The organism is Pseudoxanthomonas sp. SGNA-20 (assembly GCF_003931635.1).
GTDB lineage: Bacteria > Pseudomonadota > Gammaproteobacteria > Xanthomonadales > Xanthomonadaceae > Pseudoxanthomonas.
Genome location: NZ_RRYK01000002.1, coordinates 113,136 through 170,349 on the forward strand (window position 1 = coordinate 113,136; position 57,214 = coordinate 170,349).

The following is a 57,214-nucleotide window of genomic DNA, read 5'->3' on the forward strand; positions in this document are numbered from 1 at the left end:
CTGCCCCGACGCCCGGCGCAGCGTCGTGCTGATGGAAGCCGGCGCCTTCCCCTCCGACCGCCACGCGGTGGAATCGCAGATCCGGCTGCACGGGCTGGACCCGGCGCAGTGCCTGGTCGAGGTCGAGGCCGACCAACCCGACGGCACGCTGTCGGACGAAGCCATCGCCCGGGCCATCGCCGCGCATGGCCCGCGCCTGGCCCTGGTGCTGTGGCCCGGCATCCAGTACCGCACCGGCCAGGCCTTCGACCTGGCGCGGATCGCGGCGCTGGCGCACGCCCAGGGCGCCCGGGCCGGCTTCGACCTCGCCCACGCCGTCGGCAACCTGCCGCTGGCGCTGCACGACGCCGGCGCCGACTTCGCGGTGTGGTGCCACTACAAGTACGTCAATGCCGGCCCCGGCGCGGTGGCTGGCTGCTTCGTCCACCAGCGCCACGGCAACGCCGGGCTGCCGCGCATGGCCGGCTGGTGGGGCCACGAGGCCTCCACCCGCTTCCGCATGGCGCCGGAGTTCGTGCCGGCCGCGGGCGCGGAGGGCTGGCAACTTTCCAACCCGCCGGTGCTGGCGATGGCGCCGCTGCGCGCCTCGCTGGAGCAGTTCGAGCGCGCCGGCGGCATGGCCGCGCTGCGCGCCAAGTCCGAGCGCCTCACCGGCCTGCTCGAGCGGCTGATCCACGAACGCCTGGCCGATACCCTGCAGGTGGTCACCCCCGCCGATCCGCAGCGCCGCGGCTGCCAGCTGTCGCTGCGCGTGGCCGGCGGCCGCGAGCGCGGCCGGGCATTGTTCGAGCACCTGCGCGAGCGCGGCTTCCTCGGCGACTGGCGCGAGCCGGACGTGATCCGCATCGCCCCGGTACCGCTGTACAACCGCTACGCCGAAGTGCTGGCGCTGGTCGAGGAAGTGGAACGCTGGCGTTCTGCCTGACCGCGCGGCCCCGCCCCCCCACCCCGCGCGCCGCGTCGGCGCCGCCCACGCCGCGCGCGGATGCACAGGAATCCCCCCGCTTGGACAGCAACGATCCCCGCTCCCTGACCCTGATCGGCGCCGGCCTGGCCGGCTGCCTGCTGGCGATCCTGCTCTCGCAGCGCGGCTGGAAGGTCACCATCTACGAGCGCCGCGGCGACCCGCGGATCAAGGGCTACGAATCCGGCCGCTCGATCAACCTGGCCCTGGCCGAGCGCGGCCGCCACGCCCTGCGCGTGGCCGGGGTCGAGGAAGCGGTGATGCGCCAGGCGGTGATGATGCGCGGGCGCATGGTGCACGCGCTGGACGGCAGCACCATGCTGCAGCGCTACGGCCGCGACGACTCGGAGGTGATCTGGTCGGTGCACCGCGCCGACCTCAACATGACCCTGCTGCAGGCGGCCGAGCGCGCCGGGGCCAGCATCCACTTCCACCGCCGCCTGCACACGGTGGATTTCGACGCCGGCTACGCGCGCCTGATCGACGACCGCGACGACCAGCCGCACGACATCCGCTTCCAGGTACTGATCGGTGCCGACGGCGCTGGCTCGGCGCTGCGCGCGGAGATGGTCCGCCGCGCCGGGATCGGCGAGCGCACCGAGTTCCTGGACCACTCCTACAAGGAGCTGACCATCCCGCCGGCGCCGGATGGCGGCTTCATGATCGAGCCGCACGCCCTGCACATCTGGCCGCGCGGCCGCTACATGTGCATCGCCCTGCCCAACGACGAGCGCACCTTCACCGTCACCCTGTTCCTGCCCAACCACGCCGCGCCCGGCAGCGGCGACCCGTGCTTCGCCAGCGTGCGCAGCGGCGCCGAGGTACGCGCCCTGTTCCAGCGCGACTTCCCCGATGCCCTGCCGCTGATCCCGGACCTGGAGCGCGACTGGGAGAACCACCCGCCGGGCCTGCTCGGCACCCTGTACCTGGACACCTGGCACATGGGCGGGCGCGCGGTGGTGCTGGGCGACGCCGCGCACGCCATGGTGCCGTTCCACGGCCAGGGCATGAATTGCGCGTTCGAGGACTGCGTGGCCCTGGCCGAGGCGATGGACCGGCACGCCACCCTGGAGGACGCGTTCGCCGCGTTCGAGGCCGAGCGCAAGCCCAACGCCGCGGCGATCCAGGCCATGGCCCTGGAGAACTACATCGAGATGCGCGACCGGGTGGACGACCCGGACTTCCTGCTGCAGCGCGAGCTGGAGCAGGCCCTGCAGGCGCGCCATCCCACCCGCTTCGTCCCGCACTACACCATGGTCACCTTCATGCGCGTCCCGTACGCGCTGGCGCACGCGCGCAGCCAGCTGCAGCGGCGCATCCTGGTGGAAGCCACCGCCGGGCGCAGCGACCTGTCCGGCATCGACTGGGACGCGCTGGCGCGGCGCATCCACGCCGAGCTGCCCGAGCTGGAAGGCGCGCGTTGAGCCGGCGCCGCACGCGCCGCGACGGCGTCGCGGGCTTGCGGCATGGCGCCGCGCCGCGTCCAATACCGGCACCATGACCGACAGCTTCCTGTTCTACGACCTGGAGACCTTCGGCGCCGACCCGCGCCGCAGCCGCATCGCCCAGTTCGCCGCCGTGCGCACCGACCGCGAGCTGCAGGTCGTGGAAGAGCCGATCAGCCTGTTCGTCAGGCCGGCCGACGACCTGCTGCCCTCGCCGACGGCCACCCTGATCACCGGCATCACCCCGCAACAGGCCGCGCGCGAAGGCATCAGCGAGGCCGAGGCGGCCGCGCGCATCGTCGAGGAGATGGCGCGCCCGGGCACCTGCACCCTGGGCTACAACTCGCTGCGCTTCGACGACGAGTTCGTGCGCCACACCCTGTTCCGCAACTTCTTCGACCCGTACGAGCGCGAGTGGCGCGGCGGCAATTCGCGCTGGGACCTGCTGGACGTGCTGCGCCTGGCCCACGCCCTGCGCCCGGACGGCATCGCCTGGCCGAAGCGCGAGGACGGCGCCACCTCGTTCCGGCTCGAACACCTGGCGGAGGCCAACGACGTGCGCGAGGGCGATGCCCACGAGGCGCTGTCGGACGTGTTCGCCACCATCGGCATGGCCCGGCTGCTGCGCCGCGCGCAGCCGCGCCTGTGGGACTACGCCCTGCGCCTGCGCGACAAGCGCCATGCCGCCAGCCTGCTGGATACCTTCGCCATGCAGCCGGTGCTGCACGTGTCCCAGCGCTACCCGGCCGCGCGCCTGTGCGCGGCGGTGGTGCTGCCGCTGGCCGTGCACCCGCACATCAACAACCGGGTGATCGTGTTCGACCTGGACGGCGACGTGGACGCGCTGCTGGAGCAAGGCCCGGAGGAGATCGCCGACCGCCTGTACACGCCGGTGGCCGACCTGCCGCCGGGCGTGGCGCGGGTGCCGCTGAAGGAAGTCCACCTTAACCGCTCGCCGATGCTGGTGCCGTGGGCGCACCTGCGCGCGCCGGACTTCCAGCGCCTGGGCATCGACCCGGACCAGGTATTGGCCCGCGCCGCGCGCCTGCGCGCGCACGGCCCGGAGCTAGCCGAGAAGGCCCGCCAGGTCTATGCCGGCACCCGCGAGGCCGGCCAGGAGGACGTGGACGGCTCGCTGTACTCGGGCTTCTGCGGCGACGGCGACCGCCGCCTGTGCACCCAGGTGCGCGCCACCGCCCCGGCCGAGCTGGGCCGCCGCGCCTTCGATTTCCGCGATCCGCGCCTGCCGGAGCTGCTGTTCCGCTACCGCGCCCGCAACTGGCCGGAAACCCTCGGCGCGGACGAGCGCAGCCGCTGGGACGATTACCGGCGCCTGCGCCTGCAGGCCGACAGCGGCCTGTCCGAGTACACCTTCGACACGTTCTACGCCGAGATCGCCACGCTGCGCGCGGCCCATGCCGGCGACGGCCAGCGCCTGGTGCTGCTGGACCAGCTGGAAGCCTGGGGCCGCGCACTGCAGGACGGATTATGAGCAGCTACTTCAGCGAGGCCAGCCTGCGCTTCCTGCGCGGCCTGGCGCGACACAACGAGAAAGCCTGGTTCCAGGCGCACCGCGCCGACTACGAGGAGCACGTGCGCCAGCCGTTCCTGCGCCTGGTCGCCGACCTGCAGCCGGCACTGGCCGCGATCAGCCCGCACTTCCGCGCCGACCCGCGCCCGGTGGGCGGCTCGCTGTTCCGCATCCACCGCGACGCGCGCTTTTCCAGCGACAAGTCGCCATACAAGACCTGGCAGGGCGCGCGCCTGTTCCACGAGCGCCGGCGCGAAGTGGCGGCGCCGTCGTTCTACATCCACCTGCAGCCCGGCGAGAGTTTCGTCGGCGCCGGCCTTTGGCACCCCGAGCCGGATACCCAGCGCAGGGTCCGCCAGTTCATCTTCGACAACCCCGGCGCCTGGCGCCGCGCCGCGCACGATCCTGCCTTCCGCCGCCGCTTCGACCTCGACCACTCGGAGATGCTGGTGCGCACGCCGCGCGGCTTCCCCGCGGAGTTCGAGTTCATCGACGACCTGCGCCACCGCAACTGGGTGTTGTGGCGCCCGCTGGAGGACGCCACCATGACCGGCCCGCGCCTGCGCGCGACCCTGGAGAAGGACCTGGCCGCGCTGGGTCCGTTCATGGACTACCTCTGCGCGGCGCTGGACCTGGAGTTCTGACGCATGCCCGCCTCCAGCCACCGCCGGCGTCGCCGGGCCCTGCTGCCGGCAATGGCCGTGGCCGCCCTGCTCCTGCTGGCGGCGTGGATCGCCGCCGGGCCCTGGCTGGCCGTGCGCGGCATCGCCGATGCGCTGGAACGGCGCGACACCGTCGCCCTCGCCCGCCACGTCGACTTCCCGCAACTGCAGGCCAACCTGCGCGCCCAGGTCCAGGACCGGCTGGCGCGCGCGGCTGGCGCCGGGCTGGCTTCGCATCCGCTGGGCGCGCTGGCCGTGGCCGCCGCCGGCAGCCTGGCTGGTGCAGGCATCGAGCTGGCCGCCACGCCCGAAGGCGTGGCCGCGCTGCTGCAGGGCCATGTGTTGTGGCAGCGGCTGGGCGGCCGCGACCGCGGTCCCGGCGAAGCCTGGTCGGTGGAGCCGGCGCGGCCGCTGCACGACGCACGCCTGCGCTACGAGTCACTTTCGCGGGCAACGGTCACCGTGCGCGACGCGCCTGGCACCACCAGCGTCTGGGAGCTGCAGCGCCAGGGCCTGCGCTGGCGCCTGGTGGACATCCGCCTGCCGGGGGATCCGGCCACGCCGCCGGACTGACGCGTCCCGCCCCTTCCGGTGCGGATCGGGCTCGCCGCCGCGGATCCGCGGGCCGGCTCGCGCGGACCCGCAAAAAGCGAACGCCCGGCACGGGGCCGGGCGTTCGCGGTTGCGGCTGCCGGATGGATCAGGCGGCCACGGTCTCGGCCGTCTTCCGGTACTCCTCGATCTGGTCGAAGTTCATGTAGCGGTAGATCTCGGCGCCCTTCTCGTTGATCACGCCGATGTCGGCCAGGTACTCCTCGCGGGTCGGGATGCGGCCCAGGCGCGAGCAGATCGCCGCCAGCTCCGCCGAGCCCAGGAACACGTTGGTGTTGCGGCCCAGGCGGTTGGGGAAGTTGCGGGTCGAGGTGGAGAACACCGTGGCGCCCTCGCGCACCTGCGCCTGGTTGCCCATGCACAGCGAGCAGCCCGGCATTTCCATGCGCGCGCCGGCCACGCCGAAGGTGCCGTAGTGGCCTTCCTTGGTCAGCTCGGAGGCGTCCATCTTGGTCGGCGGCGCGACCCACAGGCGGGTCGGGATGTCGCGCTTGCCTTCCAGCAGCTTGGCCGCGGCGCGGAAGTGGCCGATGTTGGTCATGCACGAGCCGATGAACACCTCGTCGATCTTGGTGCCGGCGACCTCGGACAGGGTCTTCACGTCGTCCGGGTCGTTCGGGCAGGCCACGATCGGCTCGACGATCTCGTTGAGGTCGATCTCGATCACCGCCGCGTACTCGGCGTCGGCATCCGGCTCCAGCAGCTGCGGGTTGGCCAGCCACTCCTCCATCTTGCGGATGCGGCGGGCCAGGGTGCGGGCGTCCTGGTAGCCCTCGGCGATCATGTTCTTCAGCAGCACGATGTTGCTGTTGAGGTATTCGATGATCGGCTCCTTGTCCAGGCGCACGGTGCAGGCGGCGGCCGAGCGCTCGGCCGAGGCGTCGGACAGCTCGAACGCCTGCTCCACCTTCAGCTGCGGCAGGCCTTCGATCTCGAGGATGCGGCCGGAGAAGATGTTCTTCTTGCCGGCCTTGGCCACGGTCAGCAGGCCCTGCTTGATCGCGTACAGCGGGATGGCGTTGACCAGGTCACGCAGGGTGACGCCCGGTTGCATCTGGCCCTTGAAGCGGACCAGCACCGACTCCGGCATGTCCAGCGGCATCACGCCGGTGGCCGCGGCGAAGGCGACCAGGCCCGAACCGGCCGGGAACGAGATGCCCACCGGGAAGCGGGTGTGGGAGTCGCCGCCGGTGCCGACGGTGTCCGGCAGCAGCATGCGGTTGAGCCAGCTGTGGATCACGCCGTCGCCCGGGCGCAGGGACACGCCGCCGCGGGTGGAGATGAACTCCGGCAGGGTGTGGTGGGTCTTGACGTCCACCGGCTTCGGGTAGGCCGCGGTGTGGCAGAACGACTGCATCACCAGGTCGGCCGAGAAGCCCAGGCAGGCCAGGTCCTTCAGCTCGTCGCGGGTCATCGGGCCGGTGGTGTCCTGGGAGCCGACCGAGGTCATCTTCGGCTCGCAGTAGGTGCCCGGGCGCACGCCCTTGCCTTCCGGCAGGCCACAGGCGCGGCCGACCATCTTCTGCGCCAAGGTGTAGCCCTTGCCGCTGTCGGCCGGCTGCTGCGGCAGGCGGAACAGGGTCGACGGGGCCAGGCCCAGCGACTCGCGGGCCTTGGCGGTCAGGCCGCGGCCGATGATCAGCGGGATGCGGCCGCCGGCACGCACCTCGTCGAACAGCACCTCGCTCTTGACCTTGAACTCGGCGATCACCTCGCCGTTCTTCAGCGCCTTGCCCTCGTACGGGCGCAGCTCGACCACGTCGCCGTGGTCCATCTTCGACACGTCCAGCTCGATCGGCAGGGCGCCGGCGTCTTCCATGGTGTTGTAGAAGATCGGGGCGATCTTGCCGCCCAGGCACACGCCGCCGGCGCGCTTGTTCGGGATGTACGGGATGTCGTCGCCGGTCCACCACAGCACCGAGTTGGTGGCCGACTTGCGCGAGGAACCGGTGCCGACCACGTCGCCGACGTAGGCGACCAGGTGGCCCTTCTCCTTGAGCTTGAGGATCTCGCCGATCGGGCCGCGCTTGCCGTCCTCTTCCGGCTGGAACGGCGCGTCCGGACGCTTGTTCTTCAGCATCGCCAGGGCGTGCATCGGGATGTCCGGGCGGGTGGTGGCGTCCGGGGCCGGCGACAGGTCGTCGGTGTTGGTCTCGCCCGGCACCTTGAACACGGTGATGGTCAGGCTCTCCGGCACTTCCGGGCGGCTGGTGAACCACTCCGCGTCCGCCCAGCTCTGCAGCACGGCCTTGGCGTTGGCATTGCCGGCCTTGGCCTTCTCCTCCACGTCGTGGAACTGGTCGAACACCAGCAGGGTCTTCTTCAGGCCCTCGGCGGCAATGGTGCCGACGACGGTGTCGTCCAGCAGCTCGATCAGCGGCGAGACGTTGTAGCCGCCGAGCATGGTGCCCAGCAGCTCGGTGGCGCGCTCGCGCGAGATCAGCGGGTTCTTCTCGCTGCCGAAGGCCAGCGCCGCCAGGTAGGAGGCCTTGACCTTGGCCGCGTCGTCGACGCCGGCCGGCACGCGGTGGGTGAGCAGGTCGACCAGGAACTGCTCCTCGCCCGCCGGCGGGTTCTTCAGCAGCTCGATGACCTCGGCCGTCTGCTGCGCGCTCAGCGGCAGCGGCGGGATGCCGAGGGCGGCGCGCTCGGCGACGTGGTGGCGATAGGCTTCCAACATGGACAACTCCGGAGTGGTAACGGAAAGCGGTGGTGAATCAGGCCTGCGGCACGATCAGCCGCAGCCCCTTGAAGTAATCGCGGTAGAAGGCGTCGTTCCAGGTGACCAGGCCGTCGCACTGCAGCAGCGCGTGGGCGCCGACCAGGAAGGCGCCGATGCCGCGGTGGCGGCCGCCGCGCTGGCGGTGGCGACGGTGCATCTCGCCGGCGCGCAGCGCGGACTTGGCCTCCAGCGCGCTGAAGTGGATGCCCATCTCCTCCAGCGCCTCCTGGACCTCGGCGCCGCCCCGGAGGGCGGCGCACAGCTCGGCCAGGGTGGTGCCGCACACGACCACGCGGCCGCCCACCAGCGCCTGGCGCAGGCAGGCCTCGACCGCGTCGGCGCGGGGGCCGTCGCTGAGCAGCTCGGCCAGGACCGGGGAGTCGACGGCGATCATGCCCCGCCTTCGTCGCGCAGGCGCTCCACCGCCTCGGTGGACGATTCGAAGCCGTCCAGCGCGAACTTGCCGCGGGCGCGGGAAATGGCGTCATCCACGCTCTTGCGCAGGATGATGCGGCTGCCGTCCAGCTCCACCTTCAGCAGGGTGCCCTTGGTCAGCCCGAGGGCGTCCCGGACGGGCTTGGGTAGCGTGATCTGGCCGCGTTCGGCCACGGTCGCTTCCATGGGTGGAATCTCCGCCTGACGGTATGCGGACATGATACATACCATTTCATGCATACTCAATCCGTCGTACCGGCATTGTCCGACAATGGCCCCGCGAAGACAGTCCTGTCATGCCAGCCGGCCAATAATGACCGGCTGAAACCTTCAGCCGCCTCCCCCGGCGGCACCAGCCAGAGGAGCCCGCAATGCGCGATTCCTTCGCCACCCGCAGCCGCCTGGACGTAGGCGGCAAGTCGTACACCTATGCCAGCCTGCCCCGGCTGGGCGAGCGCTTCGACCTGGCCCGCCTGCCCTACTCGATGAAGATCCTGCTGGAGAACCTGCTCCGCCACGAGGACGGGGTGACGGTGCTGCCGGAGCACATCGAGGCCGTGGCGACCTGGGATCCCAAGGCCGAGCCGGACACCGAGATCGCGTTCATGCCCGCGCGCGTGGTCCTGCAGGACTTCACCGGCGTGCCCTGCGTGGTCGACCTGGCCGCGATGCGCGACGCGGTGGTCAGGCTCGGCGGCGACGCCAGCCAGATCAACCCGCTGATCCCGTCGGAGCTGGTGATCGACCACTCGATCCAGGTCGACGTGTTCGGCAAGCCCGACGCGCTGGACATCAACGGCCGCATCGAGTTCGAGCGCAACCGCGAGCGCTACGCCTTCCTGCGCTGGGGCCAGAAGGCGTTCAAGGGCTTCCGCGTGGTGCCGCCGAACACCGGCATCGTCCACCAGGTGAACCTGGAGAACCTGGCCCGGGTGGTGATGACCGGCGAGAAGGACGGCGAGGCCTGGGCCTATCCGGACACCGTGTTCGGCACCGACTCGCACACCACCATGATCAACGGCATCGGCGTGCTGGGCTGGGGCGTGGGCGGCATCGAGGCCGAGGCGGCCATGCTCGGCCAGCCCTCCTCGATGCTGATCCCGCAGGTGGTGGGCTTCAAGCTCACCGGCAGGCTGCCCGAAGGCTCCACCGCCACCGACCTGGTGCTGACCGTCACCCAGATGCTGCGCAAGCACGGGGTGGTGGGCAAGTTCGTCGAGTTCTTTGGCGATGGCCTGCAGCACCTGCCGCTGGCCGACCGCGCCACCATCGGCAACATGGCCCCGGAGTACGGCGCCACCTGCGGCATCTTCCCGATCGACGCCGAGTCGCTGACCTACCTGCGCCTGTCCGGTCGCAGCGAGGAGCAGATCGCGCTGGTGGAGGCCTACGCCAAGGCCCAGGGCCTGTGGCACACCCCGGACAGCCCGCACGCCAGCTACAGCTCGGTGCTGGAGCTGGACATGGGCGAGGTGCGCCCCTCGCTGGCCGGCCCCAAGCGCCCGCAGGACCGCGTCCTGCTCGGCGACATGAAGCAGAACTACCGCGAGAACGTGACCCTGCTGACTGCCAACCGCGACCGCCGCGCCCCGGAGGTGGCCGACTTCATCGCCGAGGGCGGCACCGCCGCGGTCGGCAACGAGGCATTGCACAAGGGCGTGGCCCACATCGAGATCGACGGCCAGCAGGTCAAGCTCAAGGACGGCGCGGTGGTGATCGCCGCGATCACCTCCTGCACCAACACCTCCAACCCGGCGGTGATGGTCGCCGCCGGCCTGCTGGCGCGCAATGCCGCCGCGCGCGGCCTCAATCGCCAGCCCTGGGTCAAGACCTCGCTGGGTCCGGGCTCGCGCGTGGTCACCGATTACCTGCAGAAGGCCGGCCTGCTGGAGGAACTGGAGAAGGTCGGCTTCTACATCGTCGGCTACGGCTGCACCACCTGCATCGGCAACTCCGGCCCGCTGCCGCCGGAAGTCAGCGCCGGCATCGCCGCCGGCGACCTGGTCGTCACCTCGGTGCTGTCGGGCAACCGCAACTTCGAGGGCCGCGTCCACCCCGAGGTCAAGATGAACTACCTGGCCAGTCCGCCGCTGGTGGTGGCCTACGCCCTGGCCGGCACCACCGACATCGACCTGACCTCCGAGCCGATCGGCACCGGCAGCGACGGCCAGCCGGTGTACCTGCGCGACATCTGGCCCAGCAGCAAGGAGATCGGCGACGTCATCGCCTCGACCATCGGCCCGGAGATGTTCAAGCAGAACTACGCCGACGTGTTCAAGGGCGACAACCGCTGGAACGCCATCGAATCGCCCGACGGCGAGCTGTACGCCTGGGACGAGTCCTCCACCTACATCAAGAACCCGCCGTACTTCGAGGGCATGACCATGGAGGTCGGCTCGATCGGCGACATCCACGGCGCGCGGGTGCTGGGCCTGTTCGGCGATTCGATCACCACCGACCACATCTCCCCGGCCGGCAACATCAAGAAGGACTCGCCGGCGGGCCGCTTCCTGCAGTCGCGCGGGGTGCAGCCGGCGGACTTCAACAGCTACGGCAGCCGCCGCGGCAACGACGACGTCATGGTCCGCGGCACCTTCGCCAACATCCGCATCAAGAACCTGTTCTTCGGCGGCGAGGAAGGCGGCAACACCCTCTACTTCGGCTCCAACCCGCCGGAGAAGATGTCGATCTACGACGCGGCCATGCGCTACAAGGCCGAGGGCACGCCGCTGCTGGTGATCGCCGGCAAGGAGTACGGCACCGGTTCCTCGCGCGACTGGGCGGCCAAGGGCACCAACCTGCTGGGGGTCAAGGCGGTGATCGCCGAGAGCTTCGAGCGCATCCACCGTTCGAACCTGGTGGGCATGGGCGTGCTGCCGCTGCAGTTCAAGGACGGCCAGAACGCGCAGTCGCTGGGCCTGGACGGCACCGAGGTGTTCGACGTCTCCGGCCTGCAGGATGGCGCCAGCAAGAGCGCGAAGGTCACCGCGCGCAAGGCCGACGGCCGCGTGGTGGAGTTCGAGGTCCACGTGCTGCTGCTGACCCCGAAGGAAGTGGAGTACTTCCGGCACGGCGGCCTGCTGCAGTACGTGCTGCGCCAGCTGGCCACCCGCAAGGCGGCCTGAGCCGCCGCCACGAAAAAGCCCCGCGCATGCGGGGCTTTTCCCTTCCCGGGCGGCCCGCGGGGCTCAGCGCCGCTCCCAGCGGGCGTAGTGCAGGCGCCAGTCGCCGCCCTCCTCGCGCCAGCCGGTGGTGACGTCCCAGCTGCCGCCGCGCTCGGGCAGCCAGCGTCCGCCGCTTCCGGTCGCCAGCGCGGAAAACCGTACGGTTGCGCTGCCCTGGCGCATCTCCACCTCGGCCGGCCCGAGCACCAGGCCGATACGCTGGTTGGCCAGGACCTGCGCGCGCACGGCCTGCTGCAGTGCATCACGATCGACCCCGTCATTGCCGACGAAGTCCGCGGCCACGTGCTCCATGAACCGCGCCGGGGCCCGTTCCTCGAGTGCCTGCTGCATCCGCACAAGCGTGTCCCGCAAGCGTTCTTCCGGTGGATCCCGGCTGCAGCCGGCGGCCGGAAACAGCAGCAGGAGCAGCGCCAGGGCCCGCCACGCGGGGCTTGCGGATCGATTGATAGGCACTATCTGCTTCGACTTTTCCATCCGTAACGGTATGCTCCGCAGCGGACGCCGGCATGACCCACGGCGTGGCAGAACTGATGCAGACGCAAGACTACTCCTCGGGAGGGAGCTCAATGAATCCGGATCGCCCCTGGCTGCAGAGCTATCCGCAAGGCGTGCCCGCTGAAATCGATCCGGACCAGTACCGGTCTGTAGCCGCGGTCTTCGACGCGACCGTCGCCCGCTACGCCGACCGCCCCGCCTACCGCAACTTCGGCAAGACCCTGACCTACGCCGAGGTCGACCGGCTGGCGACCCAGTTCGCGGCCTACCTGCTGGGCGAGCTGGGCCTGAAGAAGGGCGACCGCGTCGCCCTGATGATGCCCAACTGCCTGCAGTACCCGATCGCGACCTTCGGCATCCTGCGCGCCGGCCTGACCGTGGTGAACGTCAACCCGCTGTACACCGCGCGCGAGCTCAAGCACCAGCTGGTGGACGCCGGTGCCGCGGCGATCGTGGTGGTCGACAACTTCGGCCACACCGTGCAGGAAGTGCTGGCCGAGACCCCGCTGAAGCAGGTGATCACCACCGGCCTGGGCGACATGCTGGGCTTCCCCAAGGGCGCCATCGTCAACTTCGTGCTCAAGTACGTGAAGAAGATGGTGCCCGAGTACGACATCCCCGGCGCGGTGCGCTTCCGCGACGCGCTGGCCGCCGGCAAGCGCCACGCGCTGCCGCAGGTGGACATCAATCCGTCGGACATCGCCTTCCTGCAGTACACCGGCGGCACCACCGGCGTGGCCAAGGGCGCCATGCTCACCCACCGCAACCTGGTGGCGAACATGTGCCAGGCCTCGGCCTGGCTGCGGCCGAACGACCTGCGCCCCGGCGAGGAGGTGATCATCACCGCCCTGCCGCTGTACCACATCTTCGCGCTGACGGCGAACTGCCTGGTGTTCATGGAGCTCGGTGGCCTCAACCACCTGATCACCAACCCGCGCGACATGCCGAACTTCGTCAAGGAGCTGAAGACTTCCGGCTTCACCGCGATCACCGGCGTCAACACCCTGTTCAACGGCCTGCTCAACACGCCCGGCTTCGACGAGGTGGATTTCTCGAAGCTCAAGATCACCCTGGGCGGCGGCATGGCGGTGCAGCGCGCCGTGGCCGAGCGCTGGAAGAAGGTCACCGGCGTGACCCTGGTGGAGGCGTACGGCCTGACCGAGACCTCGCCGGCGGCCTGCATCAACCCGCTGGACCTGAAGGAGTTCAACGGCTCCATCGGCCTGCCCATCCCCTCGACCGACGTTTGCATCAAGGACGAGGACGGCAAGGAAGTGGCGCTGGGCGAGATCGGCGAGCTGTGCATCAAGGGCCCGCAGGTGATGAAGGGCTACTGGCAGCGCCCGGAGGAGACCGCCAAGGCCATCGACGCCGACGGCTGGCTGCGCACCGGTGACATGGCCCGGATCGACGAGAAGGGCTTCGTCTACATCGTCGACCGCAAGAAGGACATGATCCTGGTCTCCGGCTTCAACGTGTACCCGAACGAGATCGAGGACGTGGTCGCGGCCATGCCCGGCGTGCTCGAGGTGGCCGCCGTGGGCGTGCCGGACGAGCGTTCCGGCGAAGCGGTCAAGCTGTTCGTGGTCAAGAAGGACCCGGCGCTGACGGCCGAGGACATCAAGGCCTACTGCCGCCAGGCCCTGACCGGGTACAAGCAGCCGCGCCACATCGAGTTCCGCGACGAGCTGCCGAAGAGCAACGTCGGCAAGATCCTGCGCAAGGAACTGCGCGACCAGGCCCCGGCCGGCAAGCCGGAAGCCGCAGCCACGCACTGAGGCTGGCAAGCCCGGCGGGCCCCGCCCGTCCCGGACCGCACCAGGCGCGCCCCCGGGGGGCGCGCCTTTTCTTTTGCCCGGCCGCGGCCGCCGGGGCGGCGGTGCCGGTAGGATCGGCGCGTACGGGCGGCGTCGCCCGTCGTCCACCACCCCTACCCGGAGAACTGGCCATGACCACCATCGAGAAGCTGCGCGTCGCCGAATACCCCACCATTCGCGTCGAGGGCCCGGCGGACGGCAGTGCCCACTGGCTTTACATGCATGCCGACGCGCACACCGGCGTGCGTCCCTGCTGCCGCTTCGAGATGCTGGAGGACATGTGGCGCTACATGAGCGCCATGACCCTGCCGCCGGAGCAGCAGGTCCCGGGCCGCCTGCGCCATTTCGTGCTGGCCTCGGCCGCCTCCGCCTACAACCTCGGCGGCGACCTGGACCTGTTCATGCGCCTGATCCGCGCCGGCGACCGCGCGCAACTGCTGGCCTATGCCAAGCGCTGCGTGGAGGGCGTGCACCACGTGCACACCGGGTTCGGCGGCGACGTGCACACCGTGGCCCTGGTCCAGGGCGATGCCCTGGGCGGCGGCCTGGAGATGGCCCTGGCCTGCCACACCATCGTCGCCGAGGAAGGCGTGGGCATGGGCCTGCCCGAGGTGCTGTTCGGGCTGTTCCCGGGCATGGGCGCCTACTCCTTCCTGTGCAAGCGGGTCAGCCCGCGCCAGGCCGAGCGCATGATCCTCAGCGGCGAGGTCTACAGCAGCGAGGAGATGTACCGGCTGGGCGTGGTCGACGTGCTGGTGCCCAAGGGCGAAGGCGAGGCCGCGGTGCGCGACCTGATCCGCCAGCACCAGCGCGCGCCGCACGCGCACCTGGCGATGAACGCGGTGCGCGGCATCGGCCAGCCGGTCGGCTACGAGGAATTGCTGCGGATCACCGAGGTCTGGGTGGACACCGCGCTGCAGCTGGGCGACAAGTCGCTGCGGACCATGGAGCGGATCGTCCGCGCCCAGACCCGGCGGGCCGGCCTGGCCGGGGGCTGAGCCAGCCGGGTGGCGGCCGGCCCGGCAATGCCGGGCCACGCCAGCCGCCGCTGCCCTGCCCCTCAGCTGTCCCCGCGGTCGCGGGCGCCGCCATCGCGGGCCGCGACCCGGGCATCCAGCGCCTGCCGGCCCTGGGCCAGAGCCTCGACCAGTCGCGCCAGGTGCTCGCGCCATTCGTTGCGCATCTGCCATTCCGGCAGGCGCATCAACACCCCGCCCAGTTCCGCGACCCGCACCAGGCCCATGTTCGCGGCCACGCCCTTGATCGCGTGCGCGTGGTCGCGCAGCCGCGACCAGTCCGCGTCCTCGCCGGCCTGCTGCATCGAGGCCAGGCAGCCCTCGGCGTCGCTCAGGCAGTGGCGGATGAACTCCTGCTCGAAGGCCAGGCCCATGCCCATCGCCGCCAGTTCGTCCAGCACCGAGGGATCGAGCACGGCACCGGGGGCGCCGGCCGCCGCCGGCTGACGCTCCTCGCGCGCGCCGGTACCGCCCGCTCCGGCGCGGCGACCGCGCCGGAGCGCCACGTCTGCCAGCACGTCCAGCAGCCGCGCCGCGGCCACCGGCTTGGCCAGGAAGGCGTAGGCACCGGCTTTCTCGCAGCGCTGGATCGACTCGGGGGTGACGTCGGCGCTGAGCACCACCACCGGGGTCTGGGTGACCCCGCCGGCCTGCATCACCCGCAGCTGGCGCAGCAGGTCCAGGCCGCTGAGGCCGGGCATGTGCAGGTCGACGATGGCCACGTCGTAGTCGCGCTCGGCCATGGCCTCGAGCACTTCCTCGCCGCCGGCGACGCAGGTCACGCGGTGGCCGGCCTTCTGCAGCAGGCGCTGCAGCACCATGCGGTTGGCTTCGTAGTCGTCGGCCACCAGCACCTGCATGCTGCGCACCCGCGCGCGGTGGCGCAGGAACGGGTCGGCGAAGGCGATCACCTTGCCGTCGCCGGCAGCCACGTCCTGGCCGCCCTCCTCCAGCACCGCGGGGCGCAGCGGGGCGGCGGTGGCCGGCTGGAACGGCACCTCGAACCAGAAGCGGCTGCCGCGCGGCTCCAGGTTCTCGTAGCCGATCCTGCCCCCCATGGCCTCGACCAGGCCGCGGGCGATGGTCGTGCCCAGGCCGGTGCCGCCGTAGCGGCGCGCCAGGCTGGCGTCGGCCTGCTCGAAGGCCTCGAACACGCGGCCGCGCATGGATTCGGGGATGCCGATGCCGGTGTCGCTGACCACGAAGCGCAGGCGCACGCCGCCGCCCTCCTGCACCCCGGCCACGGTCACGTCCACCCGCACCCGCCCGGCATCGGTGAACTTGACCGCGTTGCCGACCAGGTTGAGCAGCACCTGGCGCAGGTGCACGGCGTCGCCGCGTACCTGCTGCGGCACCGCGTCGTCGACCACCACCAGGTACTCCAGCTGCTTCTGCCGCGCCTGCGGGCGCAGGATCAGGCCGACCGAATCCAGCGCCTCGCGCGGGGAGAAATTCTCCGGGTTGAGCTTGACCTTGCCCGCCTCGATCGCGGAGATGTCCAGCACGTCCTCCACCAGGCCCATCAGGCTGCGGGTGGAGGCCTGGATGGTGCGCACGCACTCGCGCTGCTCGCCGTCCAGCTGGGTGGTCGACAGCAGCTCGGTCATGCCCGCCAGCCCGTTGAGCGGGGTGCGGAACTCGTGGCTCATGTTGGCCAGGAACCGGCTCTTGGCCTCGCTGGCGCGCTGCGCCTCCTCGGTGGCGCGGGTCAGCTGGCGCAGCAGGCTGGACAGGTACATCGGCACGGCCACCAGGCCGGCCAGCAGGCCCAGGCCCAGCGCGCGCACCTGGTGCCAGAACTCGGTGAACCACAGCACCGAGCCGAAGCTGGCCACCGCCATGGCCACCGCCGCCAGCAGGTAGCGGTGGCCGTAGCGCAGGCCGTTGCCGACGGTCACCCACATCACCACGATGTAGACCCAGGCCAGCGGCTCGCCCATGCGGATCATGCCGGCGGCCATCAAGCCGTAGTCGGCGAGCATGCCCACCGCGCGGCGCAGGTCCGAGCGGCCGGGTCGCGCCAGCAGCGCGCCGAAGATCGCCAGGCTCAGGGCCAGGCCGCCAAGCACGATCGCCAGCACGTCGCGGTACTGCTCCGCATCCAGGCCGCTGCGCGAGGACGGCAGCAGCACGTAGCACAGGATCAGCAGGATCAGGGCGACGCGCACCAGGGCCTGGCCGTGCTCGCTGTCCGGGCGGCCCGACAGGCGCTGCCTGGTCCATTCCAGCGGGTTACGCACCGGAAACCTCCCCGAGCGGCCGCGCCGAGGCGGCGGAGTACTGCTCGCAGATGTCCAGCAGGCGCTCGCGCACGCGCAGCAGCGCGTCCACGCAGGCCGGGTCGAACAGGCGGCCGCGCTGGGCGTACAGGTAGGCCAGCGCGGCATCGATGCTCCAGGCCTCCTTGTACGGACGGCGCGAGATCAGCGCGTCGAACACGTCGGCCACCGCCACGATCCGCGCCTCCAGCGGGATCGCCTCGCCGGCCAGCCCGTCGGGGTAGCCGCTGCCGTCCCAGCGCTCGTGGTGGCGCAGCGCGATCAGCGCGCCGGCCTGGATGAAGCGGTTGGGGCTGTCGGCCAGCAGCTCGTAGCCGATCCGCGGGTGGCGGCGCATGATCGCCTGCTCCTCCTCGGTCAGCTGCCCGGCCTTCATCAGCACCGAGTCCGGGATCGCGATCTTGCCCATGTCGTGCAGCGGCGCGGCCGCCTCGATCGTCTTCACCTCGTCCTCGGGCAGGCCCAGCGCCTCGGCGATCAGCGAGGCCACCCGCGCCATGCGCTCCAGGTGCGAGCTGGTGCCGGCGTCGCGGAACTCGATCGCGCGCGCCAGCCGCGACAGGGTCTCGCGCTCGCGTTCCTCGACCTCGTGCATGCTCGCCAGCAGCCGCTGCTCCAGCGACAGCGCGCGCTGCTTGACGGTCTCGGCCTGCTGCCGCAGCTGCAGCAGGTTGTGGCAGCGCGCGCGCAGCTCGCGCGGGCGCACCGGCTTGACCAGGAAGTCGATCACCCCGGCCTCGAGCGCGGCCTGGCGGATCGGCTCGTCGCCGACCACGGTGATCAGGATGATGGGGATGTCGCGGTGCCGCGGCAGGCGCCGGAAGCGGCGCGCGAACTCCAGCCCGTCGATGCCCGGCATGCGGTAGTCCAGCAACAGCAGGTCGACCGGGTGGTCCTCGCACCAGGCCAGCGCCTGGCGCGCGTCGCCGAAGTCGTGGACCTTCAGCTCCGGGGCGATGTCCTCGATGATGTGACGCAGCATCGTGCGTGCCGATGCCTGGTCGTCGACGATGGCGATGTCCAAGGCCTGCGCGTCCCGCCCTTGATCCGGCTTGCAGCATAACGCGGCGCCGGCGGGTGCGACATCCACGCCGGCGCAAGCGGAATTGGCGCGCGCCCGGCGGCGCGCGGGGGCTCAGCCGGGCTGGCCCGGGCGCATGTACGGGAACAGCAGCACGTCGCGGATCGAGGTGCTGCCGGTCAGCAGCATCACCAGGCGGTCAATGCCGATGCCCAGGCCGCCGGTCGGGGCCATGCCGTATTCCAGGGCCCGGATGTAGTCGGCGTCGTAGTGCATGGCCTCGTCGTCGCCGCCCTCCTTGGCCGCGACCTGGGCCTGGAAGCGCCGCGCCTGGTCCTCGGGGTCGTTGAGCTCGGAGAAGCCGTTGGCCAGCTCCTTGCCGTTGATGAACAGCTCGAAGCGGTCGGTGTAGCCCGGCTCGGTGTCCGAGGCACGGGCCAGCGGGCTGACCTCCACCGGGTGGTCGGTGATGAAGGTCGGCTGGACGAGGTGGTGCTCGACCGTGGCCTCGAAGATCTCCAGCAGCAGCTTGCCCCAGCCCCAGGCCGGCTTGACCTTGATCCCCAGGCGCTCGCAGTGGCGCAGCAGGGCTTCGCGGTCGGTGCAGTCGGCGGCGCTGATCTCCGGGTTGTGGTGGCGCACGGCCTCGTCCATGCGCCAACGGCGGAAGCGCGGGCCCAGGTCGATCTTCTGCCCTTCCCACTCCACCTCGGTGGTGCCCAGCACCGCCTGTGCGGTGTCGCGGATGACGTTCTCGGTCAGGTCCATGATCTCGTGGTACGTGGCGTAGGCCTCGTACAGCTCGAGCATGGTGAACTCGGGGTTGTGCCGGGTCGACACACCCTCGTTGCGGAAGTTGCGGTTGATCTCGTACACCCGCTCCAGGCCGCCGACCACAAGTCGCTTGAGGTACAGCTCCGGCGCCACGCGCAGGTACAGCTGCAGGTCCAGGGCGTTGTGGTGGGTGATGAACGGCTTGGCGGTGGCGCCGCCGGGGATGTAGTGCATCATCGGCGTCTCCACTTCCAGGAAGCGGCGCTCGTCCAGCCAGGAGCGGATCGCGCGGATGATCTTGCTGCGCTTGACGAACACGTCGCGCGCCTCGGGGGTCACGATCAGGTCGACGTAGCGCTGGCGGTAGCGCTGCTCCACGTCGGCCAGGCCGTGCCACTTGTCCGGCAGCGGGCGCAGCGACTTGACCAGCAGCCGCAGCGAGGTGGCCTTGACCGACAGTTCGCCGGTGCGGGTGCGGGTCAGCCCGCCCTCGACCGCGACGATGTCGCCCACGTCGAACGACTTGAACGCCTCGTAGGCCTCGCCCAGGGCGTTGGCCTGCAGGAACAGCTGGATGCGGCCGGACTCGTCCATGACCTGGGCGAAGCTGGCCTTGCCCATCACCCGCTTGGCCATCAGCCGGCCGGCCAGGGCCACCTTGCGCGGCAGCGCCTCCAGGGCCTCGGCGGCCCACTTCTCCGCGTCGGCGAATTCGGCCTGCAGGTCGCCGGCGTAGTCGGCGCGCTTGAAGTCGTTGGGATAGGCGATGCCGCGCTCGCGCAGGGCGGCGAGCTTGGCGCGGCGCTCGGCGATCAGGTGGTTCTCGTCGGCGGGGGCGACGGCGGTGGTTTCGTTGGACTGGCTCATGCTCTGGACCGGACGTGGCGCGGGGCGCGCCTGGGTTCTGGGCGGCCCGGCGCGCGTGGCGGCCGGGCCGGTCGTCGGGGGAGGATGCGGACGCGGATCGGCGCGCGGCGCGGCGGCCGCGGCCTCAGGCCGCGTCGGTCCGTTTGGCGCCGACCTGCAGGCCGGCCTTGAGGCTGGCCTCGACGAACTCGTCCAGGTCGCCGTCCAGCACCTTCTGGGTATCGCTGCGCTCGATGCCGGTGCGCAGGTCCTTGATCCGGCTCTGGTCGAGCACGTAGTTGCGGATCTGGCTGCCCCAGCCGATGTCGGACTTGGTGGCCTCCACCGCGTCCTTCTCGGCGTTGCGCTTCTGCAGCTCCAGCTCGTACAGCTTGGCCGCCAGCATCTTCATCGCGCGGTCGCGGTTGGCGTGCTGGCTGCGCTCGGTCTGGCAGGCCACCACGATGCCGCTGGGCACGTGGGTGATGCGCACCGCCGACTCGGTCTTGTTGACGTGCTGGCCGCCGGCGCCGGAGGAACGGTAGACGTCGGTCTTCAGGTCGGCCGGGTTGATCTCGATGTCGATCTTGTCGTCGACCTCGGGGCTGACGAACACCGAGGTGAAGCTGGTGTGGCGGCGGTTGTCCGAGTCGAACGGGCTCTTGCGCACCAGGCGGTGCACGCCGGTCTCGGTCTTCAGCCAGCCGTAGGCGAACTCGCCTTCCACGCGGAAGGTGGCGGACTTGATGCCGGCCACGTCGCCGCCGGAGACCTCCAGCAGCTCGGTCTTCCAGCCGCGCGACTCGCACCAGCGCAGGTACATGCGCAGCAGCATCTCGGCCCAGTCCTGGGCCTCGGTGCCGCCGGCGCCGGCCTGGATGTCGACGAAGGCGTTGGCGCCGTCCATCTGCCCGGAGAACATGCGCTGGAACTCCAGCTTCTCGATCTCCTTCTCATAGCGGTCGACGTCGGCCACCACCGCCAGGGCGGTCTCCTCGTCCTGCTCGCTCTCGGCCAGCTCGAGCAGTTCGGTGGAGCCCTCCAGGCCCTCCAGCACCGCGGCGATGCCGCCGACGGTCTTGTCCAGCATCGCGCGCTCGCGGCCCAGGGCCTGCGCACGCTCCGGGTCGTCCCAGACGTTGGGCAGCTCCAGTTCGCGGTTTACTTCTTCCAGACGCTCTTTCTTGGCGTCGTAGTCAAAGATACCCCCGTAGCGAGACCACGCGACCGGTAAGGTCGGCGATGCGCTGGCGGACGGGATTGAGCTCGATCATGGCGTCGACTGGCAGGTGAAAAGCGGTCGCCGATTCTAGCAGGATGCCGGGCGCGGCCCAGCAGGCGGCTCACGGGCGCACGCTGCCGTTGTCCTCCTGCAGCTCCGGCTTGAACGGAACGTCCGGCGGTGGCCGCGCCTCGGCCGCCTGCTCGTTGAGGTTGGGGTCGCTGATCCCGCAGCCGCCACCCAGCTGCAGCAGCGAGACCACGCAGGTGATCCGCTTGCCGTTGGTGCCCGGGATCGGGATCGCCACCGACTTGATGCCCTTGCGCACCCATTCGGCCAGCAGCGACGCGTTCGGCACCCAGTAGCGGTCGAAACTGGTCGGCTCGTAGTCGTACGGCGGGCGCTTGAGCCAGGTACCGGATTGCTCGATGCGCTCGCGGGTCCAGGCATCGCTGTCGCCCCCGGGAGCACCGCGCTCGGCCAGGCCCTCGCCCGCTCCGCCCCCTGGGCCCTGCCCCGGCGCCTCGCCCGCGCCAGGCAGGCGCGCGCGCCCCTGGGCGTCGAACAGGCCCGGGCCGGGCCCCGCGGATTGGGCCTGTCCGCCCCAGCGGTCATCCGCCAGCACATTGGCCCAGGGATCGCTGCCCGGCGCCGCGCCACGCTCCTGGCGCGGCGCGGACGACGCCGCGCCGGGTGCCGCCGGTTCCGCGGCCGCAGCCGGCGCAGGGGCTGCCGCCGTAGCCGGCGACGGCGCCGCGGCCGACTCCCCAGGCTGGGGCGCAGGCGCGGCGGCTGCCGGGGCTGGCTGGGCCACGGCCGGCGCCGGTGCAGCGGCGCTCGGCGCGGCCGGCATCGGGACCTCGCGCGGGCGCAGCGCCGGGGCAGCCGACGGGCGCGGCTGCACCTGCGGCAGGCGCACCGGCGGAGTGGGCAGTGCGGTGGCGGCGACTGGCGCGGGCACCTCGCGCTGGCGCACCTCGGGCAGGCGCACCGGCGGCGCGGGCACCTCCAGCGGACGCACCGCCGGCGCCGGCAGCGCCGGCACATCGACCACGACGACCTCGCGCGGGCGCAGTTCCGGCTCGCGCGCCCGCAGCGCGGACAGGTCCACCTCGCGCGGACGCGGCGCCTGGATGGCCGGAGCCGTGACCACCACCACCTCGCGCTCGCGCAGCTGCGGTTGCGGCTCGCGCACCGCGACCTCGCGGACCAGCAGCGGCACCTGTGGGACAGGCACGCTGGCCACCTCGACCGGTTCCGGGAGTTCCACCTCGCGCAGCGCCACCTCCGGCAACCGCGGGGCTGGCGCCTGGGGCTCGATCAGCGGAACCGGCGGGACCTCGAGCGCGGCTTCGGCCGGATCGGCCTGCGCGCTCGCGACGGGTTCGGTTGCTGCGGCGGACTGTCCCGCCGCGGCCGCCGCATCGGCCACCTGCGGCGCGGGCGTCGGCGGGGTCGGCCGCTGCCGTGCCTGGCCGGGCTGGCGCGCCGCGGCCGGCGTCACGGAGGCCTCGCCCTGCGCCGAATCGCCAGGCGTGCCCGCGGCACCCTCGCGGCCAACGAAGCCAATGCCCACGCGTTCCCCGCCGCCGGCCGCGCGCGGCGGGGGCGGCAGCAGCGACTGCAGGTAGGCGATCCAGGACAGCAGCAGCACGAATACCAGGTGCAACGCGGCGCTGCCGGCCCAGGACAGGGCGCGTAGCGGGCGTTCGTCGCGCGGCGCCGGCTGCCAGCCCTGGCGGAACAGCGCCAGCAGGGCCTGCCAGCGGGTCAGCTCCTCGCCGCGCGGCCAGGGCCCGGGCGGGCGCGCGGCCAGCAGTGCCACGAGTTCGTCCGCACGCAGCGCCGGAGCGGCGGCAGCCGGGGCGGCCTTCATCCACAGCGCCCAGCCGTAGGGCAGGCCGGTGCTGCGCTCCAAAGGCACGCGCACGCGCTCGCGCGCGTTGAGCAGCTGGATGATTTCGGCCCCCCGCGTCACCGCAAGGCCGCCGGGTCAGCCTGCGCGGCCGCGCGGCATGTACGGCGCCGAGCCGGAGTCGTGGTCGGTGGCGTCGCGCACCGCGGTCACCCCCGGCACCCGCGCCATCAGGGTCTTCTCGATGCCCTGCTTGAGGGTGACGTCGGCCATGCCGCAACCGTGGCAGCCGCCGCCGAAGCGCAGCCACACCACGCCGTCGGCGGAGACCTGCTCCACCGCGGCGCGGCCGCCGTGGGAGGCCAGCTGCGGGTTGATCTCGTTGTCCATCACCCAGCGCACGCGTTCGACCAGGGAGGCGGCCTCGCCGGGCGCCTCGCCCTTGATCTTGGGCGCGCGGATGGTCAGTTGCGCGCCGGTGCCCTGGTAGACGTAGTCGATCTCGGCGCCGTCCAGCCACGGCACGCTGTCGGCGGCCACGTACAGGGTGAAGCCCTCGCAGTCCACCGCCCACTCGTCGCCGGCCAGCTCGGACGGCTCGGCGAACTCCAGCCGCGCGTCGGCGCGCGGCGTGCCCGGGTCGACCGCGCTCAGGCGCACCCCCAGCCCGGGGATGCCCTCGCGTTCGACCAGCTTGCGGAAATGCGCCTGCGCGGTGTCTGAGATGTTGATCATGCGGGTATTCTAGCCGGGTCCCGGCCCCCTCCCGCAGCCGGTGTGCCACGCCAGGCTGCAACGCTGCGTGCACGCCGCCACGGGGATCATCGGCCGGCAGATGGAGACCCGGCATGCCAGACCTGATTCCGCTGTCGCAGGCGCACTGCATCCCCCGCAAGGGCATCGAGCACCGCCTTACCCAGGCGCGCCTGGCCGAGCTGCTGCCGGAGGTGCCCGGCTGGGAGCTGGCCGAGGAAGGCCGCGCCCTGGTGCGCACCTTCCGCTTCCGCGACTACCACCACACCATGGCCTTCGTGAACGCGCTGGCCTGGATCGCGCACCGGGAGGACCACCACCCGGACCTGGGCGTGCACTACGACCGCTGCGTGGTGCGCTTCTCGACCCACGACGTCGGCGGCCTGAGCGAGAACGACTTCATCTGCGCCGCCAAGGCCTCCGCCCTGCTCGAGGACTGAACATGACCCGCGCCCTGCCCGTTTCCGCCGCCCTGCTCGGCACGCTGCTGCTGGCCGCTTGCGGCCGCGACGACGCCACCCCGGCCGCGCCGGTGCCGCCGCCGACCGAGATCGCGGCGATCGACACCCCGCCGCCGCAGTACCCGGCCGAGCTGGGCTGCGCCGGGATCGGCGGGCAGAGCGTGCTGCAGGTGGAAGTGGGCACCGAGGGCACGCCTACCCGCATCACCCTGCTGCGCAGCAGCGGCAACGACGAGCTGGACCGCCTGGCACAGGAGGCTGTGCAGGGCTGGAAGTTCCGCCCGGCCACCCGCGGCGGCCAGCCGATCGCGCGGACCATCCAGGTGCCGGTGAACTTCACCCCGCCGCAGGTGCGCCCGGACGAATGCTTCGCCCTGGACGCCGGCCGCCGCCCCTGAGTCCCCCGCCCCACCTCCCAAGGCCTGCCTGAATGCCCGAGATCGCCCTCTCCCAGGTGCTGGTCGCACTTGGCGTGACCCTGGCCGCCGGCCTGGCCACCGGCCTGGGCAGCCTGCTGGTGATCTTCGCCCGCAACCCGAATCCGCGCCTGCTGGCCTTCGGCCTGGCCTTCGCCGGCGGCGCGATGGTCTATGTCTCACTGTCGGAGATCCTCAACAAGTCGATCGCCTCCTTCAGCCTGGCCTATGGCGACAAGGCCGGCTTCGCCGGGGCGACCTGCGCCTTCCTGGCCGGGCTGGTGGCGATCATGCTGATCGACCGGCTGATCCCCAATCCGCACGACAGCCTCACCAGCGACGACCCGGCGCTGCGCGAGCACAACCGCGAGTACATCCGCCGGGTGGGCCTGATGACCGCGGTGGCGATCACCGCGCACAACTTCCCCGAAGGCCTGGCGACCTTCTTCGCGACCCTGGAGAGCCCGGCCCTGGGCCTGCCGCTGGCCTTCGCCATCGCCATCCACAACATCCCCGAGGGCATCGCCATCGCGGTGCCGGTGTACTACGCCACCGGCAACAAGCGTTACGCCTTCATCGCCAGCCTGCTGTCCGGCCTGGCCGAGCCGATCGGCGCCGGCGTGGGCTACGCCCTGCTGTCGCAGGTGATGACCGACGCGGTGTTCGGCGCGGTGTTCGGGATCATCGCCGGGGTCATGGTGTTCCTGGCGATCGACGAGCTGCTGCCGGCGGCCAAGCGCTACGGCAAGGGCCACGAGACCGTGTACGGCCTGGTCAGCGGCATGGCGGTGCTGGCCGTGAGCCTGGTCCTGTTCAAGCTGTGAACGCCGCGGCGGCGGCCTAGTCGAGCCGGTCCAGCACCTCGCGCAGCTCCGGCGGCAGCGGCGCATTGAGGGTGTACGGGGTGCGGCCGGCGTCCAGGGCGAACTCCAGCGAAGCCGCGTGCAGGAACAGCCGGCGCAACCCGGCCTTGTCGCGCAGGCGGCGGTTGACCTCCGGGTCCCCGTACTTGTCGTCGCCGGCCACCGGGTGGCCGAGGTGGCGGGCATGGACCCGGATCTGGTGGGTGCGGCCGGTCTCGATCCGCACCTCGCAGTAGGAATGCCCGCCGCGCCGCTCCAGCACCCGGAAGTGGCTCAGCGAGGGCTTGCCCGCCGGGGCCACCTGCACGTGGCGCTCGCCGCCCTGGCGCAGGCCCACATGCAGCGGGGCGTCCACGCTCATGGTGCCGTCGGGCATGCGCCCGGCCAGCAGGGCCAGGTAGCGCTTGCGGATGCCGCCGCCGGCGCCGCCCTCGCGCATCAGTGCCTGCAGCTCGGCCAGGGCCGAGCGCTTCTTGGCCACCACCAGGATGCCGGAGGTGTCCCGGTCCAGGCGGTGGGCCAGTTCCAGGGTCTGGCCCGGGCGCAGGGCGCGCAGGGTCTCGATGGCGCCGAAGCTGATCCCGCTGCCGCCGTGGCTGGCCACGCCGGAAGGCTTGTCCACCACGAGGATGCGCGCATCTTCGAAGACGATCGCCGCTTCCATGCGCTGCAGCAGGCCCGGCGCCGGGGTCCCGCGCTCGCCCTCCGGCTCGATCCGCACCGGCGGGATGCGCACCTCGTCGCCGCCGGCCAGCTTGCGCTCGGCCTTGGCGCGGCCGCCGTTCACCCGCACCTGGCCGCTGCGCACCAGCTTGTACACCAGGCTGCGCGGGGCGCCCTTGAGCTGGCCCAGCAGGAAGTTGTCCAGGCGCTGCCCGTCACGGTCTTCTGGCACCGTAACGGTGCGGGCTCCTGTCCGGGGGGATGGGTCGGTCATTGGCGGCTAATTCTGTTAGACTCGGGTGGCGATGTAAGGGTTTGATTCCGCTGGAAGAAGTCACGGGGCCGAAAGCCCGGACTTCCCGCGACCCCGGCACAGTACGCGACCACCGCCCCCGGGGCGGCCATGTTAGCGGCTTGCAGGCAGACCCGGCCATGGCCCGGTGGGTCAGAGCACCGGTAGCTGAACATGTCCCGCGTGGCGTCCGCGCCACCGGCCCGCTGTACCTAAAACCAGACAAGCAGAGCGCTCCCGCGGACCGCCGTGGTGTTGCAGCGCTGGAAACCAGGATCCGCCCGGACGCGCTGTTGCGCGAGGGCGGCGAAGCCCGCCCCGCCGGAACACGGCGGGGCGGGATTCCAGTACGGCGAACGCCCGGCGTTCCGCGCGTCAGAGCGCGATAAGGAACGCACCATGAAGCGAATGCTCATCAACGCCACGCAGGCAGAGGAACTGCGCGTGGCCATCGTGGACGGCCAGACCCTCTACGACATCGACATCGAACAGCCGTCCAAGGAACAGAAGAAGTCCAACATCTACAAGGGCCGCATCACCCGGCTGGAGCCCTCGCTGGAAGCGGCCTTCGTCGACTACGGCGCCGAGCGCCACGGCTTCCTGCCGCTGAAGGAAATCTCCCGCGACTACTTCCAGGCCGGCGTGGACCCGAACAAGGCCGGCATCCGCGAGCTGCTGCGCGAGGGCCAGGAAGTCGTCGTCCAAGTGGACAAGGACGAGCGCGGCAACAAGGGCGCCGCCCTGACCACGTTCATCTCGCTGGCCGGTCGCTACATGGTGCTGATGCCCAACTCCCCGACCGCCGGCGGCGTCTCGCGCCGGATCGAGGGCGAGGACCGGGCCGAGCTCAAGCGCGCCATGGACGCCCTGAACATCCCGGACGACATGGGCGTGATCATCCGCACCGCAGGCGTGGGCCGCGACGCGGAAGAACTGCAGTGGGACCTGGACTACCTGCTGGCGGTCTGGCGCGCGATCGCCGAGGCGGCCCTGAGCAAGCCGGCGCCGTTCCTGATCTACCAGGAGTCGCGGCTGATCATCCGTGCCCTGCGCGACTACCTGCGCAACGACATCGGCGAGATCCTGGTCGACACCGAGGAGATGTACAACGACGCGCGGCAGTTCATCGAGCAGGTGATGCCGCACAACCTGCGCAAGCTCAAGCACTACACCGACGACATCCCGCTGTTCAACCGCTTCCAGATCGAGTCGCAGATCGAGAACGCCTACGAGCGCACCGTGCGCCTGCCCTCCGGCGGCGCCCTGGTGATCGACCAGACCGAGGCGCTGACCGCGATCGACGTCAACTCGGCCCGCGCCACCAAGGGCGGCGACATCGAGGAGACCGCGTTCCAGACCAACCTGGAGGCCGCCGACGAGGTGGCCCGCCAGCTGCGCCTGCGCGACCTGGGCGGCCTGGTGGTGATCGACTTCATCGACATGTCCTCGTCCAAGCACCAGCGCGCGGTCGAGGAGCGGCTGCAGGCGGCGCTCAAGTACGACCGCGCCCGCGTCCAGATCGGCCGCATCAGCCGCTTCGGCCTGCTGGAGATGAGCCGCCAGCGCCTGCGCACCAGCCTGGGCGAGGCCAGCCAGATCGTCTGCCCGCGCTGCGAGGGCCACGGCCGCATGCGCAGCATCGAGTCGCTGTCGCTGTCCATCATCCGCGTCGCCGAGGAGCACGCGATGAAGGAGAACACCGGGCAGGTGCTGGTCCAGGCCCCGGTGGAGATCGCCAACTTCCTGCTCAACGAGAAGCGCAGCGCGCTGCGCGAGATCGAGACCCGCCACGACGCGCCGATCATCATCGTCGCCGACGAGCAGCTGCAGACCCCGCACTACGAGGTCACCCGCCTGCGCGAGAACGAGCTGGGCGAGGAAAGCAGCAAGCCTTCCTACCAGCGCGGCACCCCGCGCAAGCTGCCGGTGCACGCCCTGACCAAGGCCCAGCTGAACATCCCGCCGGCCCCGGCGGTGACCCGCGTGGCCCCGCCGCGCCCGGCACCGGTGCGCGAGGAGCGCGAGGAAGCGCCGGTGCAGCCGGCGGCGCCCGCACCTGCCCCGGCGCCTGCCCCGTCCACTGGCGGCGGCGTGGTCGGCTTCCTCAAGCGCCTGTTTGGCGCGGCGCTGGATCCGGCCCCGGCCTCGGCCAAGCCCGAGCGCACCGCGGCCGCCGGCCAGGGCGAAGGCCGCGGCAACCGCAACGAGCGCCCGCGCCGCGAACGCGGCGAGGCGGCCGGCAGCGGCCAGGCGCAGGGCCAGGGACGCAAGCGCGGCCAGGGCAAGGGCGGCAATGGCCAGGCCCAGCCGAAGCAGGAACGCCAGGACAAGCAGGACAAGCAGGACAAGGCGCAGCAGCAGGGCCGCAATGGCCAGCAGGCCGGCGGCAACAAGCAGCAGCCGCAGAAGCAGCGCCAGCCGAAGCCGGCCGAGGCCACCAGCGCCCCCGCCGCCGAAACCGCTGCCCGTCCGGCGCAGCCGCAGCGCCCGCGCACCGAAGAGCCGGCCCAGGCGGCAGCCGCCGAGCCCGTGCAGCCCGGCACCGCGGCCGTGGCTGCCGCGGCAGCTGCCGCGGTCGCCGCCCCGCTCGACGACACCAGCAATGTCCCCTCGCCCGCTCCGGCCGAGGCCACCGGCGAGGCGACCGCCGTCGCCGAGGCCGCGGCGCCTGGCGAGGAAGGCGCGACCGCGGAGGGCGGCAGCCGCCGTCGGCGCGGCCGTCGCGGTGGCCGTCGCCGCCGTCGCGGTGGTGCCGCGGCCGAGGGTGCCAGCGCCGAGGGCGCGCAGGAACTGGGCGAAGGCCTCGAGGGCGATGACGACGCCGAGGGCGAGGCCGCGGCACAGGTCGCCCCGGCCAGCCAGCCGGAGTTCGACTTCGACGACCTGCCGGCCCCGGTGAGCGCGGCCCCGGCCGCAGACGTGGAATCCCATGGCCCTGCGGCTCCGGTTGCCGCCCCGACGGCCGGGCCGGTCGCCGCTGAGCCGGGTGCCGCCGAAACCGCGGCTGCCCAGCAGGCCGTGCCCGCGACCGAGGCTGTCGCCGAGACCCCTGCCGAGCCCGCGCCGGTGGAGCAGGCGCCCACCGCCACGCCGGATCCGGTGCCGGCGGTCAAACCTGCCGCGCCGGTCGAAGCCGTGGCCGCGGAACAGGCCTCCGCGCCGGTGACGCCTGCCGAGGCCGCCGCCACGGCCGCCGCGCCGGAAGCCGCGCCGCAGCCGGCCGAGGCGACCCCGGCCGATGCCGCTGCCGTCGCCCCGGTCAGCGTGGCCGAAGCGGCGCCGGACGCCCCGGCCTCCGAGGCCAAGGCGGAGACGCCGGCGGCCGGGGAAGTTCCGGCTCCGACCGTGGCAGAAGCGCCGGCCGCGGAAGAGCCGGCAGCCGCCGAGGCGGAGCAGCCTGCCAACCCGGACCCGTTCACCACCGCCGGCCTGTTTGACCAGCTGCCGGAAAGCGGGCAGGTGCCTGCGCCGCAGGCCGATGCGAGCCAGGCTGATGCCGCCCAGGCCGAGCCTGGCGAGGCCGGTGGCGAGGAAGCCACCCGGGCCCCGGAAACCGGTGCGGCCGATGCCGCCGCCGGGGAAGAGGCGAGCGGCGAGGAACAGGCCGATACGCCGCGCCAGCAGGACTGAGTCCGCCGGCCGGCAGCGACGAAGGCCCGCCGGATGGCGGGCCTTCGTCGTTTCAGGGAAGTTTGTTGGCTCCCCGCCCGGGTTCGCGCCAGACATCGACTGTCTGCCTGCAGTGGCCCGCGGACGGCCGAGGTGCTCTGGCGCCAGGTTCACGGCGCGGCCCGAGCCCGCGTCGCACGGCCCGTCCCCTGCTCCTCCGCTGTCCACTGCAGCAACGAGACCCGTGCGCCGCACGGTGGCGGCGCAACGCCAGCCCCATCCGCGGTGCATGGCTGCGACCGGCGGCGCGGCTTACAGCGAGCGGCCGGGATCCATCAGCCCGTAGCGGGCCGCCAGTCGCGCCAGCGCGATGCTGTCCTGCACGCCGACCTTCTCGAACAGGCGCGACTTGTGCGTGTTGACGGTCTTGGCGCTGAGCTTGAGCCGGCGCGCGATCATTTCCTGGCGCAGCCCCTGGACCAGCAGCATGGCCACTTCCAGTTCGCGCGGCGAGAGCGTGTCGAACGGCGACTCCACCCGTTCCACGCCAGCCAGCGCCATGTTCTGCGCCACGCTGCTGCCAAGGTAGCGCTTGCCTGCGGCGACGTCGCGCACCGCGCGCAGCAGTTCGCGCGCATCGTTGCCCTTGCCGATGTAGCCGTAGGCGCCCACGTCGAGCAGGCGCTTGGGCAGCGGCCCGTCCTCGAGCACGGACACGATCAGCACGTGCCCGTGCACGCCTTCGCGCACGATGCGCTCGGTCACTTCCAGCCCGCTGATGCCCGGCAGGTGCAGGTCGCACAGGACCACGTCCACCGGGGGCGAAAGTGCGCGTAGCTGGCGCAGCGCGTCCTCGCCGCTCTCCGCTTCGCCGGCGACCTGGATGTCCGCTTCGGCGCCCAGGATCATGCGCAGGCCGGTCCTGACCAGCGCATGGTCGTCGATCAGAAATACACGGATGGCCATGCCGTTCCCTCGGTATGCCCCGCGCCGCAGCCTATCGCTCCCTCCAGGGCGCGACAAGCGGCGCAAGGAATGTTTGCATAACCCTCGGGTGCAACCAGGCCGTGCCCGGGAACCCCTGTCCTGAAGGTGGCGGAGAGAGTGGGATTCGAACCCACGGTAGTGTCGCCACTACGCCGGTTTTCAAGACCGGTGCCTTAAACCGCTCGGCCATCTCTCCGACTTACGTTGCATCGCGCCGCTTGCGCGGCGTCGCCGGTTTTGCATCGACTGCGTCGATGCGCCCTCCGGCCTTCGGCCTGCGGGTCAAGACCGGTGCCTTGAACCGCTCGGCCATCTCTCCGTTTTACGTTGCATCGCGCCGCTTGCGCGGCGCCGCCGTGCGGACCAGGACCACGCACCGCAGTGCCCGGTCCGCGCGCAAGCCAATGCACTGGCGCTGCTACGGACATGGCCGGGCGCGACATGCGTGCCGCCTCGCCCCACCGCACCCCACCGACGCCCATGCCGGGTCCGGCGGCAGCCATGCTGACGCCGAAGCGCCAGGCAAGGCTGCACACCGTGCAGCGCGGACGGCAATGCGGCGGCAGGCCGCTGGCCGGCCGCCGATTGTCGCATGCGGCGGGCGCCGAATCAGCCGGCCAGGGCGATTTCGCTGCCGGCCGCGGCCACCGCGCCGCCATCCTTGCGCCCGCAGTTGCCGCAGTCCAGGCGCGAGGCCTCGATCTGCTTCGGCAGGTGCTCGGCCAGGAAGTCGATGAACACCCGCACCGCCGGCAGCAGGCCGCGGCGCGAGGCGAACACCGCGTGGCAGATGCCCTGCGGCAGCGACCACTCGGGCAGCACCACCTCCAGCTCGCCGTTGCGCACGGCCTCGGCGCACACGGTCTCCGGCAGCATGGTGATGCCGAAACCGTCCTTGACCATCGCCAGCAGCAGCGGGAAGTCGAACCCGGCCACCCGCGGCTGCAGGTCGTCCACGCGGCGCACCTCGCCGTTGGGACCGTGCAGTTCCCAGCGCTGGTGCGCTTCATCCTCGTGCATGCTCAGGGTCAGGTGCGAAGCCAGCTCGGACGGATCCTTGGGCCGACCGGCCCGGTCCAGGTACTTGGGGCTGGCCACCATCAGTTCCTGGATCTGGCCGAAGCTGCGCATCACCAGGCTGCCGTCGTCGTCCAGCCGGGTGCGCACGCGCAGGGCCACGTCGAAGCCTTCGTTGATCAGGTCGACGCGGCGGTTGTTGACGTGCAGTTGCAGGCGCACCTTCGGGTACTGCTGCAGGAACTTCGGCAGCAGCTTCGGCAGCTGCTGCTGGGCGATAGCCACCGGCACGCTCACCCGTACCAGCCCGCGCGGCTCGGCGCTCAGGCGGTCCACCACCTCGCGCGCGGCCTGGGCCTCGGCAAGCATGGTCTGGGCGTGGCGGTACACGCTCATGCCCACGTCAGTGACCGCGAAGCGGCGGGTGGAACGTTGCAACAGGCGCACGCCGAGGTCGGTTTCCAGCTGGCTGATACGGCGACTCAGGCGCGACTTGGGAATTCCAAGGGCCCGCTCCGCCGCGGCAAAGCCGCCGTGCTCGACGACCATGGCGAAATAGTAGAGGTCGTTCAGGTCCTGCATGGCGCTGTCTCCACAGACGCAACAGACGGTGTTATCTAACCACCTTTATCCCATCGTTGCAACGATGGACCCTGTGCCCTGCCGGCGGCCCTACCGCCCTTACCACCCTAGAGCAGCGAGAGCACAGCCATGAAACTACTGCATATCGATTCCAGCGCCCTGGGCGCCAATTCCGTGAGCCGCGGACTGAGCGCCGCCATTGTCGCCGAGTGGAAAGCGCACCATCCCGGCCTGCAGGTCGAGTACCGCGACCTGGACGCCGAGCCCCTGCCCCACCTGACCGGCGCCGCGCTGGCCAAGAGCGATCCGGCGCAGGCGGCCGAGGCCGAGCGCGTGCTGGAGCAGTTCCTGTCGGCGGACGTCGTGGTGATCGGCGTGCCGATGTACAACCTGTCGATTCCCTCGACCCTGAAGGCCTGGATCGACCGCATCGTGGTCGCCGGGCGCACCTTCCGCTACACCGCCGAGGGCCCGCAGGGCCTGGCTGGCGGGCGCAAGGTGATCATCGCCAGCGCCCGCGGCGGCCTGCACGCCGGTGCGCCGACCGACTTCCAGGAGCCGTACCTGCGCCAGCTGTTCGCCTTCATCGGCATCCACGATGTGGAACTGGTCCGCGCCGAAGGCGTGGCGATCTCGCCCGAACACCGCGAGCAGGCCCTGGCCGGGGCCCGGGCGCGGATCGACGAACTGGTGCAGCCGCTGGCCGAGGCGGCCTGAGGCAGGAGGGCGGCCGGCGCTGCCGGCCGCCGGGAGGGATCAGGCGATGCGGGCCGCGCCGCCCATGTACGGCCGCAGCACCTCGGGCACGTCGATCGAGCCGTCGGCGTTCTGGTAGTTCTCCATCACCGCGATGAGTGCGCGGCCCACGGCCACGCCCGAGCCATTGAGCGTGTGCACCAGTTCCGGCTTGCCGGTGGCCGGGTTGCGCCAGCGCGCCTGCATGCGGCGCGCCTGGAAGTCGCCGCAGTTGGAGCAGGAGGAGATCTCGCGGTAGGTCTGCTGCGAGGGCAGCCAGACCTCCAGGTCGTAGGTCTTGCGCGCGGAGAAGCCCATGTCACCGGTGCACAGCAGCACGCGGCGGTACGGCAGGCCCAGCTTCTCCAGCACGGTCTCGGCGCAGCGGGTCATGCGCTCGTGCTCGGCGTCGCTGTCCTCCGGGCGGGTGATCGAGACCAGCTCCACCTTCTCGAACTGGTGCTGGCGGATCATGCCGCGCACGTCGCGGCCGCCGCTGCCGGCCTCGGAACGGAAGCACATCGAGTGCGCGGTCATGCGCAGCGGCAGCTGCTCCGGCGCCAGGATCTCGCCGCGGGCGATGTTGGTCAGCGGCACCTCGGAGGTCGGGATCAGGTAGCGCCGGTTCTCGCCCAGCTGGGTGGAGAACAGGTCCTCCTCGAACTTGGGCAGCTGGCCGGTGCCGTACAGCGCGTCGCCGTTGACGACCACCGGCACGTTGGTTTCCTCGTAGCCGTGCTCGCCGGTGTGCAGGTCCAGCATGAACTGGGCCAGGGCGCGGTGCAGGCGCGCCAGCTGGCCGCGCAGCACGGTGAAGCGCGCGCCGCTCAGCTTGGCCGCGGTCTCCGCGTCCAGCCAGCCGTTGCGCGCGCCCAGGTCGACATGGTCCTTGGGCTCGAAGTCGAAGCTGCGCGGCGTGCCCCAGCGGTGCTGCTCGGCGTTGGCCGACTCGTCCGGACCCACCGGCACGTCCTCGGCCGGCAGGTTGGGGATGCCCTGGGTAAGCGCTTCGAGCTTGCCACGGATCTCCTCCAGGCGCGCCTCGGAAGCCTTCAGCTCGTCGCCGAAGCCGGCGACCTCGGCCAGCAGCGCGGACACGTCCTCGCCCCTGGCCTTGGCCTGGCCGATCGCCTTGGAGCGGGTGTTGCGCAGGTTCTGCAGCTCCTGGGTGCGCACCTGGATGGCCTTGCGCTCGGCCTCCAGCGATTCCAGCGCCTGGGTGTCGAGGGCGTAGCCGCGCGTGGCGAGGCGCTCGGCGATGGCGGCGGTCTGGGAACGGAGCAGCGAGGGGTCGAGCATTGCAGGAACCGAGAGGACGCGGAAGAGACGTGCATTATCCCCCAACCGGCGCCCCCCGCGCCCGCGGGCCCGGCCGGGCTGTGCCAGAATCGGCCGCTCCGCCCCCGACACGCCGCATGAGCCGAACCGAAGAACACCCCGCGGACCTCCTGCGCCGCCTGGCCCGCAGCCGCTGGGCCGTGGTCGCCGGTGCCTTCGTGCTGGGCTGGGTGCTGTTCCTGCTGGTGGTGACCCGGCAGTCCGGCGAGCCAGCCCCGGGCGAGGCCGCCCCGGCGGCGGCGCTGGCCGCGCTGCCCAGCGAGCCGCTGCCCGCGCCCATGCCGGCTGGAACCAGCGCGCCGCTGCCGCGCACCGCCGACGGCGAGGAACCGCGCCTGGTGGAGGAAGCGCCCGCGCCGGAGCCGGTGCAGCCGGAGCCGGAAACCGTCGAGCCCGCGCCGGTGGAACCGGCGCCGGTCGCGCCGGTGGCGTCCAGCATCGCCCAGGCACCCGAACTGCTGCCGGGCCAGCCCGCGCCACGCTATCCCGCTTCCGCCCTGCGCCGCGGCGAGAGTGGCACCGTGGTGCTGCGGGTCCAGGTGGATGCCGAAGGCCGCGCCGGCGACGTGGAGATCGTCGAGCGCAGCGGTTCGCGCGAGCTGGACCGCGCCGCGGCCGAGGCGGCACTGCGCTGGCGCTTCCAGCCCGCACGCGACGGCGAAGGCCGGCCGCTCCCGGGCGAAGCCATCGTGCCGGTGGAGTTCCAGACCGAGTGAAGCGGCGCTCACGGCGCTGAACCGTGGCGCGCCGTTGGCACGGGCTTCATCGCCCGATCATCCGGCCGACACACCGGCGTGGCCAGACTCCCCGTGCACCTGCAACGAGGAACCGCCATGGCCACCTACTTCGACACCGGCCGCGCCGGGCTCCGGGCCGCGCTGTCCAGGCACGCCCTGGCGCTGCGCGCGGCGATGCTGGGCCTGGCATTGCTCGCCGCGGCCCTGGCGTGGCTGGCCCTGCGCGAGGCAAACCCGGTGGCTGCCGGCGACCAGCCGCAGTATTACGACGGCCTGCCCGCCAGCCCTTCCACAGCGCTGGAAACGGACCGCCCGCCACGCCCGCTGGCCGGCAACCCGGTGCCCAGCTATCCGCGCAGCGCGCTGCGCAACGGCAGCGAGGGCGACGTGGTCGTTGCGATCATCGTCGGCAGCGACGGGCGTCCGGTGGACGTGCAGGTGGTCGCGCGCGGTGGCAGCGAGGACCCGGCATTCGACCGCGCCGCCATGGCGGCGGCGCGGCAGTGGCGCTTCGAGCCGGCCATGCGCGACGGCCAGGCCGTGCCTTCCACCGTGCACCTGCCGGTCGAGTTCCGCCGCGAGTGAGGGCGCGCGTCCTCAGCCGGCCGCCAGGCCGAAACCGCAGCCACGCGCCAGCAGGTCGAACCCCGGGAACGACGTCGCCACGGTGGCGGTGTCGTTGATCCGTACCTGCGCATCCGAGCGCTGCCCGGCGACGGCGAAGGACATGGCGATGCGGTGGTCGTGCTGGCTCTCGATCGTGCCGCCGTGCAGCTGCCCGGGATGGATGGTGGCGCCGTCCGGGGTCTCGTCGACCTGCAGGCCCAGCGTGCGCAGGCCGCTGGCCATCGCCGCCAGGCGGTCGGATTCCTTCACCCGCAGCTCGGCCGCGCCGCGGACCACGGTCGGGCCTTCGGCGCAGGCCGCGGCCACGAACAGCGCCGGGAATTCGTCGATCATGTCCGGCACCAGTGCCTCCGGCACCTCGATGCCGCGCAGCGGCGCATGCCGCACCACCAGGTCGGCCACCGGCTCGCCGCCATGGGTGGAGGGATTCTCCTCGGTGATGTCCGCGCCCATCAGGCGCAGCGCATGCAGCAGTCCGGTGCGGCGCGGATTGAGGCCGACCTGGCGCAGGCGCAGTTCCGAGCCGGGCACGATGCTGGCCGCGACCAGGAAGAACGCGGCAGAGGAGAAGTCCGCCGGCACCGCGATGTCGGTGGCGCGCAGGCGCTGGCCGCCGCGCAGGCGGGCGTAGCCCGGCGAGAACTCGATGTCCACGCCGAACGCGGCCAGCATGCGCTCGGTGTAGTCGCGGGTCGGGTGCGGCTCGGCCACCGAGGTCCCGCCCTCGGCGTACAGCCCGGCCAGCAGCAGCGCCGACTTCACCTGGGCGCTGGCCACCGGCAGCGTGTAGTCGATGCCACGCAGCTTCTGCCCGCCGTGGATGCGCAGCGGCGGGGTACCGTCGGCCCCGGTGTCGATCCGGGCGCCCATCTGTGCCAGCGGCACCGTGACCCGGCGCATGGGCCGCTTCGACAGCGAGGCGTCGCCGACCAGCACGCTGTCGAACGCCTGCCCGGCCAGCAGCCCGGCCAGCAGGCGCATGCCGGTGCCGGCGTTGCCGCAGTCCAGCGGGCCGTCGGCGGGCCTGAGCCCGTCCACGCCCACGCCGTGGACGATGCGCCGCGACGCCGTCGGCGTCTCGATGCGCACGCCCAGCCGCTCGAAGATCGCCGCGGTGGCACGGGTGTCCTCGCCTTCGAGGAAGCCATCGATGGTGGAAACGCCATCGGCCAGCGCGGCGAACATCACCGCACGGTGCGAAACGGACTTGTCGCCGGGGATCTCCAGCGTCCCGCGCAGCGGCTGCCCCGCGCTTGCGATCCAGTGTTGCGAAGACTGCGACATCAGCTCTCCATCGTCTGCACGCCCGGCGCCTTCCAGCGCCGCGAACGAATCACCAATCACCAATCACCGCCCTCAAGGCACCGCCACCGGATACGACCCCAGCACCTTCACCTTGGCCACGTGCTTCTCCAGCTCGGCCAGCGCCTTCTTCATCGCCTCGTCCTCGACGTGGCCGGCCAGGTCGATGAAGAACGCGTACTCCCACTTGGCCTGGTGCGAGGGCCGCGACTCGATCCGGTTCATGCTGATGCCGTGGCGCGCGAACGGGCTGAGCACGTCGAACAGCGCGCCGGGCTTGTCGTGGATGAACACCAGGATCGAGGTGCGGTCGTGGCCGGACGGCGGGAACAGGCGCCGGCCGATGACCAGGAAGCGCGTGGTGTTGTCGCGGTCGTCCTGGATCGGCTGCATGATGACCTTCTTCAGGCCGTAGACGTGCGCCGCACTCTCGCCGGCGATGGCGGCCGCGTCGTCGGCGCCGCGCGCGCGGCGCGCGCCCTCGGCGTTGCTGGACACCGGCACCTTCTCCACCTTCGGCAGGTTGGCGCGCAGCCAGCCGGCGGTCTGGGCGAAGGCCTGCGGATGGGCGTAGATGCGCTCGATGTCCTCGATCCGGCCGGTGCGCGAGAGCAGGTACTGGTGCACCTTCAGCTCCACCTCGCCGCAGATCTTCAGTGGCGAGGTCAGGAACATGTCGAGGGTGACCTGGATCGTGCCCTGGCCGGAGTTCTCCACCGGCACCACGCCGAAGTCGGCGTTGCCGGCGTCGACCTCCTGGAACACCTCCTCGATGCTCGCCAGCGGCAGGCCGTGCGCCGAGCGGCCGAAGTGCTTGAGCACGGCCTGCTGGCTGAAGGTTCCTTCCGGCCCCAGGTAGCCGATCTTCAGCGGCTCCTGCTGCGCCAGGCAGGCGGACATGATCTCGCGGAACACGTGCACCAGGACCTCGTCCGGCAGCGGCCCCTGGTTGCGGTCCACCACCATGCGCAGCACCTGGGCCTCGCGCTCGGGGCGGTAGTAGTCCACCGCCGCGGCGAGCTTGCCCTTGGCCTTGCCGACCTGCAGGGCGAAGCGCGCGCGCTGCGCGATCAGCTCCTGGATCTGCCGGTCGATGCTGTCGATCTGCGCGCGCACGTCCTCCAGCACCGGCGGCGCGGTCTTCGCCGCCGCGCGGCGCGCCGGGGTCTTGCGGGTCGCGGCCTTGCGGGCGGCGGGCACGGCCTTGCTTGCGCTGGTTTTCTTGCTCGATGCCATCGAAGGGTTCCGTCGTCACTGGCGGCGGCCGCGGCCGCCGCGCAACCGGTGGGTCAGCCGTGGCGGCGCTGGAAGTCGGCCATGAAGTCGACCAGGGCCTGCGCCCCTTCCAGCGGCATGGCGTTGTACAGCGAGGCGCGCAGGCCGCCGACGGCCTTGTGGCCCTTCAGCGCCAGCAGGCCGGCCTCGCGCGATTCGGCCACGAAGCGCGCGGTCAGCGCCTCGTCGGGCAGGAAGAACGGGATGTTCATGCGCGAGCGCACCGCCGGCGCGACTTCGTTGCGGTAGAAGCCGCCGGAGGCGTCGATCGCCTGGTACACCAGCGCGGCCTTGGCCGCGTTGCGCCGTGCGAACTCCTCCACGCCGCCCTGTTCCAGCATCCAGCGCACGGTCAGGCCCAGCAGGTACCAGTTCCAGGTCGGCGGCGTGTTGAGCATCGAATCGCGCGCCGCGTGCGAGGCGTAGGTGAAGATGTCCGCGCGCGGCTGGCCGGCGCGCTCCAGCAGTTCGCGGCGCACGATCACCACCGAGATGCCGACCGGGCCCAGGTTCTTCTGCGCACCGGCGTAGATCAGGCCGTACTTCGATACGTCGATCGGCTCGGAGGCGATCGAGGAACTGAAGTCGGCGAACAGCGGCGCCCCGCCCACGTCCGGCGCCCCGCGGTACTCCACGCCGTGGATGGTCTCGTTGGCGGTGATGTGCACGTAGGCCGCGCCGGGGCTCAGCGCCCACTGCGCGCGCGGCGGGATGTCGCGGAAGCCGCCGGCCTCGCCGTCGGCGACCACGTGCACGTCCACGTACGGCCGCGCCTGCTTGATCGCGGTCTTGCTCCAGTGGCCGGTGACCACGTAGTCGGCGCGCTGGCCCGGGGCGGCGAAGTTCAGCGCCAGCAGCGCCTGCTGGGTGGTGGCACCACCCTGCATGAACAGCACGGCGTAGTCGTCCGGGATCGACATCAGGGCGCGCAGGTCGGCCTCGGCCTGCGCGGCCACGGCCATGAACTCGGCGCCACGGTGGCTCAGCTCGACGATCGACGCGCCCACCCCGTTCCAGTCCAGCATTTCCGCCTGCGCCTGGCGCAGGACCGCTTCCGGCAACGTCGCAGGGCCGGCACTGAAGTTGTACGCGCGCGTCATGAAGCACCCATAACGAAAGGGCTCGTAGTATGCCGCAGCGCACCAGTTGCGGGCGCAACCAAGACCGGCCCCGCGCCGCCGCGGGGAACCGCGCCGGCATGGACGCTGTCCCACTTCCGTCCGACCTCCGGAACCTGCCATGCGCCCGCCTTCCCTGCCCCGGATCCCCGCCAGCGAAATCACCGACGAGGCGGTCTACCGCGACCGCCGCCGACTGCTGGGCATGCTTGCCGCCAGCCCGGTGCTGGGCCTGGCCGGCTGCGCCGAAGCCGAGCCGCCGCCCCCGCCGCGCGCCCGGACCAGCACCGCCCAGGCGCGCGCCGGTTTCAGCACCGACGAGGAGCCGACCCGCTACGAGGACGCCACCACCTACAACAACTTCTACGAGTTCGGCACCAACAAGGACGATCCCTCGTGCGCGCCCCGCACCCTGCGCACCTCGCCCTGGTCGGTGTTGGTCGACGGCGAGTGCGCCAGGCCCGGCACCATCGGCCTGGAGGACCTGCTGCGCGGGATCGCGGTGGAGGAACGCATCTACCGCCTGCGCTGCGTGGAAGGCTGGTCGATGGTGATCCCGTGGAACGGCGTGCCGCTGGCGGACGTGCTGCGCCGCTTCGAGCCGACCTCGAAGGCCAAGTACGTGGCCTTCACCACCCTGGCCGACCCGCGGCAGATGCCCGGGATCCGCTACCGCTCGATCGACTGGCCGTACCGCGAGGGCCTGCGCATCGACGAGGCCATGCACCCGCTGGCCCTGCTGGCCACCGGCCTGTACGGCAAGCCGCTGCCGCAGCAGAACGGCGCGCCGCTGCGCCTGGTGGTGCCGTGGAAGTACGGCTTCAAGTCGATCAAGTCGATCGTGGCCATCCGCTTCACCGAGCGCATGCCGAAGACCGCCTGGAACGAACTGCAGCCGTCCGAGTACGGCTTCTTCGCCAACGTCAATCCGGCGGTGGACCATCCGCGCTGGAGCCAGAAGACCGAGCGCCGCATCGCCGGGACCAAGAGCAGGCTGTTCGCCGCCCGCATCCCGACGCAGCCGTTCAACGGCTACGCCGAACAGGTCGCCGCGCTGTACGCCGGCATGGACCTGCGCAAGTGGTACTGAGCGGCGCGCCTGCCGCTCCTGCCCGGCCGCGCCGGAGCAGCGGAGCGGGCCTGGTCGCGGCCAAGGCCGCGGCGCATGCGCTGGCCCTGGCGCCGGCCGCGTGGCTGGGCTGGCAAATGGCGCAGGTCTGGCGCACCGGTGGCGACATGCTGGGGGCAGACCCGGTGGCCGAGATCGAGCACCGCACCGGCCTGTGGGCGCTGCGCCTGCTGCTGCTGGCCCTGGCCATCACCCCGTTGCGCCGGCTCAGCGGCCAGCCGGTGCTGCTGCAGTTCCGGCGCATGCTGGGGCTTTACGCGTTCTTCTACGCCTGCCTGCACCTGTGCGCGTACCTGGTGCTGGACCTGGGCGGCTACTGGACGCAACTGTTCGGGGAAATCGCCAAGCGCCCGTACATCACCGTGGGCTTCCTCGCCTGGCTGCTGCTGGTGCCGCTGGCGGTCACCTCCACCCGCGGCTGGATGCGCCGCCTGGGCCGGCGCTGGGGCCAGCTGCACCGCGCCGTCTACGCCATCGGCGTGCTGGCGGTGCTGCACTTCTGGTGGCTGGTGAAGTCCGACATCCGCGAGCCGGCGCTGTACGCCGGCATCCTCGCACTGCTGCTCGGCTGGCGCCTGGTGCTGCGGCTCAGGGCGAACCGAACCACAGCAGCGCACTGAGCGCTCCGGCCAGCAGGATCGCCGCCAGCAGCAGCCAGGGCACGCGCACGCCGCTGCGCGGCGGCGCTGCCGGCGCCGCCGCCGGCTCGGCCGTGTCGCCCGCGCCGCGGGGGGCCAGGTCGGGCAGCGCCGGGGCTTCGACCACGAAACGATGCTGGCCCTCGAACACGACCTGGTCCCCGGCCGCCAGCACCGCGTCGCGCACCGGCATGCCGTTGACCACGCTGCCCTCGGCCGAGCCCAGGTCGCGCAGCAGGACCTGCCCACCCTGGCGCTCGAGCATGGCGTGGCGCGGCGCGAATGCCGGGTCGTCGATGCGGATGTCGGCCTCGTGCACCGAACCCACCAGGCGCGGCTGGGCCAGGGTGAAGCAGCGCCCGTGGTGGGCGCCGCCAACCCCGCGCAACACCACGCAGGCCTCGTGCGCCGCCGCCTCCGCGGGTTCCTGCGCGGCCTCCGGCGCACGCGGCCCGGCCCGTACCAGCAGTTCGACGCCGTCGGCATAGACCGCGTCGCCGGCGCGCAGCAGGGCCATGCGCCGCACCGGGCGGCCGTTGACGTGGATGCCGCGCGCGCCGTTGGCCACCTGCAGCCACAGCCCGCGCCGGTCCAGGCAGAACTGCGCCAGCAGCGCGCCGGCCGCCTCGCCCAGGCCAAGGGTGCCGTTGGCCTGGCGGACCAGGCGCAACACCCCCGCGGCCAGCGGATGGTCGGGTTGCTGGCGGTTGCTGAAGTGCAGGTGCAGTGCGTGTTCTTGCATGCGTGGCAGACTATCAGCGCGCTTGCACCAGCCGCCAGTTCCGCGTGCGCACGCGCGCCCTTCCCGCAGCCAACGGAGTCCGACGCTTGTCCCGCATCGATATCGAACACGCCCATTCGCGCACGCCCGAGCAGGTCCGCCAGGCGGTGGAGGGCATCGCCGCCCGGCTGCAGGAGCGGCATGGCCTGAGCAGCCGCTGGGAAGGCGACAGCCTGGCCCTGGGCGGCCCCGGCATCGACGGGCGCATCGAGCTGCTGCCCGGCAAGGTGCGGGTGCAGGCCGAACTGGGCTTCCTGTTCTCGGCCCTGCAGGGGCTGGTGGAATCGGAGATCCGCCGGGTGCTGGCGGAAAAGCTCGGCTGAGGATCACGCCGCCTTTGCGGGCCGGCCGTGAAACTCGCGTGTGTTTCCCACGACGCGAGGACCCGGCCATGACCGTTGAAAACCGCTATCGCGAGACCCCCAGCGCCGCCGACATCCAGGCCCAGGCCGGGCGCTTCGCCCGCGAGCTGGGTGAATCGGCGCAGCAAGTGTGGCTGGCGGGCATCGGCGCGCTGGCGCGGGCCCAGGCCGAGGGCAGCCGTTTCTTCGAGCAGCTGGCCGAGGAAGGACGCGCAGTCGGCGAGGGCCAGGGCCCGGCCGGCGAGAACAGCGCCGCCGCGCGCCTGGAAGGGCTGCGCCAGGCCGTGGACGGCGCCCTGGGCCGGGCCACGGCCAAGGCCAACGAGGCCTGGGACAGCGTCGGCCGCGCCTTCGAGCACCGCGTCCAGCAGGCCCTGCGGCAGATGGACGTGCCCACCCGCGAAGACCTGGACGCGCTGGGAGCGAGGATCGACGCCCTGACCCGGGAACTGCAGCTGCGCACCACCGTGGCGCCGGAACCGTCCGTGCCGCCGACCCCGGGCCCGGCGCCGGCCGCCGGCGGCCCCGGTCCGCGCCCGGATGCCGGAATCAGCTAACGCAGCATTCCATCGGTGGTACCACTGCATTGTTGCAAAGCACAAATCGCTTCGGCAGAATCGAAACCGGCCCGCCAGTCCCCTCGCCGTTTGCTCCCCTCCCCTCTCGGCTTCTGGACTGGCGGGCCTTTTCGTGCCCGCGACCGGTGGCGTCCCGGGCCGTGTACCATCGGTCCGATGCTGTTTGGGGAGCCACGAGGAAGTTGATGTCTGCCTGGATCCTGGGGGGGAGCCTGGCCCTGCTCACGGCTGCCGTGGGCCTGCCTTATGTCTGGTTCGTACGTCGCGGCACGCACCGCGCGACCGCCGGCCTGCGCGCGATCGCGGCCCTGCGCTGGCGCGAGCTGTCGACCCTGGTCGGCCAGGCCATGCAGCAGCGCGGCCTGCGCCACGCCGGCCGCGGCCACGGCGAAGCCGCCCCTCCCGGCGACGGCAGCCGCCTGCTGATGACCGACGGCAGCCAGCGCTGGCTGCTGGCGTGCAAGCACGGCAGCGCCTACCGCCTCGGCTCCCACCACGTGACCGAGCTGGCCGCCGAGATGGAGCTGGCCGAGGCCCGCCACGGCATCCTGCTGACCGAGGGCCGCGCGCGCGCCGGCGCGCTGGCGGCGGCCGCACGCCACGACATCGAGGTGATCGACGGCCGCCGGCTGTGGACCCTGCTGCGCCCCTACGTGGGCCCGGAAACCCGCACCCAGGTGGAAGCGGCGGCCGAGGCCCGCTCGCGGACCGAGGCCTTCTGCGTGGCCGGCCTGGCACTGGCCCTGGGCGCGCTGGGGGTGGTGTCGGGGGATGCCCTCGTGGACGGCCTGGCCACGCTGCGCGCCCCGCGCGGCAACGTCGAGCCCCAGGCGCTGGCCGCCGCGGCGGCGCCGGCCGCCAGCCCCGCCGTCGCCCCGCGCGAGCCGGAACGGCTGCCGGAGGACGCGGGCATCGAGGACTTCCCCGACGAAGCCACCCTGCAGCATTACCGCAACGAGGTGGTGCGCGGGGTGTCGCTGCAGCCGGGCATCGGCCGCGTGTTCTGGCTGACCCACAACACCCTGGTGGTGGACCGCACCGGCACCATCGAGGCGATCTGGCCGCTGGTCTGCGCCGAGCTGGAGCGCTACCCGGCGCTGCGCACCGTGCGCGTGCAGCTCAATCCGCGGCCGGGCCGCGAGGAACGGGTGCGCTGGCGCCAGTGCCGCGTGCAGTAAGGCGCCACGCCGGCAGCGGATACGACGAGGGCGGCCACTGGCCGCCCTCGTCGCTTGTGCCTGGGGCGTTGCCCGCGGCCGGGCTCAGCCGGCCGGCGGGACCTCGGCGCCGGCCGGCTCCGCCGCGGCGGGCTGCACGCCCTCCTCGGCATCGTCCAGCGAGGCGTCCACGCGCTCGACCGCCTGCAGCGACTCGCCCTCGGCCAGGCGGATCAGGGTCACGCCCTGGGTATTGCGGCCGACCTGGGAGATCTCCGCGGCGCGGGTGCGCACCAGGGTGCCGGCGTCGGAGATCAGCAGCACCTCGTGCTGTTCGGACAGCTGGATCGCGCCGACCAGCCTGCCGTTGCGCTCGCTGGTCTGGATCGCGATCACGCCCTGGGTGCCGCGCCCCTTCTTCGGGTACTCCGACAGCGGGGTGCGCTTGCCGTAGCCGCGCTCGGACGCGGTGAGGATGTCGCCCTCGCCGTCCGGCACCACCAGGCTGACCACGTGCTCGCCCTCGGCCAGGCGGATGCCGCGCACGCCGGTGGCGGTGCGGCCCATGGCGCGCACCTCCGACTCGTCGAAGCGCACGGCCTTGCCGTTGGAGGCGAACAGCATGACGTCGCGGCCGCCGTCGGTGAGCGCGACGCCGACCAGGGCATCGTCCTGGTCCAGGTTGATCGCGATCTTGCCGCGCGCCAGGCGGAAGGCGAACTCGGTCAGCGGGGTCTTCTTCACCGTGCCGTTGCGGGTGGCGAAGAACACGTACTGGCCTTCGGCGTACTCGCGCACCGGCAGCACCGCCTGCACGCGCTCGCCTTCCTCCAGCGGGATCCAGTTGATGATCGGGCGGCCGCGGGCGTTGGAGCCTGCCTCCGGCAGCTGGTGCACCGGCAGCCAGAACACCTTGCCGCTGCTGGTAAAGGTCAGCAGGGTGTCGTGGGTGTTGACCAGCCACAGCCGGTCGATGAAATCCTCGTCCTTGGTCGCGGCGGCGGCGCGGCCGCGGCCGCCGCGCTTCTGCGCGCGGTAGGCCGACACCGGCTGGCGCTTGGCGTAGCCGGCGTGCGACAGGGTCACCACCACGTCCTCCGGCGCGATCAGGTCGAGGATGTCCAGGTCCTCCTCGCTGGCGCGGATCTCGCTGCGGCGGTCGTCGCCGTACTCGGCCTTCAGCTCGTTGAGCTCGGTGCGGATCACCTGGCGCAGCACTTCCGGATCCTCGAGGATCTCGATCAGGCCGCGGATGGTCTCCAGCAGCTGGCGGTATTCCTCGGTCAGCTTCTCCTGCTCCAGGCCGGTCAGGCGGTGCAGGCGCATCTCCAGGATCTGCTGGGCCTGGACCTCGGTCAGGCGGTACATGCCCTCGACCAGGCCCACGCCGGCCGGCAGGTCGTCCGGGCGCGAGGCCTCGGCGCCGGCGGCGGCCAGCAGCGCGCCGACCAGGCCCGGCTCCCAGGTGCGGCCGAGCATGCGCTCCTTGGCCACCTGCGGGTTCTCCGAGGTCTTGATCAGCTCGATCATCTCGTCGATGTTGGCCAGCGCGACGGTCAGGCCTTCCAGCACGTGGGCGCGGGCGCGCGCCTTGCGCAGCTCGAAGATGGTGCGGCGGGTCACCACCTCGCGGCGGTGGCGCAGGAAGGCCTCGAGGATCTGCTTGAGGTTGACCAGCTGCGGGCGGCCGTCGACCAGCGCCACCATGTTGATGCCGAACACCGATTCCAGCTGGGTCTGCTGGTAGAGGTTGTTGAGCACCACCTCGGCGGACTCGCCGCGCTTGACCTCGATGTAGATGCGCATGCCGTCCTTGTCGGACTCGTCGCGCAGCTCCGAGATGCCCTCGATCTTCTTTTCCTTGACCAGCTCGGCGATCTTCTCGATCAGCCGCGCCTTGTTCACCTGGTACGGGATCTCGGTGACGATGATCGACTCGCGGCCGTTGTCGGCCACCTCGATCTCGGCGCGGGCGCGGATGCGCACGCGGCCGCGGCCGGTGCGGTAGGCCAGCTGGATGCCGCCGACGCCGTTGATGATGCCGGCGGTGGGGAAGTCCGGGCCGGGGATGTGCTGCATCAGCGCGTCGACGTCCAGCTCCGGGTCGTCGATCAGCGCCAGCAGGCCGTTCACCACCTCGGTGAGGTTGTGCGGCGGGATGTTGGTGGCCATGCCCACGGCGATGCCGGCCGAACCGTTGACCAGCAGGTTCGGGAACCGGGTCGGCATGACCGACGGCTCCAGCTCCTTCTCGTCGTAGTTGGGCTGGAAGTCGACGGTTTCCTTGTCGATGTCGGCCAGCAGCTCGTGGGTGATGCGGGCCATGCGCGCCTCGGTGTAGCGCATGGCCGCGGCGGAGTCGCCGTCGACCGAACCGAAGTTGCCCTGGCCGTCCACCAGCAGGTAGCGCAGCGAGAACGGCTGGGCCATGCGCACCAGGGTGTCGTACACCGACTGGTCGCCGTGCGGGTGGTACTTACCGATGACGTCGCCGACGATGCGCGCGGACTTGTAGTACGGCTTGTTGCTGTGCGCGCCCAGTTCGTTCATCGCGTACAGCACGCGGCGATGCACCGGCTTCAGGCCATCGCGCACATCCGGCAGCGCGCGGCCGACGATCACGCTCATGGCGTAATCGAGGTAGCTGCGGCGCATTTCGTCTTCTAGGTTGACCGGAATGATTTCTTTGGCGAGATCGGTCATCGGGTGCTTTGCGTCCTGTGGTGCCGGGCTTCCCCGTGGCTGCGAGCAGCGGCCCGTAAACATGGCGGCGGAGCCAGTTGGCTCCGCCGGAATCAACCTGCGGATGGTATCACGGAAAGGCCTTGCCCGGCCAGCTTATCCAACGAAAAAACAAGGACTTGCACCATGCAGGCGGCGCTTTTCCCGCGCTTCGGGCCGGTCCGGACGCAAGCGGCCGGGTGATTGGCCGGCGTTGGGTGCGGCAGGTTGCTGCAGCGTGGCCCGTAGGGACGCGGCGGATGCGGGCGCGGTCGCCGCGGCAGGCCTGGCGGCGAGGGTCGACGCAATGGCGCCCTGCCCTTCTGCATGCCCCGTGTCATTCCGCCGGCGCTGCGGCCCGCCCGCTTGCCGGGGATGGGCGCGCCTCGCCAGCGACGGGGACGCCCCACCCGCAAAAGGTCAGCCCGCGAACAGCGCGCGCATCCCCGCCTCGGCCGGGCGCTCGACCACGCCGCGCTCGGTCACGATGGCATCGATCAGTTCCGCCGGGGTCACGTCGAACACCGGGTTCCAGGCGGCGATCCCCTCGGCCACGGTGCGCACGCCGCCGACGCCGTGCAGTTCGCCCGGGTCGCGCTGCTCGATCTCGATCGCCTCGCCGCTGCCGGTGTCCAGGTCCACGGTCGAGGACGGCGCCACGACCATGAACTTCACCCCGTGGTGGCGGGCGGCGATGGCCAGCTGGTAGGTACCGATCTTGTTGGCGGTGTCGCCGTTGGCGCAGATGCGGTCGGCGCCGACGACCACCCACTGCACCGCGCCGGTCTTCATCAGGTGGGCGGCGGCCGAGTCGGCGATCAGGGTGGCGTCGATGCCGTCCTGCTGCAGTTCCCACACGGTCAGGCGCGCGCCCTGCAGCCACGGCCGGGTCTCGCCGGCGAACACCTTGGCGATGCGGCCTTCGGCCATGCCGGCGCGGATCACGCCCAGCGCGGTGCCGAACCCGGCGGTGGCCAGCGAGCCGGTGTTGCAATGGGTCAGCACGCCGCTGCCCGGCGCGATCATGGCCGCACCCAGCGCACCCATGCGGCGGTTGGCGGCCAGGTCCTCGTCGGCGATGGCCTGCGCTTCGCGCGCGGCCACCTGGCGCCAGTCCGCGCCGGCCGTGGCCAGCACGCGGCGCATGCGCGCCAGCGCCCAGGCCAGGTTGACCGCGGTCGGGCGCGCCGCGTTGAGCCGCTGCAGCGCGGGCTCGAGCTTCTGCAGCGCCTGCGCGCCGTCATCGGCCTCGACCATGCGCGCCGCCAGCACCACGCCCCAGGCCGCGGCGATGCCGATCGCCGGCGCGCCGCGCACCGCCAGGTCGCGGATCGCCTGGGCGACCTCGTCGCTGTCGCGGCAGGTGACGTGTTCCACCGCGAACGGCAGCTTGCGCTGGTCCAGCAGCTCCAGCGCCTCGCCGGTCCACAGGATCGGGCGGATATGGTCGTAACGGTCGAAATCGAAGGCGGTATCCATCGCGCCATTCTACCGGCGCGCGCGGCTACTCCACCGCGAACTCGGCGCGGCAGCCCTCGTCCACCCAGACCCGGCCGGCGTCCCAGCCCCAGCTGACGCCCTCCACGCAGGCGGCGGAGGACAGCTGGCGCACCAGCTCGACCCCGCGCTCGACCGTGGTGCCGCAGCTGCGGCGGCGATGGTCGCGCGAGGCGCATTCCAGCAGCCGCGGCCCCGGCGGGAAGCCGGTTTCCGGGTCGCCGATCTCGAATTCGCCCTTGCAGCCGCGCGAAACCCGGATCTCGTTGCGGCCCAGCTCCCAGCTCTCGCCGTACCGGCACGGCGCCAGCGCCAGTTCGCGCAGCAGCCGCACCGGGGCGCCGCGCAGGATCACCGGGCAGCTCTCGACTCGGCCGCGGCGCGATTCGCAGCGGACCACCCGGCGGGTGGCGACATCGGCCGCCGGAGGCGCGCGGAACTCGGCGCGGCAGCCGCGCGCCACCCACACGCCGTGCGCATCCACGCCCCAGTCCGACTCGCGGATGCAGGCGTTCTGCGACAACTGGCGCACCAGCACCACGCCGCGGGAGGTGTCCATCGGGCAATGCACGCGCCGCGCGTCGTGCGACGCGCAGCGCACCTGCTCCGGCAGCGTGGACGCCGGCGCGGGCAGCGGCGCCAGCCAGGCCGCGCCCGCGAGCAGGGCGAGGATCCAGGCGGCAACGGCACGGTTCCCCTCAACCATCGTGTTCCGATTCCCGTCCAGGCATTGCCCCGGGATTGTGGCCTTGCAGGCGAAATGCGCGGTGAACGGCATGCGCGGACGTTCAGGCTCGCGCGAAGTCGAAGGCGAGCACGTCGGCGATGCGGCCGGTGCCGGCCAATGCCATCAGCAAGCGCTCGATGCCCAGGGCCACGCCCGCGCAATCGGGCATGCCCGCCTGCAGCGCGGCCAGCAGGCGCTCGTCCAGCGGCGGCTGCGTGGCGCCGCGGCCGGCGCGCACCCGGCCGTCGCGCTGGAAACGGGCGCGTTGTTCGGCCGCGTCGGTCAACTCGTGGTAGCCGTTGGCCAGCTCCAGCGGGCCCAGGTACAGCTCGAAGCGCTCGGCCACCGGCGGGTCGCCGGGGCGGATCCTCGCCAGCGCGCACTGGCTGGCCGGCCAGTCGTGGACCACGGTGATGCGGTCGGCGGCGAACGACGGCTGGATGCGGTGGGTCATCACCAGGTCCAGCCAGTCGTCGCGGCCAAGCCCATCCGGATCGATGGCGATTCCATCCAGGCAGGCGCGCAGTTCGGCCTCGCTGGCCAGGAATGGGTCCACCCCGGCCAGGTCCAGGTACAGCTGGCGGTAGGTGGTGCTGCGCACTTGGGCATCGCGCCCGGCCAGGGCCAGGGCCGCGCGCACCAGCTCCACGGTCTCCTCGGCCAGGCGCAGGTGGTCCCAGCCCACCCGGTACCACTCCAGCATCGAGAACTCGGGATTGTGGCGGCCGCCGGCCTCGCCGTTGCGGAATACCCGGCCCAGCTCGTAGCAGTCGCCGATCCCGGCCGCGAGCAGGCGCTTGAGCGGGTACTCGGGCGAGGTACGCAGCCAGCGCAGGTCGGCACCGGCCGAACGGTGGCCGCTGAAGCGGGTGGTGAAGCTCTCGATGTTCGGTTCGGTGTTGCCGGCCTCGGACAGGATCGGGGTCTCCACCTCGAGCACGCCGCGCTCGGCGAAGAACGCGCGCACCAGCGCGTACAGCCGCGCGCGCAGGCGCAGCGCCTCGATCTGCGCGCTGGGGCGCCAGTCGTCCGCGCTCATGCGTGCTCCGCCAGGAAGGCCTGCAGGCGCGCCTCGTCCCATACCTCGATGCCCAGTTCCCCGGCCTTGGCCAGCTTGGAGCCGGCGGCCTCGCCGGCGACCACGAAGCTGGTCTTCCTCGACACGCTGCCGGCGACCTTGGCGCCCAGCGCCTCCAGCTTCTCCTTGGCCTCGTCGCGGCTCATCGCCGCCAGGGTCCCGGTCAGCACCACGGTCTTGCCCTCCAGCGGGCCCGCGCCCTGCCCGGCCTGGTGCGGCACCAGGGCCAGCAGTTCGGCCTGGGCCTGCGCGCTGCGCAGCAACAGTGCGGCATTGGCCTCCTGCTCCAGCCATGCCACCAGGGCGTTGGCGCTCTCCGCCGGCAGGCCGGCAGTGACCAGGGCGTGCACCGGGGCATCCAGCAGCGCCTGGGCGTCGGCGAAGGCGGCCGCCAGCTGCGCGGCACGCACCGCGGTGACCTTCGGGATCTCCAGGTCCACCAGCAGCGTGGCCAGGTCCAGGCCCTCGCGCAGCTTCGGCGAGGGCGGGTGCGCGTCGCCGATGCGCACGCCACGTTCCAGCAGGCGGTCGATCACCTCCTGGTTGGCCGGCTGGTCGAGGAAGTGGCCGATCGCGCGCGCCACCTCGCCGCCGATGTCCGGCACCCGCTTGAACAGGGGCCACGGCAGGCGGCGCACCAGCTGCAGGTCGCCGAACCACTGCGCCAGCGCCTTGGCCGTGCTCTCGCCCACGTGCTGGATGCCCAGCGCGTAGAGGAACCGCGCCAAAGTGGTGTCGCGGCTGTGTTCGATGGCCGCGACCAGGTTCTCGGCCCAGCGGGTGGCGATCTTCTTCCGGTTCCAGGCAAAGGCAATCGGCAGGCCCAGGGCGCGCGTGCGCCAGCCCTCGTCGCCGCCGTCCAGGGCCAGCAGCGCCGCCAGCGCGGCGCCGCTGCCCTCGCCCGGCTGCAGGTGCGGCTGCACCGCGCCGGCCAGGGCCTCGGGCGACTCTGCGTCCAGCACCAGCTTCAGGTACAGCAGCTGGTCGCGGCCCAGGCCGTAGAGGTCGGCGATGCCGCGGATGATGCCGGCATCGACCAGGGTCTCGACGTACTTGTCGCCCAGGCCGTCGATGTCCATCGCCCGGCGCGAGGCGAAGTGGTTGATGGTTTCCTTCAGCTGCGCCGGGCAGGCGGCTTCGCCGCTGCAGCGCCATACGGCCGCGCCTTCCTCGCGCACCAGTTCCGAACCGCATACCGGGCAGTGGCTTGGCATGGTCCAGGGCTGCGTGCCGTCCGGGCGGTGCTCGGGCACCACCTGCACCACCTCGGGGATCACGTCGCCGGCGCGGCGCACGATCACGGTGTCGCCCACGCGCACGTCCAGCCGCGCCACGTGGTCGGCGTTGTGCAGGGTGGCATTGGTCACCACCACGCCGGCCACGTGCACCGGCTTCAGCCGCGCCACCGGGGTGGCGGCGCCGGTGCGGCCGATCTGGATCTCGATCGCCTCGACCGTGGTGGACTGTTCCTGCGCCGGGAACTTGTGGGCGATGGCCCAGCGCGGCGCGCGCGCGACGAAGCCCATCTCGCGCTGGCCGGCGTAGTCGTCCAGCTTGTAGACCACCCCGTCGATGTCGAACGGCAGGCCGTCGCGGGCCTCGCCAATCCCGCGGTAATAGCCCAGCAGGCCGTCGGTGCCGCGCACCACCTGCACCAGGTCGCTGACCGGGAAGCCCCACTCGCGCAGCTTCGCCAGGGTGCCCGAATGCGTGTCCGGCAGGCTGCCACCCTCGACCTGGCCCACGCCATAGGCGTAGAAGCTCAGCGGGCGGCTGGCGGTGACCAGGGGATCGAGCTGGCGCAGCGAGCCGGCGGCGCCGTTGCGCGGGTTGGCCAGCACCTTGCCGCCGTGCAGGCGCGCCTGCTCGTTCCAGCGCTCGAACGCGGCGCGGGCCATGTACACCTCGCCGCGCACCTCCAGCACCTTCGGCCAGCCGCGGCCGGCCAGGCGCTGCGGGATGTCGGCGATGGTGCGCAGGTTGGCGGTCACGTCCTCGCCGGTGGCGCCGTCGCCGCGGGTGGCGCCGCGCACGAACACGCCGCCCTCGTAGCGCAGGCTGATCGCCAGGCCGTCCAGCTTGGGCTCGGCCGAGAACACCAGCTCGGGGCGGTCCAGCTGCTCGGCGATGCGGCGCACGAAATCCGCCACCTCCTCGTCGCTGAAGGCATTGCCCAGCGACAGCATCGGCACCGCGTGCACCACCGGGGCAAAGCGCGCCGAGGGCGCGGCACCGACCCGGCGGGTCGGCGAATCGGGCGCGGCCAGTTCCGGATGCGCGGCCTCCAGCGCTTCCAGCTCGCGCACCAGGGCGTCGTATTCGGCGTCGGTGATGCTGGGCGCATCCAGCTCGTGGTAGCGGCGGTTGGCGTCTTCGATCCTGCGCCGCAGGTCGGCGGCACGTTCGGCGGGGGCCGGGCTGGAAGTCATCTGCACGCGACGTGGTTCGGGGGCACGATCTTACCCGCCGCGCGGTGAGCGCCGACAGACGCTTGCCGCCGCGCCGGCGGCGGCGCTAGCGTGCGGGGACCGCCACTGAATCTTCCGTCGATGAGCCCACTGTCCCGTCGATCCTTCCTCCGCGGCAGCAGCCTGGCCGCCGCGGGCCTGGCCGCCGGGGCGCTCCCGGCCGCGCTGCAGGCGGCCGCGCCGGCGGCGGCCACCGCCGGTGCCGGGCCGGTGCTGCTCAACTTCAACGAATGCCCGTTGGGTCCCTCGCCCGCCGCGCAGGAGGCGGTGCGCGCGATCCTGCCCGCCAGCGGCCGCTACCTGTTCGGCCTGCGCGGGGAGCTGGCCGCCGAGTTCGCGCGCCAGCACGGGTTGCCGGTCGACCACGTGGCCGTCTACGCCGGCTCCAGCGACCCGCTGGACCGCGCCGCGCTGGCCTTCACCGGCCCGCAGCGGCCGCTGGTGCTGGCCGACCCGACCTTCGAGGCAGTGGCCGACACCGCCGCCGCGCAGGGCGCGGCCGTGCACCGGGTGCGGCTGCGCGCCGACGGCAGCCACGACGTGCGCGCCATGGCCGCGGCCGCGCCGCAGGCGGGCCTGGTCTACGTGTGCAACCCGAACAACCCGACCGGCTCGGTGACCGCGCGTGCCGAGCTGGACTGGCTGCTGGCGAACAAGCCCGCCGGCAGCGTGCTGCTGGTGGACGAGGCCTACATCGAGTACAGCCAGGAGCGCTCGATGCTGGACCACGTGCGCGCCGGCGCCGACGTGGTCGTGCTGCGTACCTTCTCCAAGATCTACGGCATGGCTGGCCTGCGCCTGGGCCTGGCCCTGGGCCGCCCCGACCTGCTGGCGAAGCTGGCGGCGTTCGGCAGCAATCCGCTGCCGGCCACCGCCCTGGCCGCCGGCCTGGCCAGCCTGCGCGATCCGGGCCTGGTGCCGGAACGGCGCCGGGCCAATGCACTGGTGCGCGACCAGACCATCGCCTGGCTGCAGGCGCGCGGCTATCCCTGCCTGCCCTCGCAGGCCAACTGCTTCATGGTCGATGTCGGCACCGACGGCAGGGAGTTCGCCGCGGCGATGGCCGGACACGGGGTGCTGATCGGCCGCAGCTGGCCGGTGTGGCCCAGCCGGGTCCGGGTCACGGTGGGTACCGGGGAGGAGATGGCGCGCTTCCGCGAGGTGTTCGCCCTGCTCGCGCCGGCGCGGGCGGCGGCGGCGTAGGCGCCGGGCAGGCTGCAGGCTGCCGGGGCGCGAGGCCCGTCGTTCCGGCAGGCGTCGGAATCCATGCGCATGCACGGCTGCGGACGCGGTGCGGGCATGCGCGGGTCCGCTTCACCAGTCACGGCCACGCGACGGCCAGCGTTCCGGGGCAAAAGCATCGGGTGCGCGGGCTCCGGACGGGGCCCAGGCGCAACGACCCGGTCCACAAACCGCCCACGCCCTCGCGGGACAGGCGCCAGGTGTGCTCCAGGCAGGGGACGACGAAGGGTGGCGTGGCCCGGGCCGGGATGGCCATGGCGGCACGCCGGCGCCGCCTACCAGCGCGGCGCCTTGGTCAGCGGCGGCGCTTCGTGCTGGCGGTCGTAGGCGCGCAGCTCGTCGCGGATATGGGCGATGCGCTGGCGGCCCAGGGCGTTGCGGTTCTCGTCCAGGACCACGCCGTCCAGCAGTTCGGCCATGCGCTGCACGGTCGGCAGCATCTTCTCCCAGGCGTCCAGCGCCGGGACCGGCGCGGGCAGGGTCAGGAAGAACGCGATCGCCGGGGTCTCCAGCTCGCGGATGTTGGCCATGTCGAAGCTGCCGGGCTTGATGATGCTGGCCATGCTGAACACCGGACCGCGGTCCGGATGGCCCTCCAGCAGGCGGTGGAACACGTTCATGTGGCCGAAGACCATGCCGGTCTTCTCCGCGGCCACCACGATGTCCTCGCCACGCAGCACGCTGCCGGCACGGGCGGCCACGTACAGCGACACGATCTTGTCGAAGTCCTGGATCTCGCGCTTGCCCAGGGTGCTGGTCGACGCCGCCGCCGCCGGCTCCTCCAGGCCCAGCTCGGGCTGGCTGACCTCGCCACCCGCGGCTTCGGCGCCCTCGCCTTCCCCATCGTCGTCCAGCTGCGGCTCGCGGCGCGCGGCGGCGGCCGGCGCGGGCGATTCGCGGCGCCGGCCCTGCTGCTCCTTGCGCGGGCGGGAGCCGAAGTACCAGATCGCCAGCATCAGCAACGCGCCGGCAACGAGGATGCCGATGCGCAGCAGGTCTCTGTCGTCCATGGATTCAGTTCTCCGCCGTATGCCAGTCAGGGTGCAAGCATGTCATGCCGCCAGCGCCGGAAAAACCCCGGCGCCAGGCCTGCTCAGGCGGCGCCGGCCAGGCGCGCGGCCTCCTCCAGGTCCACGCTCACCAGGCGCGACACGCCCGGCTCGCGCATGGTCACGCCGGACAGCTGGTGCGCGGCCTCCATCGTCGCCTTGTTGTGGGTGACGAACAGGAACTGCACCTTCTCGCTCATTTCCTTGACCATCGCCGCCAGGCGGCCGACGTTGGCCTCGTCCAGCGGCGCGTCCACCTCGTCCAGCAGGCAGAACGGCGCCGGATTGAGCTGGAAGATGGCGAACACCAGGGCCACCGCGGTCATCGCCTTCTCGCCGCCGGACAGCAGCGAGATGTTGGACACGCGCTTGCCCGGCGGGCGCGCCATGATCGCCACGCCGGTATCCAGCAGGTCGTCGCCGGTCAGCTCCAGGTAGGCGTGGCCGCCGCCGAACAGGCGCGGGTACAGCGCCTGCACGCCGGCGTTGACCCGGTCGAAGGTGTCCTTGAAGCGGCCGCGGGTCTCGCGGTCGATCTTGCGGATCGCCTCCTCCAGGGTCTCCAGCGCCGCGGTCAGGTCGGCGTTTTGCGAATCCAGGTACTGCTTGCGCTGCTCGGCCTCGCCGCATTCCTGGATCGCGGCGAGGTTGACCGGCTCCAGGCGGCGCATGCGCGCGTCGATCTGCACCACCGCCTGCTCCCACTCGCGCGGGTCGGCGACCTCGGGCAGGGTGTTGAGCACGTCATCGACGGCCTGGCCGTCCTCGCCGATCGCCTGCACCAGCTGCTCGGCCTTCAGCTGCAGCGCCTGCTGCTCCAGGCGCAGCTGGGAAATGCGCTCGCGCTGGGCCAGCGACTGCTGGTCGCGCTCCTGGCGCGACTGCTCGTGGCTGCGCAGCTCGTGGTCGATCGCCTCCAGCACGGCGCGGGCCTCGCCCAGCGCGCGCTCGACCCGCACGCGTTCAGCCAGCGCCGCCTGGTGCTCGGCCTCCAGCGCCTGCACCGGCGAATCGCCGCTCTCCAGCTGGGAGCTGATCTCGCCCAGGCGCGACTCCAGCTGCGCGCGCTGCGCCGACATGCGCTGCAGCGACTGGGTCAGCGAGGCGATCTGGGTGCGCTGCGACTCCAGGCCCAGGGCCAGGGCGTGGGTGGCGTCGCGGCTGGCGCGCGCGGCCTCGCGCGCCAGGTCGCGGGCCTCGGTGCGCTGGCGGCGCTCGGCTTCCAGGGCCTGGCGCTCGGCTTCGAGGTCGCCCATGGCCACCACCGCTTCCTCCAGCCGCGCGCGCGCCTCGCGCGCCTGCTCGCGGCTGGCCTCCAGGGTCTGGGCCAACTGCGCCAGCTCGGCCTCGATGCGTTCGATGCGCTGGCGCGCGCTGTCCATCCGGCCCTGCTGGCTCTGCAGCTGGCCGGCCAGCTCGGACACGGCGCGGTGCGCCAGGTACAGCTGGCGCTGGGCGTCCTCGCGCGCCTGCTCGGCGGCCAGCAGGCGCCCGCGCAGGTCGGCCAGGTGGGCCTCCAGGTCGGCCTCGCGCGCCTGCAGTTCCTCGATGGTGGCGCGCAGGGCCTGGATCTCGCGCTCGCGCAGCAGCGCACCCTGCCGGGCGGCGCCCTGGCGCGAGACCCGCACCCAGCCCTCGCCCAGGCGCTCGCCGGCGCGGGTGATGACCGAGTCGCCTTCCGCCAGCTGCGGCAGCAGGGCGCGCGCGGCGGCCAGGTCCTCGGCTGCGTGCAGGCGCGCCAGCAGGCGCCGGATCGCCAGCGGGCCGCGTACCTTCGCCGCCAGCGAGGTCGGCGCGAAGCCGGCCTCGCCCTCGCCGTCGGCGACCAGGGCGATGCGGCCCTCGCCGAGATCGGCCAGGGCCTCGACCAGCTGCTCCGGGGCGTCGACCAGCACGCCTTCGATCAGCTGGCCCAGGGCGCTCTCGACCGCGTTCTCCCAGCCTTCCTCCACCACCAGGCGCTCGCCGACGCGGGCCGCCGAATCCAGGCCGCGGGCCTTGAGCCAGGCCACCGCGGCGCCCTGCTCCTGGCCCAGCGCGGCCTGCTGCAGGGTCTCCAGCGAGGACAGGCGGCCGCGCGCGGCCTGGGCCTGCTTGCGCACCTCGGCCAGCTCGGCCTGGGCGGCGCGCT

Annotated in this window: 46 protein-coding genes and 1 tRNA gene (2 of these 47 only partly in view); 21 read left to right on the forward strand and 26 right to left on the reverse strand. The window is 72.1% G+C overall.

Translation table 11 applies throughout. The features are described 5' to 3' along the window. The 5 genes from kynU to EIM48_RS05865 form a co-directional block, all read left to right on the forward strand. Positions 1-925, forward strand: partial view of a kynureninase gene (kynU, locus tag EIM48_RS05845; RefSeq protein ID WP_125111282.1) — the 3' portion only. 344 nt of this gene lie to the left of the window's left edge; the window shows 925 of its 1,269 coding nt (coding positions 345-1,269); the start codon falls outside the window, past its left edge; the stop codon is at positions 923-925. Between the two features lie 80 nt (positions 926-1,005). After that, entirely contained in the window at positions 1,006-2,388 is a 1,383-nt protein-coding gene (locus EIM48_RS05850; protein ID WP_199728393.1) for an NAD(P)/FAD-dependent oxidoreductase, read from the forward strand. Between the two features lie 73 nt (positions 2,389-2,461). Then, positions 2,462-3,901 carry an exodeoxyribonuclease I gene (gene sbcB, locus EIM48_RS05855; protein ID WP_125076306.1) on the forward strand — a complete coding sequence of 480 codons (1,440 nt, stop codon included), beginning with the start codon at positions 2,462-2,464 and terminating at the stop codon, positions 3,899-3,901. Next, positions 3,898-4,584, forward strand: a complete 687-nt coding sequence (locus EIM48_RS05860) for a DUF2461 domain-containing protein (protein WP_125111283.1) — start codon at positions 3,898-3,900, stop codon at positions 4,582-4,584. The genes sbcB and EIM48_RS05860 overlap by 4 nt, the downstream gene beginning before the upstream one ends. Positions 4,585-4,587: 3 nt before the next feature. Then, entirely contained in the window at positions 4,588-5,175 is a 588-nt protein-coding gene (locus EIM48_RS05865; protein ID WP_125111284.1) for a DUF2939 domain-containing protein, read from the forward strand. 127 nt (positions 5,176-5,302) lie between these two features. Here EIM48_RS05865 and acnB read toward each other — a convergent pair whose 3' ends face one another. The 3 genes from acnB to EIM48_RS05880 are packed head-to-tail and all read right to left on the reverse strand — an operon-like array spanning position 5,303 to position 8,557. Then, positions 5,303-7,894 (reverse strand): bifunctional aconitate hydratase 2/2-methylisocitrate dehydratase, encoded by a 2,592-nt coding sequence (gene acnB / locus EIM48_RS05870; protein WP_125108649.1) that lies wholly within the window; start codon positions 7,892-7,894, stop codon positions 5,303-5,305. Positions 7,895-7,931: 37 nt separating this feature from the next. Beyond that, a complete protein-coding gene (locus EIM48_RS05875) occupies positions 7,932-8,330 on the reverse strand; it encodes a type II toxin-antitoxin system VapC family toxin (protein ID WP_125111285.1) in 399 nt (132 codons plus the stop codon). After that, entirely contained in the window at positions 8,327-8,557 is a 231-nt protein-coding gene (locus EIM48_RS05880; protein WP_019398793.1) for an AbrB/MazE/SpoVT family DNA-binding domain-containing protein, read from the reverse strand. The genes EIM48_RS05875 and EIM48_RS05880 overlap by 4 nt, the downstream gene beginning before the upstream one ends. Positions 8,558-8,742: 185 nt before the next feature. Here EIM48_RS05880 and acnA point away from each other — a divergent pair, with 185 nt between their 5' ends. Next, complete coding sequence (gene acnA / locus EIM48_RS05885; RefSeq protein ID WP_125108650.1) at positions 8,743-11,496, forward strand: aconitate hydratase AcnA; 2,754 nt, start codon at positions 8,743-8,745, stop codon at positions 11,494-11,496. Between the two features lie 63 nt (positions 11,497-11,559). On the opposite strand, the gene EIM48_RS05890 is transcribed toward acnA, so the two are convergent. Beyond that, positions 11,560-12,030: a nuclear transport factor 2 family protein gene (locus tag EIM48_RS05890; RefSeq protein ID WP_232207917.1), complete on the reverse strand. Its 471-nt coding sequence runs from the start codon at positions 12,028-12,030 to the stop codon at positions 11,560-11,562. Positions 12,031-12,122: 92 nt separating this feature from the next. Between EIM48_RS05890 and EIM48_RS05895 the strand changes: the two genes are divergently transcribed. Next, on the forward strand, positions 12,123-13,829 hold the full coding sequence (locus tag EIM48_RS05895; RefSeq protein WP_019398790.1) for a long-chain fatty acid--CoA ligase: 1,707 nt from the start codon (positions 12,123-12,125) through the stop codon (positions 13,827-13,829). 170 nt (positions 13,830-13,999) lie between these two features. Beyond that, positions 14,000-14,866 carry a crotonase/enoyl-CoA hydratase family protein gene (locus tag EIM48_RS05900; protein WP_028915635.1) on the forward strand — a complete coding sequence of 289 codons (867 nt, stop codon included), beginning with the start codon at positions 14,000-14,002 and terminating at the stop codon, positions 14,864-14,866. A gap of 62 nt (positions 14,867-14,928) precedes the next feature. Here the strand turns inward: EIM48_RS05900 and EIM48_RS05905 are convergent, their stop codons facing one another. From EIM48_RS05905 to EIM48_RS05930, 6 genes are all read right to left on the reverse strand, one after another. Next, complete coding sequence (locus EIM48_RS05905) at positions 14,929-17,124, reverse strand: ATP-binding protein (RefSeq protein ID WP_125111286.1); 2,196 nt, start codon at positions 17,122-17,124, stop codon at positions 14,929-14,931. Continuing rightward, positions 17,117-18,187: a two-component system response regulator gene (locus EIM48_RS05910; RefSeq protein ID WP_125108652.1), complete on the reverse strand. Its 1,071-nt coding sequence runs from the start codon at positions 18,185-18,187 to the stop codon at positions 17,117-17,119. Before EIM48_RS05910 ends, EIM48_RS05905 begins: the two co-directional genes overlap by 8 nt. A 111-nt stretch (positions 18,188-18,298) precedes the next feature. Beyond that, entirely contained in the window at positions 18,299-19,825 is a 1,527-nt protein-coding gene (gene lysS / locus EIM48_RS05915) for a lysine--tRNA ligase (protein WP_019398786.1), read from the reverse strand. 124 nt (positions 19,826-19,949) lie between these two features. Continuing rightward, positions 19,950-21,078, reverse strand: a protein-coding gene (prfB, locus tag EIM48_RS05920) for a peptide chain release factor 2 (RefSeq protein WP_125076298.1) whose coding sequence is annotated in 2 segments (ribosomal slippage) — positions 19,950-21,002 and positions 21,004-21,078 — 1,128 coding nt in all. Because the reading frame shifts where the segments join, the coding sequence is not laid out codon by codon here. Between the two features lie 69 nt (positions 21,079-21,147). Continuing rightward, positions 21,148-23,004, reverse strand: a complete 1,857-nt coding sequence (locus EIM48_RS05925) for a hypothetical protein (protein WP_125111287.1) — start codon at positions 23,002-23,004, stop codon at positions 21,148-21,150. 15 nt (positions 23,005-23,019) lie between these two features. Next, complete coding sequence (locus EIM48_RS05930) at positions 23,020-23,616, reverse strand: NfuA family Fe-S biogenesis protein (RefSeq protein WP_019397835.1); 597 nt, start codon at positions 23,614-23,616, stop codon at positions 23,020-23,022. A 113-nt stretch (positions 23,617-23,729) separates the two neighbouring features. On the opposite strand from EIM48_RS05930, the gene EIM48_RS05935 reads away from it, so the two are divergent. Genes EIM48_RS05935 through zupT form a run of 3 tightly spaced genes read left to right on the forward strand, consistent with a single transcriptional unit; the run spans position 23,730 to position 25,335 of the window. After that, positions 23,730-24,074, forward strand: coding sequence for a 4a-hydroxytetrahydrobiopterin dehydratase (locus tag EIM48_RS05935; RefSeq protein WP_019397834.1), 345 nt, complete (start codon positions 23,730-23,732; stop codon positions 24,072-24,074). Between the two features lie 2 nt (positions 24,075-24,076). Beyond that, positions 24,077-24,493 (forward strand): energy transducer TonB, encoded by a 417-nt coding sequence (locus EIM48_RS05940; protein WP_019397833.1) that lies wholly within the window; start codon positions 24,077-24,079, stop codon positions 24,491-24,493. Positions 24,494-24,525: 32 nt separating this feature from the next. Beyond that, the gene (gene zupT, locus EIM48_RS05945; RefSeq protein ID WP_019397832.1) at positions 24,526-25,335 is read left to right on the forward strand and encodes a zinc transporter ZupT; all 810 of its coding nucleotides are present in this window, start codon (positions 24,526-24,528) and stop codon (positions 25,333-25,335) included. A gap of 16 nt (positions 25,336-25,351) precedes the next feature. Here zupT and EIM48_RS05950 read toward each other — a convergent pair whose 3' ends face one another. After that, on the reverse strand, positions 25,352-26,311 hold the full coding sequence (locus EIM48_RS05950; RefSeq protein WP_125111288.1) for an RluA family pseudouridine synthase: 960 nt from the start codon (positions 26,309-26,311) through the stop codon (positions 25,352-25,354). 417 nt (positions 26,312-26,728) lie between these two features. Here EIM48_RS05950 and rne point away from each other — a divergent pair, with 417 nt between their 5' ends. Then, positions 26,729-29,959: a ribonuclease E gene (gene rne, locus EIM48_RS05955; protein WP_125111289.1), complete on the forward strand. Its 3,231-nt coding sequence runs from the start codon at positions 26,729-26,731 to the stop codon at positions 29,957-29,959. Positions 29,960-30,250: 291 nt separating this feature from the next. Here the strand turns inward: rne and EIM48_RS05960 are convergent, their stop codons facing one another. The 3 genes from EIM48_RS05960 to EIM48_RS05970 form a co-directional block, all read right to left on the reverse strand. After that, the gene (locus EIM48_RS05960; protein ID WP_026010356.1) at positions 30,251-30,904 is read right to left on the reverse strand and encodes a response regulator; all 654 of its coding nucleotides are present in this window, start codon (positions 30,902-30,904) and stop codon (positions 30,251-30,253) included. Between the two features lie 127 nt (positions 30,905-31,031). Then, positions 31,032-31,121: transfer RNA gene (locus EIM48_RS05965), tRNA-Ser, on the reverse strand. A 413-nt stretch (positions 31,122-31,534) separates the two neighbouring features. Further along, positions 31,535-32,524: a LysR family transcriptional regulator gene (locus EIM48_RS05970; RefSeq protein ID WP_019399922.1), complete on the reverse strand. Its 990-nt coding sequence runs from the start codon at positions 32,522-32,524 to the stop codon at positions 31,535-31,537. Between the two features lie 129 nt (positions 32,525-32,653). On the opposite strand from EIM48_RS05970, the gene EIM48_RS05975 reads away from it, so the two are divergent. Further along, positions 32,654-33,241: an FMN-dependent NADH-azoreductase gene (locus EIM48_RS05975; RefSeq protein ID WP_125108655.1), complete on the forward strand. Its 588-nt coding sequence runs from the start codon at positions 32,654-32,656 to the stop codon at positions 33,239-33,241. Positions 33,242-33,280: 39 nt separating this feature from the next. Here EIM48_RS05975 and serS read toward each other — a convergent pair whose 3' ends face one another. Further along, positions 33,281-34,558: a serine--tRNA ligase gene (serS, locus tag EIM48_RS05980; RefSeq protein ID WP_028914645.1), complete on the reverse strand. Its 1,278-nt coding sequence runs from the start codon at positions 34,556-34,558 to the stop codon at positions 33,281-33,283. 116 nt (positions 34,559-34,674) lie between these two features. Here serS and EIM48_RS05985 point away from each other — a divergent pair, with 116 nt between their 5' ends. Further along, complete coding sequence (locus EIM48_RS05985; RefSeq protein WP_019399919.1) at positions 34,675-35,313, forward strand: energy transducer TonB; 639 nt, start codon at positions 34,675-34,677, stop codon at positions 35,311-35,313. Between the two features lie 117 nt (positions 35,314-35,430). After that, positions 35,431-35,919, forward strand: a complete 489-nt coding sequence (locus tag EIM48_RS05990) for an energy transducer TonB (RefSeq protein ID WP_051403633.1) — start codon at positions 35,431-35,433, stop codon at positions 35,917-35,919. A 12-nt stretch (positions 35,920-35,931) separates the two neighbouring features. On the opposite strand, the gene aroA is transcribed toward EIM48_RS05990, so the two are convergent. The 3 genes from aroA to serC form a co-directional block, all read right to left on the reverse strand. Beyond that, the gene (gene aroA / locus EIM48_RS05995; protein ID WP_028914646.1) at positions 35,932-37,245 is read right to left on the reverse strand and encodes a 3-phosphoshikimate 1-carboxyvinyltransferase; all 1,314 of its coding nucleotides are present in this window, start codon (positions 37,243-37,245) and stop codon (positions 35,932-35,934) included. Positions 37,246-37,317: 72 nt separating this feature from the next. Next, positions 37,318-38,499 (reverse strand): prephenate dehydratase, encoded by a 1,182-nt coding sequence (gene pheA, locus EIM48_RS06000; RefSeq protein WP_019399917.1) that lies wholly within the window; start codon positions 38,497-38,499, stop codon positions 37,318-37,320. Between the two features lie 53 nt (positions 38,500-38,552). After that, on the reverse strand, positions 38,553-39,638 hold the full coding sequence (gene serC / locus EIM48_RS06005) for a phosphoserine transaminase (protein ID WP_019399916.1): 1,086 nt from the start codon (positions 39,636-39,638) through the stop codon (positions 38,553-38,555). A gap of 139 nt (positions 39,639-39,777) precedes the next feature. Between serC and msrP the strand changes: the two genes are divergently transcribed. Both msrP and msrQ read left to right on the forward strand, forming a co-directional pair. After that, on the forward strand, positions 39,778-40,746 hold the full coding sequence (msrP, locus tag EIM48_RS06010) for a protein-methionine-sulfoxide reductase catalytic subunit MsrP (protein WP_125111290.1): 969 nt from the start codon (positions 39,778-39,780) through the stop codon (positions 40,744-40,746). A gap of 50 nt (positions 40,747-40,796) precedes the next feature. Further along, complete coding sequence (msrQ, locus tag EIM48_RS06015) at positions 40,797-41,405, forward strand: protein-methionine-sulfoxide reductase heme-binding subunit MsrQ (protein ID WP_026010789.1); 609 nt, start codon at positions 40,797-40,799, stop codon at positions 41,403-41,405. Here the strand turns inward: msrQ and EIM48_RS06020 are convergent. Next, positions 41,374-42,165 carry an FHA domain-containing protein gene (locus EIM48_RS06020; RefSeq protein ID WP_019399913.1) on the reverse strand — a complete coding sequence of 264 codons (792 nt, stop codon included), beginning with the start codon at positions 42,163-42,165 and terminating at the stop codon, positions 41,374-41,376. The genes msrQ and EIM48_RS06020 overlap by 32 nt on opposite strands. 86 nt (positions 42,166-42,251) lie before the next feature. Here EIM48_RS06020 and EIM48_RS06025 point away from each other — a divergent pair, with 86 nt between their 5' ends. From EIM48_RS06025 to EIM48_RS06035, 3 genes are all read left to right on the forward strand, one after another. Further along, on the forward strand, positions 42,252-42,527 hold the full coding sequence (locus EIM48_RS06025) for a polyhydroxyalkanoic acid system family protein (RefSeq protein ID WP_019399912.1): 276 nt from the start codon (positions 42,252-42,254) through the stop codon (positions 42,525-42,527). A 68-nt stretch (positions 42,528-42,595) separates the two neighbouring features. After that, entirely contained in the window at positions 42,596-43,123 is a 528-nt protein-coding gene (locus tag EIM48_RS06030; RefSeq protein WP_019399911.1) for a phasin family protein, read from the forward strand. A gap of 206 nt (positions 43,124-43,329) precedes the next feature. Next, positions 43,330-44,322: a restriction endonuclease gene (locus EIM48_RS06035; RefSeq protein WP_125111291.1), complete on the forward strand. Its 993-nt coding sequence runs from the start codon at positions 43,330-43,332 to the stop codon at positions 44,320-44,322. An 84-nt stretch (positions 44,323-44,406) separates the two neighbouring features. On the opposite strand, the gene gyrA is transcribed toward EIM48_RS06035, so the two are convergent. The 5 genes from gyrA to ligA form a co-directional block, all read right to left on the reverse strand. Continuing rightward, positions 44,407-47,004, reverse strand: coding sequence for a DNA gyrase subunit A (gene gyrA / locus EIM48_RS06040; RefSeq protein ID WP_125108658.1), 2,598 nt, complete (start codon positions 47,002-47,004; stop codon positions 44,407-44,409). A gap of 438 nt (positions 47,005-47,442) precedes the next feature. Beyond that, positions 47,443-48,501 carry an S-methyl-5-thioribose-1-phosphate isomerase gene (gene mtnA / locus EIM48_RS06045; protein WP_125111292.1) on the reverse strand — a complete coding sequence of 353 codons (1,059 nt, stop codon included), beginning with the start codon at positions 48,499-48,501 and terminating at the stop codon, positions 47,443-47,445. Between the two features lie 25 nt (positions 48,502-48,526). Further along, positions 48,527-49,225, reverse strand: coding sequence for a DUF3011 domain-containing protein (locus EIM48_RS06050; RefSeq protein ID WP_186828177.1), 699 nt, complete (start codon positions 49,223-49,225; stop codon positions 48,527-48,529). A gap of 82 nt (positions 49,226-49,307) precedes the next feature. Then, the gene (gene epmA / locus EIM48_RS06055) at positions 49,308-50,285 is read right to left on the reverse strand and encodes an EF-P lysine aminoacylase EpmA (RefSeq protein WP_125076293.1); all 978 of its coding nucleotides are present in this window, start codon (positions 50,283-50,285) and stop codon (positions 49,308-49,310) included. Next, positions 50,282-52,753, reverse strand: coding sequence for an NAD-dependent DNA ligase LigA (gene ligA, locus EIM48_RS06060; protein ID WP_125111367.1), 2,472 nt, complete (start codon positions 52,751-52,753; stop codon positions 50,282-50,284). The genes epmA and ligA overlap by 4 nt, the downstream gene beginning before the upstream one ends. Positions 52,754-52,873: 120 nt before the next feature. Here ligA and EIM48_RS06065 point away from each other — a divergent pair, with 120 nt between their 5' ends. Beyond that, positions 52,874-53,995: a pyridoxal phosphate-dependent aminotransferase gene (locus EIM48_RS06065; protein ID WP_125111293.1), complete on the forward strand. Its 1,122-nt coding sequence runs from the start codon at positions 52,874-52,876 to the stop codon at positions 53,993-53,995. 314 nt (positions 53,996-54,309) lie between these two features. Here EIM48_RS06065 and zipA read toward each other — a convergent pair whose 3' ends face one another. Both zipA and smc read right to left on the reverse strand, forming a co-directional pair. Beyond that, the gene (gene zipA / locus EIM48_RS06070; RefSeq protein ID WP_019397101.1) at positions 54,310-55,044 is read right to left on the reverse strand and encodes a cell division protein ZipA; all 735 of its coding nucleotides are present in this window, start codon (positions 55,042-55,044) and stop codon (positions 54,310-54,312) included. 83 nt (positions 55,045-55,127) lie between these two features. Continuing rightward, positions 55,128-57,214 carry the 3' portion of a chromosome segregation protein SMC gene (gene smc, locus EIM48_RS06075; protein WP_125111294.1) on the reverse strand. Its footprint extends 1,417 nt past the window's final position, so the window shows 2,087 of its 3,504 coding nt (coding positions 1,418-3,504); its start codon lies off the right edge, out of view; its stop codon occupies positions 55,128-55,130.

Bases quoted from the DNA above. Each gene is read 5' to 3' on its own strand.
- EIM48_RS05940 (WP_019397833.1), top strand. From the start codon at position 24,077: ATGACCCGCGCCCTGCCCGTTTCCGCCGCCCTGCTCGGCACGCTGCTG.
- epmA (WP_125076293.1), bottom strand. From the start codon at position 50,285: ATGAGCGCGGACGACTGGCGCCCCAGCGCGCAGATCGAGGCGCTGCGC.
- EIM48_RS05875 (WP_125111285.1), bottom strand. From the start codon at position 8,330: ATGATCGCCGTCGACTCCCCGGTCCTGGCCGAGCTGCTCAGCGACGGC.
- EIM48_RS06035 (WP_125111291.1), top strand. From the start codon at position 43,330: ATGTCTGCCTGGATCCTGGGGGGGAGCCTGGCCCTGCTCACGGCTGCC.
- serS (WP_028914645.1), bottom strand. From the start codon at position 34,558: ATGCTCGACCCCTCGCTGCTCCGTTCCCAGACCGCCGCCATCGCCGAG.
- msrP (WP_125111290.1), top strand. From the start codon at position 39,778: ATGCGCCCGCCTTCCCTGCCCCGGATCCCCGCCAGCGAAATCACCGAC.
- serC (WP_019399916.1), bottom strand. From the start codon at position 39,638: ATGACGCGCGCGTACAACTTCAGTGCCGGCCCTGCGACGTTGCCGGAA.
- mtnA (WP_125111292.1), bottom strand. From the start codon at position 48,501: ATGGATACCGCCTTCGATTTCGACCGTTACGACCATATCCGCCCGATC.
- EIM48_RS06050 (WP_186828177.1), bottom strand. From the start codon at position 49,225: ATGGTTGAGGGGAACCGTGCCGTTGCCGCCTGGATCCTCGCCCTGCTC.
- EIM48_RS05985 (WP_019399919.1), top strand. From the start codon at position 34,675: ATGAGCCGAACCGAAGAACACCCCGCGGACCTCCTGCGCCGCCTGGCC.
- sbcB (WP_125076306.1), top strand. From the start codon at position 2,462: ATGACCGACAGCTTCCTGTTCTACGACCTGGAGACCTTCGGCGCCGAC.
- EIM48_RS05970 (WP_019399922.1), bottom strand. From the start codon at position 32,524: ATGCAGGACCTGAACGACCTCTACTATTTCGCCATGGTCGTCGAGCAC.
- EIM48_RS05895 (WP_019398790.1), top strand. From the start codon at position 12,123: ATGAATCCGGATCGCCCCTGGCTGCAGAGCTATCCGCAAGGCGTGCCC.
- gyrA (WP_125108658.1), bottom strand. From the start codon at position 47,004: ATGACCGATCTCGCCAAAGAAATCATTCCGGTCAACCTAGAAGACGAA.
- EIM48_RS06065 (WP_125111293.1), top strand. From the start codon at position 52,874: ATGAGCCCACTGTCCCGTCGATCCTTCCTCCGCGGCAGCAGCCTGGCC.
- lysS (WP_019398786.1), bottom strand. From the start codon at position 19,825: ATGAGCCAGTCCAACGAAACCACCGCCGTCGCCCCCGCCGACGAGAAC.
- EIM48_RS05865 (WP_125111284.1), top strand. From the start codon at position 4,588: ATGCCCGCCTCCAGCCACCGCCGGCGTCGCCGGGCCCTGCTGCCGGCA.
- EIM48_RS05930 (WP_019397835.1), bottom strand. From the start codon at position 23,616: ATGATCAACATCTCAGACACCGCGCAGGCGCATTTCCGCAAGCTGGTC.
- zipA (WP_019397101.1), bottom strand. From the start codon at position 55,044: ATGGACGACAGAGACCTGCTGCGCATCGGCATCCTCGTTGCCGGCGCG.
- EIM48_RS06020 (WP_019399913.1), bottom strand. From the start codon at position 42,165: ATGCAAGAACACGCACTGCACCTGCACTTCAGCAACCGCCAGCAACCC.
- pheA (WP_019399917.1), bottom strand. From the start codon at position 38,499: ATGGCATCGAGCAAGAAAACCAGCGCAAGCAAGGCCGTGCCCGCCGCC.
- acnA (WP_125108650.1), top strand. From the start codon at position 8,743: ATGCGCGATTCCTTCGCCACCCGCAGCCGCCTGGACGTAGGCGGCAAG.
- EIM48_RS05935 (WP_019397834.1), top strand. From the start codon at position 23,730: ATGCCAGACCTGATTCCGCTGTCGCAGGCGCACTGCATCCCCCGCAAG.
- EIM48_RS05950 (WP_125111288.1), bottom strand. From the start codon at position 26,311: ATGACCGACCCATCCCCCCGGACAGGAGCCCGCACCGTTACGGTGCCA.
- EIM48_RS05860 (WP_125111283.1), top strand. From the start codon at position 3,898: ATGAGCAGCTACTTCAGCGAGGCCAGCCTGCGCTTCCTGCGCGGCCTG.
- EIM48_RS05975 (WP_125108655.1), top strand. From the start codon at position 32,654: ATGAAACTACTGCATATCGATTCCAGCGCCCTGGGCGCCAATTCCGTG.
- ligA (WP_125111367.1), bottom strand. From the start codon at position 52,753: ATGACTTCCAGCCCGGCCCCCGCCGAACGTGCCGCCGACCTGCGGCGC.
- EIM48_RS05890 (WP_232207917.1), bottom strand. From the start codon at position 12,030: ATGGAAAAGTCGAAGCAGATAGTGCCTATCAATCGATCCGCAAGCCCC.
- EIM48_RS06030 (WP_019399911.1), top strand. From the start codon at position 42,596: ATGACCGTTGAAAACCGCTATCGCGAGACCCCCAGCGCCGCCGACATC.
- EIM48_RS05960 (WP_026010356.1), bottom strand. From the start codon at position 30,904: ATGGCCATCCGTGTATTTCTGATCGACGACCATGCGCTGGTCAGGACC.
- EIM48_RS05990 (WP_051403633.1), top strand. From the start codon at position 35,431: ATGGCCACCTACTTCGACACCGGCCGCGCCGGGCTCCGGGCCGCGCTG.
- aroA (WP_028914646.1), bottom strand. From the start codon at position 37,245: ATGTCGCAGTCTTCGCAACACTGGATCGCAAGCGCGGGGCAGCCGCTG.
- rne (WP_125111289.1), top strand. From the start codon at position 26,729: ATGAAGCGAATGCTCATCAACGCCACGCAGGCAGAGGAACTGCGCGTG.
- zupT (WP_019397832.1), top strand. From the start codon at position 24,526: ATGCCCGAGATCGCCCTCTCCCAGGTGCTGGTCGCACTTGGCGTGACC.
- EIM48_RS05880 (WP_019398793.1), bottom strand. From the start codon at position 8,557: ATGGAAGCGACCGTGGCCGAACGCGGCCAGATCACGCTACCCAAGCCC.
- EIM48_RS05900 (WP_028915635.1), top strand. From the start codon at position 14,000: ATGACCACCATCGAGAAGCTGCGCGTCGCCGAATACCCCACCATTCGC.
- acnB (WP_125108649.1), bottom strand. From the start codon at position 7,894: ATGTTGGAAGCCTATCGCCACCACGTCGCCGAGCGCGCCGCCCTCGGC.